The sequence below is a fragment of the Halomonas citrativorans genome, assembly GCF_014898005.1.
Classification (GTDB): Bacteria; Pseudomonadota; Gammaproteobacteria; order Pseudomonadales; family Halomonadaceae; genus Vreelandella; species Vreelandella citrativorans.
Map to the genome: position 1 here is coordinate 56,437 of NZ_JABUYX010000008.1, position 56,918 is coordinate 113,354.

General features: G+C 54.9%; 45 protein-coding genes and 5 tRNA genes (1 of these 50 running past the window's edge). 34 read left to right on the plus strand and 16 right to left on the minus strand.

The annotated features are described in order from the left end of the window. Together rpmE and INT20_RS10165 are read left to right on the plus strand one after the other, a co-directional pair. On the plus strand, positions 1–7 hold the 3' end of the coding sequence (gene rpmE, locus INT20_RS10160) for a 50S ribosomal protein L31 (protein WP_087105934.1). 209 nt of this gene lie to the left of the window's left edge; 7 of the gene's 216 nt are visible here — the last part of the coding sequence; the start codon falls outside the window, past its left edge; it ends in the stop codon at positions 5–7. A gap of 355 nt (positions 8–362) precedes the next feature. Further along, positions 363–1,634, plus strand: coding sequence for a malic enzyme-like NAD(P)-binding protein (locus tag INT20_RS10165; RefSeq protein ID WP_087105936.1), 1,272 nt, complete (start codon positions 363–365; stop codon positions 1,632–1,634). A 106-nt stretch (positions 1,635–1,740) separates the two neighbouring features. On the opposite strand, the gene INT20_RS10170 is transcribed toward INT20_RS10165, so the two are convergent. Next, positions 1,741–2,568: an acyl-CoA thioesterase gene (locus INT20_RS10170; protein ID WP_193056852.1), complete on the minus strand. Its 828-nt coding sequence runs from the start codon at positions 2,566–2,568 to the stop codon at positions 1,741–1,743. A gap of 107 nt (positions 2,569–2,675) precedes the next feature. Between INT20_RS10170 and tadA the strand changes: the two genes are divergently transcribed. Continuing rightward, on the plus strand, positions 2,676–3,128 hold the full coding sequence (gene tadA / locus INT20_RS10175) for a tRNA adenosine(34) deaminase TadA (protein WP_318779695.1): 453 nt from the start codon (positions 2,676–2,678) through the stop codon (positions 3,126–3,128). A 139-nt stretch (positions 3,129–3,267) separates the two neighbouring features. On the opposite strand, the gene fni is transcribed toward tadA, so the two are convergent. After that, positions 3,268–4,311, minus strand: a complete 1,044-nt coding sequence (fni, locus tag INT20_RS10180; protein ID WP_193056853.1) for a type 2 isopentenyl-diphosphate Delta-isomerase — start codon at positions 4,309–4,311, stop codon at positions 3,268–3,270. 357 nt (positions 4,312–4,668) lie between these two features. Beyond that, positions 4,669–6,135, minus strand: a complete 1,467-nt coding sequence (mltF, locus tag INT20_RS10185; RefSeq protein WP_193056854.1) for a membrane-bound lytic murein transglycosylase MltF — start codon at positions 6,133–6,135, stop codon at positions 4,669–4,671. Positions 6,136–6,317: 182 nt separating this feature from the next. On the opposite strand from mltF, the gene purL reads away from it, so the two are divergent. The 8 genes from purL (at position 6,318) to nadA (ending at position 16,838) form a co-directional block, all read left to right on the plus strand. Beyond that, positions 6,318–10,253, plus strand: coding sequence for a phosphoribosylformylglycinamidine synthase (gene purL, locus INT20_RS10190; protein ID WP_193056855.1), 3,936 nt, complete (start codon positions 6,318–6,320; stop codon positions 10,251–10,253). Between the two features lie 128 nt (positions 10,254–10,381). Next, a complete protein-coding gene (locus INT20_RS10195; RefSeq protein WP_193056856.1) occupies positions 10,382–12,142 on the plus strand; it encodes a DEAD/DEAH box helicase in 1,761 nt (586 codons plus the stop codon). A gap of 280 nt (positions 12,143–12,422) precedes the next feature. Continuing rightward, entirely contained in the window at positions 12,423–13,337 is a 915-nt protein-coding gene (locus tag INT20_RS10200; protein ID WP_193056886.1) for a segregation and condensation protein A, read from the plus strand. After that, positions 13,334–14,158: an SMC-Scp complex subunit ScpB gene (scpB, locus tag INT20_RS10205; RefSeq protein ID WP_192527617.1), complete on the plus strand. Its 825-nt coding sequence runs from the start codon at positions 13,334–13,336 to the stop codon at positions 14,156–14,158. Before INT20_RS10200 ends, scpB begins: the two co-directional genes overlap by 4 nt. After that, positions 14,145–15,011 carry a 23S rRNA pseudouridine(2605) synthase RluB gene (gene rluB / locus INT20_RS10210; RefSeq protein ID WP_087105950.1) on the plus strand — a complete coding sequence of 289 codons (867 nt, stop codon included), beginning with the start codon at positions 14,145–14,147 and terminating at the stop codon, positions 15,009–15,011. The genes scpB and rluB overlap by 14 nt, the downstream gene beginning before the upstream one ends. A 271-nt stretch (positions 15,012–15,282) precedes the next feature. Continuing rightward, positions 15,283–15,358 (plus strand) — tRNA-Lys (locus INT20_RS10215). Between the two features lie 52 nt (positions 15,359–15,410). Further along, a tRNA-Lys gene (locus tag INT20_RS10220) sits at positions 15,411–15,486 on the plus strand. A 320-nt stretch (positions 15,487–15,806) separates the two neighbouring features. Continuing rightward, positions 15,807–16,838 carry a quinolinate synthase NadA gene (gene nadA, locus INT20_RS10225; RefSeq protein WP_192527618.1) on the plus strand — a complete coding sequence of 344 codons (1,032 nt, stop codon included), beginning with the start codon at positions 15,807–15,809 and terminating at the stop codon, positions 16,836–16,838. Positions 16,839–16,934: 96 nt separating this feature from the next. On the opposite strand, the gene INT20_RS10230 is transcribed toward nadA, so the two are convergent. Further along, positions 16,935–18,395, minus strand: a complete 1,461-nt coding sequence (locus tag INT20_RS10230; protein WP_193056857.1) for a M48 family metalloprotease — start codon at positions 18,393–18,395, stop codon at positions 16,935–16,937. A 155-nt stretch (positions 18,396–18,550) separates the two neighbouring features. Between INT20_RS10230 and INT20_RS10235 the strand changes: the two genes are divergently transcribed. Together INT20_RS10235 and INT20_RS10240 are read left to right on the plus strand one after the other, a co-directional pair. Then, positions 18,551–18,811, plus strand: a complete 261-nt coding sequence (locus INT20_RS10235) for a sulfurtransferase TusA family protein (RefSeq protein WP_193056859.1) — start codon at positions 18,551–18,553, stop codon at positions 18,809–18,811. Further along, positions 18,811–19,908, plus strand: a complete 1,098-nt coding sequence (locus tag INT20_RS10240; protein WP_193056861.1) for an AI-2E family transporter — start codon at positions 18,811–18,813, stop codon at positions 19,906–19,908. Before INT20_RS10235 ends, INT20_RS10240 begins: the two co-directional genes overlap by 1 nt. 106 nt (positions 19,909–20,014) lie before the next feature. Here INT20_RS10240 and INT20_RS10245 read toward each other — a convergent pair whose 3' ends face one another. Beyond that, positions 20,015–20,491: a peroxiredoxin gene (locus INT20_RS10245; protein WP_193053283.1), complete on the minus strand. Its 477-nt coding sequence runs from the start codon at positions 20,489–20,491 to the stop codon at positions 20,015–20,017. 251 nt (positions 20,492–20,742) lie between these two features. Between INT20_RS10245 and dapA the strand changes: the two genes are divergently transcribed. The 3 genes from dapA (at position 20,743) to purC (ending at position 23,453) form a co-directional block, all read left to right on the plus strand. Further along, the gene (dapA, locus tag INT20_RS10250) at positions 20,743–21,627 is read left to right on the plus strand and encodes a 4-hydroxy-tetrahydrodipicolinate synthase (RefSeq protein WP_172117405.1); all 885 of its coding nucleotides are present in this window, start codon (positions 20,743–20,745) and stop codon (positions 21,625–21,627) included. Positions 21,628–21,722: 95 nt separating this feature from the next. After that, entirely contained in the window at positions 21,723–22,706 is a 984-nt protein-coding gene (gene bamC / locus INT20_RS10255; protein WP_193056862.1) for an outer membrane protein assembly factor BamC, read from the plus strand. 30 nt (positions 22,707–22,736) lie between these two features. Next, a complete protein-coding gene (gene purC, locus INT20_RS10260; protein WP_172117407.1) occupies positions 22,737–23,453 on the plus strand; it encodes a phosphoribosylaminoimidazolesuccinocarboxamide synthase in 717 nt (238 codons plus the stop codon). 9 nt (positions 23,454–23,462) lie between these two features. On the opposite strand, the gene tsaA is transcribed toward purC, so the two are convergent. Further along, entirely contained in the window at positions 23,463–24,194 is a 732-nt protein-coding gene (gene tsaA, locus INT20_RS10265) for a tRNA (N6-threonylcarbamoyladenosine(37)-N6)-methyltransferase TrmO (RefSeq protein WP_193056864.1), read from the minus strand. A gap of 100 nt (positions 24,195–24,294) precedes the next feature. Here tsaA and INT20_RS10270 point away from each other — a divergent pair, with 100 nt between their 5' ends. Continuing rightward, the gene (locus INT20_RS10270) at positions 24,295–24,825 is read left to right on the plus strand and encodes a GNAT family N-acetyltransferase (protein ID WP_193056866.1); all 531 of its coding nucleotides are present in this window, start codon (positions 24,295–24,297) and stop codon (positions 24,823–24,825) included. A gap of 31 nt (positions 24,826–24,856) precedes the next feature. Here the strand turns inward: INT20_RS10270 and nadC are convergent, their stop codons facing one another. Beyond that, the gene (nadC, locus tag INT20_RS10275) at positions 24,857–25,711 is read right to left on the minus strand and encodes a carboxylating nicotinate-nucleotide diphosphorylase (RefSeq protein WP_193056867.1); all 855 of its coding nucleotides are present in this window, start codon (positions 25,709–25,711) and stop codon (positions 24,857–24,859) included. Between the two features lie 107 nt (positions 25,712–25,818). Between nadC and ampD the strand changes: the two genes are divergently transcribed. The 7 genes from ampD (at position 25,819) to INT20_RS10310 (ending at position 35,198) form a co-directional block, all read left to right on the plus strand. After that, complete coding sequence (ampD, locus tag INT20_RS10280; RefSeq protein ID WP_193056887.1) at positions 25,819–26,403, plus strand: 1,6-anhydro-N-acetylmuramyl-L-alanine amidase AmpD; 585 nt, start codon at positions 25,819–25,821, stop codon at positions 26,401–26,403. A gap of 382 nt (positions 26,404–26,785) precedes the next feature. Further along, positions 26,786–29,458, plus strand: coding sequence for a pyruvate dehydrogenase (acetyl-transferring), homodimeric type (gene aceE, locus INT20_RS10285; protein ID WP_193056869.1), 2,673 nt, complete (start codon positions 26,786–26,788; stop codon positions 29,456–29,458). A 59-nt stretch (positions 29,459–29,517) separates the two neighbouring features. Further along, the gene (aceF, locus tag INT20_RS10290; protein ID WP_193056871.1) at positions 29,518–31,548 is read left to right on the plus strand and encodes a pyruvate dehydrogenase complex dihydrolipoyllysine-residue acetyltransferase; all 2,031 of its coding nucleotides are present in this window, start codon (positions 29,518–29,520) and stop codon (positions 31,546–31,548) included. A gap of 310 nt (positions 31,549–31,858) precedes the next feature. Next, positions 31,859–32,512, plus strand: a complete 654-nt coding sequence (gene adk, locus INT20_RS10295; protein ID WP_172117413.1) for an adenylate kinase — start codon at positions 31,859–31,861, stop codon at positions 32,510–32,512. Positions 32,513–32,617: 105 nt separating this feature from the next. Beyond that, a complete protein-coding gene (gene tsaB, locus INT20_RS10300) occupies positions 32,618–33,316 on the plus strand; it encodes a tRNA (adenosine(37)-N6)-threonylcarbamoyltransferase complex dimerization subunit type 1 TsaB (RefSeq protein WP_193056872.1) in 699 nt (232 codons plus the stop codon). Further along, positions 33,313–34,020 carry a class I SAM-dependent methyltransferase gene (locus tag INT20_RS10305; RefSeq protein ID WP_193056873.1) on the plus strand — a complete coding sequence of 236 codons (708 nt, stop codon included), beginning with the start codon at positions 33,313–33,315 and terminating at the stop codon, positions 34,018–34,020. The genes tsaB and INT20_RS10305 overlap by 4 nt, the downstream gene beginning before the upstream one ends. A gap of 50 nt (positions 34,021–34,070) precedes the next feature. Then, positions 34,071–35,198, plus strand: coding sequence for a phospholipase D-like domain-containing protein (locus INT20_RS10310; RefSeq protein WP_193056874.1), 1,128 nt, complete (start codon positions 34,071–34,073; stop codon positions 35,196–35,198). 26 nt (positions 35,199–35,224) lie between these two features. Here the strand turns inward: INT20_RS10310 and INT20_RS10315 are convergent, their stop codons facing one another. After that, complete coding sequence (locus INT20_RS10315; RefSeq protein WP_172117417.1) at positions 35,225–35,893, minus strand: YecA/YgfB family protein; 669 nt, start codon at positions 35,891–35,893, stop codon at positions 35,225–35,227. Positions 35,894–35,962: 69 nt separating this feature from the next. Here INT20_RS10315 and INT20_RS10320 point away from each other — a divergent pair, with 69 nt between their 5' ends. The 3 genes from INT20_RS10320 to INT20_RS10330 all read left to right on the plus strand — a co-directional run bounded on the left by INT20_RS10320 (position 35,963) and on the right by INT20_RS10330 (position 39,599). Next, positions 35,963–36,544 (plus strand): SprT family zinc-dependent metalloprotease, encoded by a 582-nt coding sequence (locus INT20_RS10320; RefSeq protein ID WP_172117418.1) that lies wholly within the window; start codon positions 35,963–35,965, stop codon positions 36,542–36,544. Positions 36,545–36,714: 170 nt separating this feature from the next. Next, complete coding sequence (gene acs, locus INT20_RS10325; protein ID WP_193053276.1) at positions 36,715–38,664, plus strand: acetate--CoA ligase; 1,950 nt, start codon at positions 36,715–36,717, stop codon at positions 38,662–38,664. Between the two features lie 272 nt (positions 38,665–38,936). Next, entirely contained in the window at positions 38,937–39,599 is a 663-nt protein-coding gene (locus INT20_RS10330; RefSeq protein ID WP_016916171.1) for a LuxR C-terminal-related transcriptional regulator, read from the plus strand. A gap of 73 nt (positions 39,600–39,672) precedes the next feature. On the opposite strand, the gene INT20_RS10335 is transcribed toward INT20_RS10330, so the two are convergent. The 4 genes from INT20_RS10335 to INT20_RS10350 form a co-directional block, all read right to left on the minus strand. Further along, positions 39,673–43,614, minus strand: coding sequence for a hybrid sensor histidine kinase/response regulator (locus INT20_RS10335; RefSeq protein ID WP_193056875.1), 3,942 nt, complete (start codon positions 43,612–43,614; stop codon positions 39,673–39,675). A gap of 90 nt (positions 43,615–43,704) precedes the next feature. Further along, entirely contained in the window at positions 43,705–44,226 is a 522-nt protein-coding gene (locus INT20_RS10340; RefSeq protein ID WP_172117421.1) for a hypothetical protein, read from the minus strand. 102 nt (positions 44,227–44,328) lie between these two features. Continuing rightward, on the minus strand, positions 44,329–46,125 hold the full coding sequence (locus INT20_RS10345; protein WP_192527636.1) for a sodium:solute symporter family protein: 1,797 nt from the start codon (positions 46,123–46,125) through the stop codon (positions 44,329–44,331). A gap of 6 nt (positions 46,126–46,131) precedes the next feature. Further along, positions 46,132–46,392 (minus strand): DUF4212 domain-containing protein, encoded by a 261-nt coding sequence (locus INT20_RS10350; RefSeq protein WP_087105999.1) that lies wholly within the window; start codon positions 46,390–46,392, stop codon positions 46,132–46,134. A 719-nt stretch (positions 46,393–47,111) separates the two neighbouring features. Between INT20_RS10350 and INT20_RS10355 the strand changes: the two genes are divergently transcribed. The 3 genes from INT20_RS10355 to ttcA all read left to right on the plus strand — a co-directional run bounded on the left by INT20_RS10355 (position 47,112) and on the right by ttcA (position 50,728). After that, the gene (locus INT20_RS10355; RefSeq protein WP_193056876.1) at positions 47,112–48,926 is read left to right on the plus strand and encodes a putative nucleotidyltransferase substrate binding domain-containing protein; all 1,815 of its coding nucleotides are present in this window, start codon (positions 47,112–47,114) and stop codon (positions 48,924–48,926) included. A gap of 8 nt (positions 48,927–48,934) precedes the next feature. Then, the gene (locus tag INT20_RS10360; RefSeq protein WP_193056877.1) at positions 48,935–49,585 is read left to right on the plus strand and encodes a 3'-5' exonuclease family protein; all 651 of its coding nucleotides are present in this window, start codon (positions 48,935–48,937) and stop codon (positions 49,583–49,585) included. A 231-nt stretch (positions 49,586–49,816) separates the two neighbouring features. Continuing rightward, on the plus strand, positions 49,817–50,728 hold the full coding sequence (gene ttcA / locus INT20_RS10365) for a tRNA 2-thiocytidine(32) synthetase TtcA (RefSeq protein WP_172117426.1): 912 nt from the start codon (positions 49,817–49,819) through the stop codon (positions 50,726–50,728). On the opposite strand, the gene fnr is transcribed toward ttcA, so the two are convergent. The 4 genes from fnr to INT20_RS10385 form a co-directional block, all read right to left on the minus strand. Continuing rightward, positions 50,715–51,467: a fumarate/nitrate reduction transcriptional regulator Fnr gene (gene fnr, locus INT20_RS10370; protein WP_172117427.1), complete on the minus strand. Its 753-nt coding sequence runs from the start codon at positions 51,465–51,467 to the stop codon at positions 50,715–50,717. The two genes, ttcA and fnr, sit on opposite strands and share 14 nt — an antisense overlap. Before the next feature lie 62 nt (positions 51,468–51,529). Continuing rightward, positions 51,530–52,957 carry an oxygen-independent coproporphyrinogen III oxidase gene (hemN, locus tag INT20_RS10375; RefSeq protein ID WP_193056878.1) on the minus strand — a complete coding sequence of 476 codons (1,428 nt, stop codon included), beginning with the start codon at positions 52,955–52,957 and terminating at the stop codon, positions 51,530–51,532. Between the two features lie 85 nt (positions 52,958–53,042). Next, positions 53,043–53,768: a sulfite exporter TauE/SafE family protein gene (locus INT20_RS10380; RefSeq protein WP_193053271.1), complete on the minus strand. Its 726-nt coding sequence runs from the start codon at positions 53,766–53,768 to the stop codon at positions 53,043–53,045. Beyond that, entirely contained in the window at positions 53,765–55,621 is a 1,857-nt protein-coding gene (locus INT20_RS10385; protein WP_193056880.1) for a heavy metal translocating P-type ATPase metal-binding domain-containing protein, read from the minus strand. The genes INT20_RS10380 and INT20_RS10385 overlap by 4 nt, the downstream gene beginning before the upstream one ends. A gap of 144 nt (positions 55,622–55,765) precedes the next feature. On the opposite strand from INT20_RS10385, the gene INT20_RS10390 reads away from it, so the two are divergent. The 4 genes from INT20_RS10390 to INT20_RS10405 all read left to right on the plus strand — a co-directional run bounded on the left by INT20_RS10390 (position 55,766) and on the right by INT20_RS10405 (position 56,918). Then, the gene (locus INT20_RS10390; protein ID WP_193053269.1) at positions 55,766–56,503 is read left to right on the plus strand and encodes an alpha/beta fold hydrolase; all 738 of its coding nucleotides are present in this window, start codon (positions 55,766–55,768) and stop codon (positions 56,501–56,503) included. A gap of 88 nt (positions 56,504–56,591) precedes the next feature. Next, positions 56,592–56,667: transfer RNA gene (locus INT20_RS10395), tRNA-Val, on the plus strand. Positions 56,668–56,726: 59 nt separating this feature from the next. Continuing rightward, a tRNA-Asp gene (locus INT20_RS10400) sits at positions 56,727–56,803 on the plus strand. Between the two features lie 38 nt (positions 56,804–56,841). Beyond that, a tRNA-Asp gene (locus INT20_RS10405) sits at positions 56,842–56,918 on the plus strand.

Genomic DNA, 56,918 nt, shown 5'->3' on the forward strand with positions numbered 1-56,918 from the left:
CGGCTAATCCTAACGGATCAGCCACACTGCAAGTGCGGGTAAAATACCAGGTACTTGTAAGAAAAACCCACGCTACGGCGTGGGTTTTTTTATGGGCGAATTTCTATAAATGCCTGTTTGGATGAACAAATGGCGAGATGGAAGGGTTTTTCATAAATGCTGCGATACAGCAATAAGCAATGCGTTATAGCTAAAATGCTTCTGCATAAGATTCAGCAAATGGTTGGGAAAAGTAATTAACGTGAAGGAAAAATCGCTAAAAAAGCGTTTTCTTTTTGAGTTGACGACGCGCTTGAGGCGTCTTGAGTTTTTCTATATTCTGGAAGCACTTATATCTACTTTAGGCTAATTGGACCCTCATTATGACGGATGCAAATAAGCAGGCAGCACTGGACTATCATGCGAAACCGATTCCCGGCAAGCTATCGGTGGAGTTAACCAAGCCCACCGCAACAGCCCGGGACTTGGCACTGGCATATAGCCCTGGCGTTGCTGAGCCGGTTCGCGAAATTGCCCGCGATCCTGAAAATGCTTACCGTTATACGGGCAAGGGTAATTTGGTCGCCGTTATTACCGATGGCAGCGCCATTTTAGGCTTGGGGAATCTTGGCCCGCTGGCCAGTAAGCCGGTGATGGAAGGCAAGGGCGTGCTGTTCAAGTGCTTTGCCGGGATCAACTCGGTAGATATTGAGGTAGACGCAGAAAGCCCGCAGGCGTTTATCGACACCGTTGCCCGCATTGCCGATACTTGGGGCGGCATTAATCTTGAAGATATCAAAGCGCCCGAGTGCTTTGAGATTGAAAAAGCGCTGGTTGAGCGCTGCAATATCCCCGTCTTTCACGATGACCAGCACGGCACGGCTATTGTAACGGCCGCGGGTATGCTGAACGCGTTGGAAATCGCTGGTAAAACGATAGATAGCGTGAAGATCGTTTGCATGGGGGCCGGTGCGGCAGCGATTGCCTGCATGCGCCTACTGGTTTCGTGTGGCGCCAAAAAAGAGAACCTGGTGATGCTGGATCGCCGTGGCGTTATCCATACCGGCCGTGATGGTATCAATGAGTACAAGGCAGAGTTTGCGCTGGATACCGAAATGCGCACTCTGGATGATGCTATCGACGGCGCCGATGTGTTTATCGGTCTTTCCGGCCCGGGCTTGCTGTCGGCTGAGCAGGTTAAAAAGATGGCCGCTGACCCGGTGATTTTCGCCTGCACCAACCCGGACCCGGAAATTCATCCTGACGTTGCCCGTGAAGCGCGCCCGGATGTGATTATGGCGACCGGCCGTTCAGACTTCCCTAACCAGGTAAACAACGTGTTGGGCTTCCCGTTTATTTTCCGTGGGGCGTTGGATGTGCGCGCTACACGGATTAACGAAGCCATGAAGCTTGCCGCTGTGCATGCACTTAAGGATCTGGCCCGCGAGCCGGTTCCCGAGGAAGTGTTGAATGCCTATGAGCGTACGGAAATGAGCTTTGGTCGTGAGTACATTATCCCCACGCCGGTCGATATTCGCTTGCTGGAGCGCGTTTCTTCCGCAGTGGCTCAGGCGGCAGTAGATTCAGGCGTGGCGCGCAAACCGTACCCGGCTCACTACCCCCTCAAAACGATCAATGAGGCTTATGGCCAGTGATGTTTCGGGTGTTTAACACGCCGGTTTGATGGCTCCTTTCAACGCCCGCACTTGCTGCGGGCGTTGTGCTTTTAAGGAGCGGTTTCTAAAGGCTTTTGTACGAAGCTTAGCGAATCGGCTCGTCATGCACGCGTGTTAGCCCTTCCTGGGCGGTAGAGGCAATCAAGCGGCCATCACGGCGATAGATATGACCGCGTGCCAGGCCTCGCGAGTTGCCTGCCCAAGGGGAATCAATCACGTATAAAAGCCACTCATCCAGCCGTGCGTCCTCATGGAGCCATAGCGCGTGGTCAAGGCTTGCGATACGCAGTTTTGGGTCAGTGAACTGAATGCCGTGGGGCAGTAGGCTGGTGGTCAGTAGATTGAAATCAGAGGCGTAGGAGAGCAAGTGCCGGTGCAGGGTGGGGGCATCAGGCAGCGTGCCTGCAAAGCGAAACCATAAACATTGCCCAGCCGGGTCGCCGCTATCTGGATTGCCTTTAATATGCAAAAACTCGATAGGGTGGCCCGGAAAACGTGAGTGCTTGGCGGCGCCGCTCTCAATCAAGGCTTCCGGCGACTCGACATGGGGCATGGCGCGCTGGTGATGAAAACCTTCTTCAGGGCTGTGAAACGACGCGCTACAGAAGAAGATCGGTCGGCCTTTTTGAATCGCCGTAACGCGGCGCGTGGTAAAGCTCCCGCCATCGCGTACGTTATCCACCTGATAGACCACTGGGCGATGCGGGTCGCCAGGGCGAAGAAAGTAACCGTGTTGAGAGTGTGGGTGACGCTCAGCGGGTACCGTACGTGAGGCCGCCGCGAGCGCTTGACCAAGCACCTGTCCACCATAAAGCTGAGGAAAGCCCAGGTCTTGGCTTTGCCCTCGAAAGAGCGTCTCTTCGAGGACTTCAAGCTCAAGCAGGTTTACTAACGTATTCAGCGCGTCGGTCATTCCAGGTATCCTTGGTGCTATCTATTGTTGCCCATAGTGGCGGATATCACATACGGCGAGGCCGCCGTTGCTACCATCATTTTGCTACCTTAGCGGAGTTTGCCTTGATACGCAGCGATGAATTTTACATGCACCGCGCCCTTGAACAGGCGCATTTGGCGGCTGAGGCGGGTGAAGTGCCGGTAGGGGCCGTGGTGGTGAATAGCGAAGGAGAGATTCTTGCCGCTGCCCACAATGCGCCAGTGCTTAGCTGTGACCCTAGCGGCCATGCGGAAATTCGTGCCCTGCGTGAAGCCGGGCAGCAGAGAGCCAACTACCGGCTGGAAGGGTGTACGCTGTATGTCACGTTGGAGCCGTGCATGATGTGCGCGGGGGCCATTGTGCATGCACGCCTAAAGCGTTTGGTTTATGGCGCTGCTGAGCCTCGTACCGGTATGGTGGAGTCCAAGGCTAACCTGCTGGCCCAACCGTGGTTTAATCACCATGTGGAGGTGACGGCGGGCGTGCTGGCGCCATCGGCCAGCAAGTTATTAAAAGCGTTTTTTGCGGCAAGGCGCTAGCGTGTTTTATAGCTCTCTGGCGTGTCAAGAAGCCGCGGGATAAACGTCACCTGGTGGCCACGCACAATGAGTTGCAGAGCAAAGGCTTGGAGTGCGTTAGCGTGGTTGTATCATAGTGGTGATATGACTGCGTAGTGGCTCATGCCCCCGCCTCAGCCTGCGTAAGCGTCGCGTGCTTTAACGCGACCAGGTCAGCGCTGCCGGTACAAAAACAGGCAACGCGCAGCTGCTCAATGAGCGTTTGAAAGTGCTCGATAACGGCATCGCTGGAGGTGGTGGCACTGCTCAGCACCGCCGCTGCCTGACCTACCAGATGAGCGCCTAAACAGAGCGCTTTAGCCGCATCAATACCGCTGGCCACCCCGCCTGAAGCGATCAGCGGCATACCGGGCAGTGCCTGGCGCAAATCGTGCAGTGCTTGTGAGGTGGGGATTCCCCAATCGGCGAAGGCCATGGCGATGGCACGCGCTTGAGGTGTGCTGGCGCGCTCGCCTTCAACTGCCGCCCAACTGGTGCCACCCGCACCCGCAACGTCCAGCATCGCCACGCCTGCTTCGGAAAGTTGGCGACCCACAGAAACAGAAAGCCCAGCCCCAACTTCCTTGACCACCACAGGCACTTCCAGTTTGGCAACGGTGCGCTCAATGGCGGTGAGTATGCCTCGCCAATCGCGATCTCCACCTGTTTGTAGCGCTTCCTGTAGCGGGTTGAGATGAATAATGAGTGCGTTAGCTTCGATCATATCGACCGCGCGTCGGGCATAATCAAGCCCGCGTTCGCCTTTAATTTGGGCGGCTCCCAGGTTGGCCAGCAATGGGATGTCGGGAGCAATTCGGCGCAGTTCGCTCGTGAGGCCCCAGTTGGCTTCGCCTTCAATGGCCACGCGTTGTGAACCCACGCCCATGGCAAGGCCCAGCGTTTGAGCGGCCTCTGCCAAGTGCCGGTTGATATCCTTGGCTCGACTCGCTCCGCCGGTCATCGAACTGATGAGGATGGGCGCTTTTAGAGGTTGCCCGAACAGGTAAGTCCCCAGATCAATATCATCCAGGTTTAATTCCGGCAGCGCACAATGCTCAAAGCGCCAGTGTTCAAAACCTGGACGAAGGGTGCCGACGGCCTGGCGTGGGTGTAGCACGATATCCAGATGGTCGTTCTTACGCTGAGTCAGTTCGGTGTCTTTCATCGTCACTCCCTTGAACCTGAATCTGGCGGAAGCCGCCTGCCAAGTAGGAAACAGTACGTGGTCGGTTAGCTGATGGCTGTGCATGCCTTCCGGCGAAGTCATTAATGGTTTTTGATGTAACCAACTCTTATCTATCTACCCCGTTTCTATTGGTTTAACCAGACATGGCCAACTGCTTATCCAACCAGGTTGGCATAAAGTACTGAGGTACAATGCCCTGGTCGCAGGCGCAGGATAAACGCTTGTAATCGCCAGTACGTTTTTACCTGCTATTTGAAAAGCGTAATCCAAACACCAGAAATTTTCTTTAACCACGAAGGGCAACGTGGGCTCGAGCTGGAAGGCTCTGTAGTGAGGCTATTGATTCAACGGCGGAATTAACTCAAATGGCAGTAGGAGAGAACCGCCGGTTGCGGTTTGACCTAACTGGAAAAATTGCTGACGGCTGTGCTCAACGTACTCAAGCATCTCATAGTAGCGCCGGATATTGCGCACATAAATGACCGGCTCACCACCACGCGCATAGCCGTGGCGCGTTTGGCTATGCCACTCCTGTTGCTGTAACAGGGGAAGCGCCTCGCGAACATCTTGCCAACGGTTGGGGTCCCCACCGAGCTCTTCGGTAATTTTACGTGCATCGTAAAGGTGACCAAGGCCAACATTGTAGGCCGCCATGGCCATATAAAGACGATCATCTCCGGTAATGCTTTCAGGCAGGCGGTCTTTTAGGCTGCGCAGGTAGCGGGCGCCACCATCAATGCTTTGCGCCGCGTCTCGGCGGTTATCCACACCCATTTCGCTGGCGGTAGGGTGGGTGAGCATCATAACGCCTCGCACGCCGGTGGGTGACACCGCTTCCGCGTCCCAGTGGGATTCCTGATAACCCACTGCCGCCAGCAGTTTCCAGTCAAAACCTGTGTCACGTGCCGCCTGTTTAAACAGGTCGGCAAACTGGGGTAAACGTGCATCCAGGTGCGTTAAAAAGGTGCGCGTACCCACGTACTCTAAATAATCGTCATGGCCAAAGTAGCGGTTAACCAGGTGGTCGAGCGTGCCATTTTCCTGAAGGGTTTGCAGGAAGTCATTGGCGGCTTCGAGCAGCCCTAAACCGCGGCCGCGAGGAAGCGCCCATACCATGGAAAGCGGGTCGCCCATTAAAAAGCCGCGCTCTACATTGGGGAAAAAGAGTCGGTTAAGCCGGAACTGATGATCAAAAATAACCGCTGCGTCCAGCACGCCGCTCTCGACCTGGACAAGCAGTTCATCGACATCCAGCTCGTGAGACTCTTTCCAGCTTAAGTCAGCGTAGTCGCGCTGCAACTCACGCAGCGCTTCGCTGGTACCTGCCTGGCTTAGCGTGCCAATCTCAAGGCCTACCAGATCGCTGGGTGCCTTTATGCCGTGTAAACCGCGCCGGTACACCAGCAGTGGTTGCATTTGAATGATGGGGCGGGTGTAGTGCACATCGGATGCGTCAGGGAGTAGGGGTAGGGCGGCAGCGCCAAAATCGCCCTGTTCACGCACGGCCGACAATACGCTTTCAGGATGATGCTTGGCGTTGAGGTTGAGGCTTACTCCCAAATACTCGGCAAACTGATGCATCAGCTCATACTCAAACCCAGTGGGTCCCTGGCGGCCTTCGTAGTAGGTCGTGGGCGTGTTGCGCGTTTGAGCCGTGATAAAATCTTTTGCCTGGATATGCGTTAAATGCTCACCATGTGGCACCTTGGGAAGCGTGGGCGCAAGTACCAATAAGATGATGATAAATAAGGTTAAATAAAGGCGAGCGTGCGCTAAAGAATGGGCATAAATCAATGTCGGCATAAGGTCTTGTCGGCATGAAACAAGCAGCCACAATACCCAGCCATCGCCATGCTGTCACCTTGTTGATTTCGTGTGGCCGCCGCTTTCCAGTATCATAGGGCTCAATAAGTGTCATTTAAGGGGTCGCCTAGCGGCCTGCTATTTCCCTGCACGAATTCTCCCTGCTCTAGAGGCTTCAGGATATGCTCGAATTGCGAGGCGCGCCCGCCCTTTCTACCTTCCGTCATACACGGTTGCTAACGGTGCTGCGTGAACGTGTTCCCGAGGTGGAGGCGCTGTCTGCCCACTATGTTCATTTGATTGACCACCGTGAAGAACTCAGTGATGCCTCTCTCGAGCGTTTGGCGCAACTGTTGGATTACGGCATCCCTACCCATGCCGAGATACCTGCCGACGCTCAACGTTTTCTGGTCGTACCGCGGTTAGGTACCCAGTCGCCCTGGTCATCAAAAGCGACGGATATTGCGCATAACTGTGGGCTGTCGGGCATTCGCCGCATAGAGCGTGGCGTTGATTATCGGGTAGGGTTTAGCCGTGCGCCCAGCGAAGAGAGCCTGACTGCGCTGATGGCGCTGCTGCACGACCGAATGACCGAAACCGTGCTTAATGACGCGGCTGAAGCGGCGGCGCTATTTGCTCACCACGACCCGGCACCGCTGGGTAGCGTGGATATTTTAAACAGCGGACGCGATGCGCTGGTAACCGCTAACCGTGAGTTGGGTTTGGCGCTTGCCGATGACGAAGTCGACTACCTGGTTGATGCCTTTAACGAGCTTCAGCGCAACCCCACCGACATTGAGCTGATGATGTTCGCCCAGGCGAACTCTGAGCACTGCCGACATAAAATCTTCAACGCGGACTGGATCATTGACGGCGAGCCGCAAACCCATTCGCTGTTCAAGATGATCAAGAACACCTTTGCAACCTCTCCTGAAAACGTCTTGTCAGCCTATAGCGATAACGCCGCCGTTATCAAAGGCAGCCAGGCGGGTCGTTTTTATCCCACGCCGCTGACCGGTGCTGAGGGAGAGCGTGCGCTGTACGGGACGCATCAGGAGCCGATTCACATTCTGATGAAGGTGGAAACCCATAACCATCCCACCGCGATAGCACCGTTCCCCGGTGCGGCGACAGGCTCGGGTGGTGAGATTCGCGATGAAGGTGCCACCGGTATCGGCGGTAAGCCCAAAGCGGGCCTTTCCGGTTTTACCGTTTCCAACCTGCGTATCCCCGAGTTTGTACAGCCTTGGGAAGCGTTTGATTATGGCAAGCCCGAGCGTATGCAGTCCGCCCTTGCCATCATGCTGGAAGGCCCGATTGGCGGCGCGGCGTTTAATAACGAGTTTGGCCGCCCAAACCTTACCGGTTACTTCCGTACCTATGAGCAGGACACCCTCAACGAGGGCGGTATTGAGCGTCGAGGTTTCCACAAGCCGATCATGCTGGCGGGTGGTTACGGCAATATTCGCGCCCAGCACGTTCAAAAGGGCGATATTCCTGTCGGCGGTAAGCTGATTGTGATGGGTGGCCCAGCGATGTTGATCGGTCTGGGCGGCGGCGCGGCCTCCAGCATGTCTTCTGGCACCTCAAGTGCCGACCTGGACTTTGCTTCTGTACAGCGTGAAAACCCGGAAATCGAGCGACGTGCTCAGGAAGTGATTGACCGCTGCTGGGCGATGGGGGACAAAAACCCGATCTGCTTTATCCACGATGTGGGGGCGGGTGGTCTTTCCAACGCGCTGCCGGAGCTTGTTAAAGACGGCAACCGGGGTGGGCTGTTCGATTTACGTGCGGTGCCTAATGCTGAGCCGGGTATGAGCCCGCTTGAAATCTGGTGTAACGAAGCGCAGGAACGCTACGTGCTGGCCGTTGCGGCTGAGGACCTAGCAACGTTTGATGCGCTGTGTAAGCGCGAGCGTTGCCCCTATGCGGTGGTGGGTGAAGCGCAGGCTGACCACCATCTTGAAGTGCGCGATGGCCACTTCAACAGCAAGCCGATTGACCTGCCCATGAGCGTGCTGTTCGGTAAAGCGCCGAAAATGCAGCGCAGCTTTGAGCGCCATGCGCCAGAGCTTTCCGGTGTAATGCTGGATAATCTCGACCTGCGTGAGGCGCTTGATCGCGTCCTACGCCTGCCCGCCGTGGCCTCCAAGAGCTTCTTGATTACCATTGGCGATCGCTCAATTACAGGCCAAGTGGCGCGTGACCAAATGGTCGGCCCTTGGCAGGTGCCGGTTGCAGATGTAGCGGTCACAACGGCCAGTTATGACACCCATGCCGGTGAAGCGATGGCGATGGGGGAACGTCCGCCGGTTGCCTTGATTAACCCCGCCGCCAGCGCACGCCTGGCGGTCGCCGAGGCGATTACGAATCTCGCGGCAGCGCCCATTGCCAAGCTAAGCGATATCAAGCTTTCTGCTAACTGGATGAGCGCCGCTGATCACCCTGGCGAAAATCAGGCGCTTTATGATGCGGTTCACGCGGTGGGGATGGAGCTTTGCCCGGCGTTAGGTATTGCGGTGCCGGTCGGCAAAGACTCCATGTCGATGCGTACCTCCTGGCAGGATGTGAGTGACCAAGGGGATAGCGAAGAGAAAAGCGTTACATCACCGCTGTCGGTGGTGATTACCGGCTTCGCGCCTGTGACTGACGCGATGGCAACCCTGACGCCACAGATCAACCTGGATCAAGATGAGTCGGATCTTATTCTGATCGACCTGGGGAACGGTCAAAACCGCTTGGGCGGCTCTGCGCTGGCGCAGGTATATGGTCAGGTAGGCGATACCTGCCCGGATGTCGACGACCCAGAAGATATCAAAGCCTTCTTTGAGGTGATCCAAGGGCTTAATCGTGACGGTAAGCTGCTGGCGTACCATGACCGTAGTGATGGCGGCTTGTTGGTCACGCTGTTGGAAATGGCCTTTGCGGCGCACGCCGGCCTTGAGATCAAACTCGACTGGATGATCGACGAGCCCGTTGAGGCGCTTAATGCGCTGTTCTCGGAAGAGTTGGGTGCGGTGATTCAGGTCAACCGCGAACACACCGAAGAGGTGTTAGCGCAATTTGCAGTAGCGGGTATTGAAACCTGTGGCGTTATCGCCCGGCCGCGTTACGACGACCAGGTGCGAGTAACTCTGTTTGAAGAGCCGCTGCTGGAAACCACTCGCCAACTGACACAGCGTACCTGGTCTGAAACCAGCTATCGCTTGCAGGCACTTCGCGATAATCCCGAGTGCGCTAAAAACGAGTTCGACAACCTGCTCGATACGCGTGACCCAGGCCTTTCAGCGACGCCCACGTTTGATATTAATGAGGATGTCAGCGCGCCGTTTATCAATATGGCCAAGCCCGCTGTTGCGGTACTGCGTGAGCAGGGCGTTAATGGCCAGGTCGAGATGGGCTGGGCATTTGATAAAGCCGGCTTTGAAGCCATTGATGTTCACATGAGTGACATTCTGGAAGGCCGTGTTGCTCTTGATGAGTTCAAAGGGCTCGTTGCCTGTGGCGGTTTCTCTTACGGCGATGTGTTAGGCGCTGGTGGTGGTTGGGCGAAATCCGTGCTGTTTAACGAGCGGGCACGCGATCAGTTTGCCGCCTTCTTTACCCGCGAAGACAGCTTCTCGCTGGGCGTGTGTAACGGATGCCAGATGCTTTCGCAGTTGAAGTCATTGATTCCAGGGGCTGAAAACTGGCCAGGCTTTGTGCGTAACGAGTCCGAGCAGTTTGAGGCGCGGGTAGCCATGCTGCGCGTTGAAAAAACGCCCTCGGTTCTACTGGCCGGCATGGAAGGTTCTCTGTTGCCTATTGCGGTGGCCCATGGGGAAGGGCGTGCTGAGTTCCGCGATACTGCGCACCTGCGTAGCATGCAATCCAGCAATCAGATTGCGCTTCGTTACATTGATAACTATGGGCAGGTGACCACGCGCTATCCAGCTAACCCTAACGGTTCGCCGTCAGGTATCACCGGGTTAACCACCACCGATGGCCGCGTCACGATCATGATGCCTCATCCGGAGCGCGTTACCCGCGCGGTAACCAACTCCTGGCGTCCGGCAGAGTGGACAGAAGATGGTGCCTGGCTGCGCATGTTCCGCAACGCGCGTGTTTGGGTCGGTTAATATCTCACGCCGTTAAGCCATGCGTAACACATAACGGCGGCCCTTGGGCCGCCGTTATGGCTAACGCTGTTCTTGGCTGCTCTTGCCCGCTTGAGCCAGCAAAGTAATTTTCTGGCTGTTGGAGTTATATGCCGCCACCTGCTTTACGCCCTTACCAAACGGACGCGGTGAAACGTGTTATTACGCATTTTCGTGCGTCCAGCGAACCCGCGGTGGTGGTATTACCTACGGGAAGCGGGAAGTCGTTGGTGATTGCCGAACTGGCCCGCTTGGCGAGAGGTCGCGTATTGGTATTGGCGCATGTACGCGAGCTGGTGGAGCAGAATCACGCCAAGTACCAGGCCTATGGGCTTAAAGCCGATATTTTCAGCGCGGGTTTAAAGCGCAAGGAAGCGTCGCGCCAGGTCGTGTTTGGCTCGGTGCAGTCGGTAGTGCGTAATCTGGAGGCGTTCAATGACGAAGGCTTCACTCTGCTGGTCATTGATGAGTGCCACCGGGTGTCGCTTGATAAAGACGCAAGCTACCGCCAAGTGATTGATCACCTGCGGGCACAAAACGCGAAGTTGAAAGTGTTAGGGCTGACCGCGACGCCTTACCGGCTAGGCCAAGGGTTTATCTACCATCGTCATTACCACGGCATGGTGCGCGGCAGTGACGCAAGCTTTTTTCGTGACTGCGTGTTCGAACAGCCGCTGCGCTTGATGGTCAAGCAAGGCTATCTTGCCGAACCCAAACGCCTGGATATGGCGATTGAAGGGTATGATTTTTCCATGCTGGCGTCGGCAGAAAACGGCCATTACCGTGAAGCGGAGCTAAATCTCGTCGTGGCAGGCAATCGCGCCACCCCCATGATTATCAGTCAGATTGTTGAGCGTGCCACTGAGCGGCATGGGGTGATGATATTTGCAGCAACTGTCGCCCACGCTGAAGAGATCATGGGGTATTTGCCTGCCGACCAGGCAGCGCTGATTACCGGAGCGACCCCGTCGGTGGAGCGTACTAAGCTGATTGATGCCTTTAAGGCGCGTGAGCTTAAATACCTGGTGAATGTCTCGGTACTGACGACCGGCTTTGATGCGCCGCATGTAGATTTGATAGCGATGCTTCGGCCTACGGAGTCGGTCAGCCTTTATCAGCAGATTGCGGGCCGGGGGCTTCGACTCTCGCCAGGTAAGCAGGATTGCCTTATTTTGGATTACGCGGGCAACCCCTGGGACCTTTACGCACCAGAAGTGGGCGAGCCAAAACCGCCGGGCGACAATGAGCCGGTGCAGGTTGAATGCCCGGCCTGCGGCCACGCTAATCTGTTTTGGGGCAAGCGCGACGGCGAACTGGTCATTGAGCATTTTGGGCGCCGCTGCCAAGGGCTGCTTGAAGATGATAAAGGCAAGCGCCACCAGTGTGATTTTCGCTTTCGCTTCAAGGTGTGCGATAACTGTGGCGCTGAGAATGATATTGCGGCGCGTCGCTGCCACGGCTGCGAACAGCTGCTGGTGGATGCTGATGACAAGCTTAAAGATGCACTCAAATTAAAAGATGCCCGAGTATTACGGGTAAGTGGCATGCAATTGGACGCAACCCTTAATGGCCGTGGTCTGCCGCGTCTGAAAGTGACCTATTACGATGAGGATGGCACAACACTCTCTGAGTGGTTTGCTTTGGAAACCCCCGCCCAGCGCCGCGCCTTTTATGCCGCCTTTTTGCGTCGGCATTTGCGCGCTCCGGGTACGCCCTGGCAACCCCTCAAGCCAGAGGACGTTATTAGCGAGCAGCGCCGCTTGCGCTATCCGGATTTTGTGGTCGGGCGCAAGGTGGGCCGACATTTCCAGATTCGCGACAAGCTCTTCGACTACGAAGGACGCTATCGTAAAGCTGCCGAAGCAGGCTAACGCACCGTGCGCCAGGCGCAACGTCAGGTGCCGACTTTGTTACACTGCCTTCTAGGGGCTGTCTGAAAAGTCGACGAGCGAAGACAAGACAAGGCAAAAATTGGCGAAAAAACGGAGTTTACATGTGTAAATGAGTATTTTGATCGGACTCGCGCACGAGCCAATTTTTAACGCCGTATTGTCGAGCGCAGACACTTTTCAGACAGAGCCTAATGCCCACTGACCAAGAGATACCGACTGAGTGAGCGACACACACAACGCCACCGCTGATCCTGAACGCATGGCTACGTTGGCACAAGAGCCAATCGTCGAGGTGCTTGGGCGGCTGTTCGATGAGCCCATTACTCAACTGCCGGAGGATTTGTATATTCCTCCCGAGGCGCTGCGCGTTTTTTTGGAAACCTTTGAAGGACCGCTGGATCTCTTGCTTTACCTTATTCGTCGGCAAAATTTAGACATCTTGACGATCAACGTGGCCGCGATTACCCACCAGTACATTGAGTACGTAGAGCTGATGCAGGCGATGGAGATCGAGCTTGCCGGTGAGTACTTGCTGATGGCCGCGATGTTGGCGGAAATTAAATCGCGCTCGCTACTGCCTCGGCCGCCCAAAGCGGAGGGCGAAGATGAAGAGGACCCCCGGGCAGAGCTGATTCGTCGCCTGCAAGAGTATGAGCGTTTAAAAGCCGCTGCTGAAACGCTGGATACGTTGCCTCGTGTAGGGCGTGATTGGTTTAGTGTACAGGCGGGTTTACCCCCGCTTGAGTCGCGGGTGATTCACCCGGATGTAGAACTGGACGAACTGCTGAGTGCTCTTTCCGATATCCTTAAACGTGCCGAATTAACGCAGTCCCATCAGATTAGCCGTGAGGTACTGTCTACCCGTGAGCGTATGCTCAAGATCATGGAGCAGCTCAGCGAAGACAGCACACACCAACGCTACACACCTTTTGAAGCCCTGTTTACCATGGAAGAGGGGCGGGCAGGCGTGGTCGTCACCTTTATGGCTATTTTGGAGTTAGCGAAAGAGGCAATGATCGAAATTGTCCAGAACGCACCACTTTCTCCTATCCATGTACGGGCGCGCAGCGGCGCGATAGTGGATGAAGAAGCCGCTTTTGAAACGCTTGCTGTTGAGGAAGCAGACGGCGCCTTTGAAGAGCCTGCCTTTGAGCCTGATGAGGAGGCACCATGAAGGACACCACCTTAGACAACATTATAGAAGCCGCGCTGCTCGCCGCAGGCGAACCGTTGGATGTCGAGCGGCTCGAAACGTTATTTATCGACGATGAGTGCCCGCCGAGACGAGAGTTGCGTGACGCATTAGCGCGCCTTGCTCTGCGCCATAAAGAGGGCGCGTTAGAGTTAGTGGAAACCGCATCAGGGTTTCAGCTGCGTATTCAGCCACGCCTTGCGCATTGGGTGTCACGCCTCTGGGACGAACGCCCCCAGCGCTATTCGCGTGCGCTGCTTGAAACGCTGTCGTTGATTGCCTATCGGCAGCCTGTTACCCGTGGTGATATCGAAGAAGTACGCGGGGTCAGCGTGAGCAGTTCGATCATGCGCACCTTAATGGAGCGTGGATGGGTTCGTGTGGTTGGCCACCGCGATGTGCCCGGGCGGCCAGCCGTCTACGCCACTACACGAAGCTTTCTGGACGATTTTGGCCTGAAAACACTGGATGCACTTCCCCCCATGCATGAATTGGTTAATTGGGAGGAAAGAGAAGAGGCTGAGTTACCGGCTTCACAAGAGGCTCTCCTCGAAGAGGGGAGTGAGGAAGCGAAGCCCAAAGAAACACCCAAAGAAACACTGGACGAAGCGCCAGAAAGCGTGCAGGATGCGCCACCCAAGACGGCTGAGAGAGCCGACGACCACGCCGAGACGGCGTTAACCCAGCCGCTAAGTTTTGCTGATTTAGAAGCTCGACTTGCGGCACGTGCGCAGCGCTCACATGATGACAGCGCACGCACGCAGACCAATGATATGAGGTCAGACGATCATGACTCAGAGTAACAACACCCCTCCCGTTAGTGAAAAACTCCAGAAAGTGCTTGCCCGAGCGGGGCTGGGTTCGCGGCGCGAAATGGAAACCGCTATTTCTGATGGCCGAGTAAAGGTCAACAGCCAGGTCGCCAAGTTGGGTGACCGCGTTGAAATTCGCGATAAAGTAAGTTTCGATGACCGCCCCGTTACGCTGCGACCCGAGAATGAAGCGCCGCGTCGCGTCATCATGTACAACAAGCCAGAAGGCGAGCTGTGCACCCGTAAAGACCCGGAAGGCCGTCGCACCGTATTTGAGCGTTTGCCACGGCTAAAAGGCGAGCGCTGGATTGCCATTGGCCGACTGGATATCAATACCAGCGGTCTGCTGCTTTTCACGACCGATGGCGAGCTTGCCAACCGGTTAATGCACCCCTCAACCCAGGTTGAGCGTGAATACGCCGTGCGCGTAATGGGCGAAGTAAAGCGCGAACACATCGTAGCGATGGTGGATGGCGTTATGCTGGAAGATGGCCCCGCGCGCTTTACCGATGTGCAAGAGTTCGGTGGTGAAGGTATCAACACCTGGTTCCACGTCGTCATTCTTGAGGGACGTAACCGCGAAGTGCGCCGCCTGTGGGAATCCCAGGAGCTTACGGTTAGCCGCCTGAAGCGTGTGCGTTACGGCAACATCTTTATTGATAAGCGTGCTAAAGCGGGAGAGTGGGTCGAGCTTTCGCAAGACGAAGTCGATGATCTCGCCACGATCGCTAACCTTGAAGCACGTAAGGTGCCTGAGCTGACGCCTGACGAGAAGAACCGTTGGAGCCGCGACAAAAATAAGCGTCGTCCGGTACAGACAATGCGCAAGCCTAAACGCCGCTAATTTTATAACTACCCAAAACCAGGGGTGGAAAATTGGTTCGCACTGGCCAGCCATCAATCGCTTGATGGCTGGCTTTTAAGTATCTGGGTACCTTGAAACGATCGTTGTTGTACCAAGCATGACCGTGGAGGCAGAGACTCGCATGGGCCATGAAACCCGCTTTAATTACACTGCGGGATCAAAGGCTAATCCTGTGGGTGCAGTGCGGGGAAAAGTTAAAAACTTCTTGCCATGGCTGAGCATGGTCTGTACTATATGCATCCGTTCGAAGGGGTCGTTAGCTCAGTTGGTAGAGCAGTTGACTTTTAATCAATTGGTCGTAGGTTCGAATCCTACACGACCCACCATCGAACAGCGTAATTAGACATACCGCTATGTCAGCACGGTAAGCAAAAATTTGGGTCGTTAGCTCAGTTGGTAGAGCAGTTGACTTTTAATCAATTGGTCGTAGGTTCGAATCCTACACGACCCACCAAATTCAACGCCCTTGGTAGCTTGCTGCCAGGGGCGTTTTGCTGTGTGCCTGATGTGCACAGCCGCGCAATATACCACTTGCAGAAGACAACAATTTGCCACCACAATGGCTGCATGCAATGTGATTAAGAAAAGTTCATTAGAGAAAGCTGTTAAGAGAAAACAGTTTAGAGAAATAGTTTAGAGAAATAGTTAGTAGCGCAGTAGGTCACCGCGAGAGACGCAGCGGCCTGTTGCAATCGCGAGCGGCATGTGTGGATGACACAGGTCGCGACTAGTGTTTAACAGGGGGATTCCCTGTTTGTCACAGTGGTAGACACGATGACTATTATGACTTCTCAAGCTGAGCTTGATGCTCCGCTCCCTAGCCCGTATTGCCCTACTCGTATTCCCGCAGAAGACCAGGCGCGTGTCGAAGAGATAAAGCAACTGCTGCACACGCACAATGCCGTCTTGGTCGCGCACTACTACACCGATGACGCTATCCAACAGTTAGCGGAAGAAACCGGTGGCTGCGTGGCAGACTCCCTTGAAATGGCGCGCTTTGGTGCCCAGCATGATGCTACTACGTTGATTGTGGCAGGTGTGCGTTTTATGGGAGAAACAGCCAAAATCCTTTCGCCTGAAAAACGCGTATTGATGCCCACGCTGGAGGCAACCTGTTCGCTGGATATTGGCTGCCCGGTAGATGAGTTCAGCGCCTTTTGCGATGCGAACCCCGACCGAACCGTGGTGGTGTATGCCAATACATCAGCAGCTGTAAAAGCGCGTGCTGACTGGGTGGTGACGTCATCCATTGCAGTTGACGTGATTGAGCATTTGCAGGCAAAAGGTGAAAAAATCCTTTGGGCGCCGGATAAGCATCTGGGGGGGTATATTCAGAAAAAAACCGGTGCTGATATGCTGATGTGGGACGGCGCCTGTATTGTGCATGAAGAGTTCAAGGCGAAAGGTATTGAGGACTTAAAACGCCTTTATCCTGATGCGGCGGTGCTGGTGCATCCTGAATCGCCGGACTCGGTGGTCAATATGGCGGATGTGGCGGGGTCGACGTCCCAGTTAATCAAGGCCGCTCAAACCTTGCCCAATAACCAGCTTATTGTGGCAACAGATCGCGGCATTTTCTTTAAGATGCAGCAAGCGGTGCCGGACAAGACATTGTTTGAAGCGCCGACAGCCGGTAATGGCGCGACTTGCCGAAGCTGCGCACATTGCCCGTGGATGGCCATGAATGCATTGGATAATCTGGCGGATGCGCTGCGCTACGGCAGTGGGGAAATTCATGTTGATGAGTCGCTACGCCAGAAAGCGCTAAAGCCGCTTGAGCGTATGCTGAATTTCAACGTTAAATAGGACAGCTTCACGCTGTGATCAGCCCATCAGGCTCCTGGCCCTTCGCAGGCCAGGAGCCTTATACGTGCGTGCCATTAATTTCAAAGTGTTAAGTCGTTAAAAGTCATCCAGCGCTTTACGGTATTCAATAAAGGCTTCTCGGCGCTGTTCAATACGTGCAAGCGCTTGCTGGTCGCCCTCTTGCTCGGCCGCGTTGCGAGCCAGTGAGAGTTGCTGAATGCCTCGGTCGACTCGCCCTGTCAGCTGTAAATGCTCGGCGCGCGCCAAATGCCCCCAGCCGTTGTGCCCGCTTCGCCCTGCGGCCTCTGCCAGCAGGTTAAAGCCTGGAGGGTATTCAGGGTTTTGCGCTGTTATGTTACGCAGGAGCTGATAAGCGGCTTCTGGGTCTCGCTGCAGTTGTGCCTCTGCCAAAATCAGTTGGGCGGGCAGATAAGACGGCATCAGCCTCAAAAGGCGCTGGCTGCGGGTGATGGCTTCATCATAGCGTTGGGCATCCAGCGCGACGCTTGCCGCAGACGCAGGCAGCATGCCGTAATCCGGTAGCTCAGTGGCCAGTTGATCGAGCATTTGTAAGGCTTGATCCGTTTGACCATTACGCGCAGTCATTAACGCATCTAGATAGCGTCGCGCCGGCTCTTCTGCGTCATCCTGGGCAAGGCGGGAAGCGGCTTGTTGCGGGGAGTTTTGGTAAATGCTCAATAGGGCGCGAGCGCGCATCATGTCGTAAAGCGTATTGCTGGTATATGTGTTGGCCACACTGAGCTGCGAGGCACGCCCTTGTGCATCGCTTAAGCGGCTATCTGAAACAGGGTGGGTCAATAGAAACTCAGGAGGGTTGCCGCCTTGTAGTCGCGCCAAGCGTTGCATGGCAGAAAACATGCGGACCATGGCATGAGGGTCGTAGCCAGCATCGGCCATCGCCTGTAAGCCGATACGGTCAGCCTCTTGCTCGAAACGTCTTGAGTAACTGAGCTGGTCCTGGATCAGGGCAGCCTGTGAGCCCATGGCGGCGGCAAGACCCGCTTCGCCACCTCCGCTGGCCGCTACCAGCATGCCCGCCAGCATGGCGGCCATGGCAGGAAGCTGCGTCTGTTCTGCTCGCGCGCTGCCTCGGGCGTAGTGGCGCTGTGATAAGTGGCCAAGCTCATGAGCAATCACCGAGACGAAAGCACCTTCATCTTCAGCAAAGGCAAAAAGCCCGGAATTGATCCCTACCACGCCACCGGGAACGGCAAAGGCATTCAGTGATCGGTTATCGACCATCACCATCGTCGTTTGCAGGTCTCCCAATTGGCTGTATGGCACCAGGCGCGCCACAAGGCTTTCCAGGTAATCGCTTACGATAGGGTCTTGCCATTGAGGCGCCTGGGCCCGGAACTGACGTAGCCATGCTCGGCCCAAACGGAACTCTTCACTGCTGGCTGATGACGAGGCACCGCCAAGCGTGGGCAGATGATAGTCATTAAGTGCGTAGCTTGGCGGGCTCTGCGCGCTAATGCTGCAAGCAACAATTAGCGCGCAGAGCCCGCGGGGATAAGCAGTCCGTAAGTGCGGCATGGCATCCTCATTGATAAGGGTAAAGCGCAGCGATTACCGCTGTGACATTGATTGATGCTGTGAAGTGCCGTTAAATCAAGTGAACAGTGATCATCGCAACATAAACCGTTTATGCAACAATGGCGAGATCATGCAGGCATTTTTAGGGAGCAGGTATGTCTGAATTATTCGTACGTTTTCATCCAGACGTGGTGCTTGATGCGTGTGGGCTGCCGTGTCCGATGCCGTTACTCAAGACGAAACAGGCGCTAGCCGGTTTGGCGGCTGGGCAGTTGCTTGAAGTGCGTGCCACTGATGCAGGCTCATGGCGCGATATCGCGTCGTTTACTGATCAAGGCAATCATGAGATGGAGGCGCGAGAGCAGCATGAAGGTACGTACTTTTTTTGGATACGTAAGGCGGGAGACGCACACTAATGACCATGCGTACTATTCTTAAAAGCTGGGTTGAACGCTATTTTTCTGATGAAGAAGCGCTCGTCTTATTGCTGGTATTGGTGGCTGGCTTTACGGCCATTATCTGGTTTGGCCACATGCTGGCGCCGTTTTTTACCGCACTGGTTCTGGCTTTTCTGCTGCAAGGGGTGGTGAGCGCTTTAACGCGAAGAGGGATACCTCATCTTTTAGCCGTTACTCTTATTTTTCTAGCCTTTATCAGTGCTTTGTTAACCCTTGCGTTCATTTTAATGCCGCTGATTTGGAATCAGTTGGTCGGGTTTGTACATGAAACGCCGCGCATGTTTGCCAGCGGCCAGGGGTGGTTGGATGAGATGCAGGCGCGCTACCCAAACCTGGTTACGCCTGATCAAATGCAGAGCTGGATCGGTGTAGCAAGCCGTGAAATTAGCCAGCTAGGCCAGCGTGCGCTGACGCTCTCCTTGGCCTCTTTGGGTAATGTCATGTCACTGATTATTTACCTCGTCCTTGTGCCCATTCTGGTCTTCTTTATGCTGAAGGACCGCGAGGCGCTGGTTGGGTTCGCGGTTTCGCTGTTGCCACAAAAACGTGCGCTGTTAACGCGCATCTGGCAGGAAATGGATCATCAGATTGCGAACTATATTCGGGGCAAGTTCATCGAAATCATCATTGTGGGTACGGTAGCGTTTGGCACCTTTACCTTTTTTGGCTTGCCGTATACAGCGCTGCTGGCCGTTCTGGTGGGCTTTTCGGTGCTGGTGCCTTTTATCGGCGCTGCGGTGGCTACACTGCCGGTCATGGCGGTAGCAGGTTTTCATTTTGGATTAAGCGATCAGTTTATTTATGTGTTGGTTGCCTATGGCGTGATTCAGGCACTGGATGGAAACGTTCTGTCGCCAGTGCTGTTTTCTGAAACCAATAATATTCATCCCGTTTCCATTATTGTCGCGGTGCTTTTCTTTGGCGGTATTTGGGGCTTCTGGGGCGTGTTTTTCGCCATTCCGTTGGCCACACTGCTAAAAGCGTTGGTCTACGCTTGGCCGCGGGGTGTTCGTGAGCAGAATGGGGAAGAGGGTATTATCCAGGCGGAGTCATAAGACCGCACGGCCGCTGCCCGAGGGTTAACAATGCCCTTGGTTTAACACGCTGAGTCTTTTGAACAGTTAACGCCCGCTCGGTGACGACACCGGGCGGGCGTTTTTATTAACGACTCGCGTGTAGTGCTTCCGCGGCAGCCAGCACTTCCTCTACGTGGCCTGGCACTTTAACGCCACGCCATTCGTTGGCAAGGTTGCCTGCTGCATCTATTAAGAAAGTACTGCGCTCAATGCCCAGGTGCTCCTTGCCGTACATTTTTTTCAGTTTAATAACATCAAATATCGTACAGACAGTTTCATCCTTGTCGGAAATGAGCGGGAAGTTAAAATCCTGCTTGGCTTTAAAATTTTCCTGGGCACGCAAACCGTCCCGAGACACCCCTAAAATAACCGTATTGGCGTTATCGAACGCTTTTTTATGGTCGCGGAAATCGCCGCCTTCGGTGGTGCAGCCGGGTGTGCTGGCCTTGGGATAAAAATAGATAACGACCTGTTTGCCACGTAGTTCCGACAGTGTGATTGTCGTATCGCCCGTCGCACTTGCAGAAAAATCGGGGACAGGTTGGCCTAATTCGATATGCATGCAGACTCCTAATCGTTGACGACTTATAGGGTGATTACACGCAACCTGAGGCAGCATGTCAAAGGCATGATAGGTGTGCATCACAAACTCACAGCGGTTTGCGCTGTACAGGCTCGAATCGCCTGAGTACCATTTACCCTCTGTAGGCCCAAACGGGCAGTCGCCATGATGCGTAAAAGAGTGGTTCGGCGCCTTGTCTGGATGTCTATGTTGGGCTTGGTCTCATAATTTTGTAGATGAGGAATAAACGGATGATCACAGGCAGCATCGTCGCCCTGGCGACGCCGATGAAAGTCAATGGCGACATCGACTGGGAGGCGCTTCGTCGTCTGGTGAACTTCCACCTTGATAACGGAACAGACGGCATCGTTGCCGCAGGCACCACTGGCGAGCCCACGACCATGACGTTTGCAGAGCACTTTGACGTGATCCGCAGTGTGGTGGAGGAGGTCAACGGACGCATTCCGGTGATCGCCGGTACGGGTGCTAATGCGACGTCTGAAGCCGTTGAGCTTGCTCGGTACGCCAGTGAAGTAGGGGCTGATTACTGTTTGTCCGTTTGCCCCTATTATAATAAGCCGACTCAGGAAGGCTTGTACCAGCACTTTAAGGCGGTGGCAGAAGGCAGCAAACTACCGGTTATCATGTATAACGTGCCGGGGCGTACCTGCTCTGACCTGTACAATGAAACGGTTGTACGCTTGGCAGGCGTTGATAACATCATCGGTTTGAAAGATGCCACTGGAAACCTTGAGCGCGCAGAAGATCTAATTTCGCGCTTAAAGGGCAGTGACTTTATGCTGTATTCCGGTGATGACGCGACGGCCTGCGAGTTTATGCTGATGGGTGGGCATGGTGATATTTCGGTGACGGCGAACGTTGCCCCTAAGGCAATGCATGAGCTATGTGCGGCCGCTGTCGCTGGCGATGCAGATAAAGCGCATCAAATTAATACCCGTTTAATGCCGTTGCATACTAATCTGGGCATTGAATCCAATCCTATACCGGTAAAATGGGCGCTTAACCGGATGGGGTATATGGATGCAGGTATTCGTTTGCCACTGACATGGTTATCCGAGAAGTACCACGCCACTGTCAGTGAAGCGCTGCAGCTAGCGGGCGTGATTGAGGAGTAATGCTCTTTCATTACACCCAGCGCGATACCCTTTGTTACCGGGAGCACAGTGATGTGCTGCCGGTTAACTGATTTGTTGACTGTTAAGGTGGCTTGATGAGCTTTGTGCTTGAAAAACGTGCGCTTAAATGGATACCGCTGGCACTCGTAACGGCTGTCGCTCTGGCAGGTTGCGCGCGCGATGGTTATTACCACGACCGTAACCTGGATTATACAGAAGCCGCTCCGGCGCCCCCTCTGGTGCTGCCAGAGACCCGCAATGCGCAGCGCTATCAGGATGCACTGCCCGTTCCTCAAGCAGCCATGCAGGGTGCCCGCATCGAAGAAGCTGCGGAAATACGCGCTCCTCAGTCGTTATCGATTGGCAGTGGTCTAGAGCCCGAATACGTGGAACGCCGGGAAGCAGGTAGCCAAAGCTGGCTAGTGGTGGCGGCCGATACGGGCGCCGTCTGGCCGCAGTTGGAGTCCTTTGCGCGTAGCCGTCAACTAGGTGTGGAGCAAAGCGATGCGTCGCAGGGCGTTATCGTAACGTCGCAGGCCGATTTACGTCTGCAAAGTGCCATGCGTTCTGGCAGCAGTGAAGTGCGCTGTGAGCGTGGTGGCCAGACCATGACGAGCTGCCTCGACGCCTTGGAAGAGTTTCTGGGGGCGCGTAGTGCGTCACAGAGCGTGGCTTCCTCCTGGAATGCCCAGCGCTTGAATACCCAGCAAACGCTACAGCTTCGTCAGCAGGGTGATGAGTGGGAAGCTGTCATTCCCCAGCCGATTGATCGTGTTTGGGCTGAACTCAATCACTATCTCGCGTTGGATTTCACCCTACAAGGTCAGCGTAATCTGCTCGCTACCAGCCCGGAGCGTCATGAATTTCTGGTGGAATACATGACCGAGACTGAGCGTGGTCGCAACCCGCTGCAAATTGTATTTAGTGCCGATGTGCGCAAGATGCCCCAGGAAATACGTATTGTGCTGCAGCCCGATGGCAATCAGACCATTTTACGCGCGGTGAATGCCAGTGAGCGTGAGTTTAATGCCGATGACCAGCGTGAGCTGTTAGAACGTGTTGCTGGCTATTTACGTTAATCTGTTTATTTGATCCCTTTCGGAGCTGTCATGGAAAAGCGCCAAGAACTTTATGCCGGTAAGGCAAAATCTGTATATCACACCGATGATCCGGATCTGCTGGTGCTGCAGTTTCGTGATGACACCAGCGCTTTTGATGGTAAGAAGAAAGAAGCGCTGGCCCGTAAAGGGATGGTCAATAACGTCTTCAACGCATTTATTATGGAGCGTTTGCAAGAGGCCGGTATCCCTACGCATTTTGAAAAACAACTCTCCGATACCGAGAGCCTTGTTAAGAAAATGCAGATGATTCCGGTCGAGTGCGTGGTACGCAACATCGCTGCGGGTGGGCTGGTAAAACGCCTGGGCGTTGAAGAAGGTGTTGCACTTACGCCGCCTACCTTTGAGCTGTTCTTGAAGAACGACGAAAAAGGCGACCCGATGATCAACGAGTCGTTGGCAGAAACCTTTGGTTGGGCAACGCCCGAGCAGCTGGCCAAGATGAAAACGCTGACCTTCAAGGTTAACCACGTGTTAAAGCAACTGTTTGCCGAAGGCGATATGCTGCTGGTGGACTACAAGCTTGAGTTTGGCGTGTTCAAAGGCGAAGTGGTGCTGGGCGATGAGTTCTCTCCGGATGGCTGCCGCCTGTGGGATGCCAATACCCGAGAGAAGCTGGATAAAGACCGCTTCCGCCAAGGCCTGGGCGGCGTGATCGAAGCCTACGAAGAAGTAGGTCGGCGTCTGGGAATCACCTTTCCTGCCTGATCGCCCGTACTAGCCAGTCATGATGTCGATAGCCACCACTTCTAACGTGGTGGCTTCGTCGTTGTGTAGGGCTCGAAACTTCACATCGACATCGCTCAGCCTAACGCCATAGACACGCCCAGGCTCCTCGCTTTGCTTGTAAGCGGGGCGTGGGTCTTGCCCAAGCACTTGCTCGATCAAGGCATACAAGCTTGCGCTATCAACGCGGCGTGCCAAGGTATCCAGCGCATCGTGGCTGAACGTGACGGGCAGCAACACGGGGGCTTGCGGTGCAAAACCGGCGACAGCTTCAGGGCGTGCTTCGGCCCAGGGCAGGTAGGGCTTGATATCGACCACCGGGGTGCCGCTCACCAAATCGCAGCCTTCGAGTCTTAAACGAACCCCTTGGTGAGTTTCGATACCGGCCAGCGTTACCAGCGAGAGGCCCAGCCGATTAGGTCGGTGGGTACTGCGGCTGGCAAATACACCTACCTTGCGGTTGCCCCCAAGCCGTGGTGGGCGTACTAATGGCGTCCAACGCTCTGGGCTTTGATGAAAAATAAATGACACCCAAAGATGGCTAAAATCCTCCAGTCCACGCACCGTTAAGGGGTCGTTATAGGGTGCCGTTAGCACGAGACTGGCGTTGGCCGCCTGCGCCAGGCCCGGTTGGCGGGGTATGCCAAACTTGTCCGGGTAGTCGCTAACAACGTAACCGATAGGCGTCAGCGTAAAGGACGCACTTTCAGGGGCATTGTGCATGCTACTGCCTTATGCTGAGATAGGCGGCCAAGTATAAAGCAGGCTGACGTTATACGCCGAATGCTTGATCCCCATTTCGATAACTGCTTAGAGGTGATGCATGCCAACGACCGAGGAGCTTTCTGCGCCAAAAGCCCCGGCGGCGAGGGTGACCTACCGCGCTGCTTTAGCGCGCGACGCCGCCGACCAGGCAGAAGTGTTTTACCATGCGGTCATGCAAGGCGCAGCCAGCCACTATGAGCTTAGCCAGCGGCGCGCCTGGGCCAATGCGCTGCCCCGTGAAGCCAGCGCCTGGGCGGTTCGCCACGCGCTTTACACCACACTGGTGGCGGTGTGCGACGGGCGCTGTGTGGGCTTCCTTGAGCTTGATGTGAAGGAAGGGCGTATCGAAACGCTGTATGTGTGGCCCTCGCTGACCGGGCGTGGTATTGGCACCACACTGTTGATTCATGCTGAGCGTATGCTGTTGGAGCGGGGAGTTGATCGCATCGAGATTGAGGCGAGCCTGATGCTTTATGACCGCCTGCTGCGCCGAGGCTGGGAAAACCTGGGCGAGCAGTGGGTTGAACGAAGCGGTGAGTCACTTCAGCGTTATCGGATGGAAAAGCGCCTGAGTGCGATTGAAACCTGAGCTTGAGACTAACTCTGAAGCTGACCCCTGGCTATACGCTATAGCTGCGGGTAATTCGCATGGAGAGATCAATGGACTGGATATCTTTGGTCAGCGCGCCGCTGGAAATACAGTCGATCCCCGTATCGGCAATCGCTTTGAGCGTAGCCGCATCGACATTGCCTGAGGCCTCAAGCGTGGCGCGCCCGCCGTTCAGTTCGACTGCTACGTACAAATCTTCAAGTGCGAAATTATCCAGCATGATGATGTCAGCCCCGGCCGCCAATGCCTGGTCAAGCTCTTCAAAGGTCTCTACTTCCACCTCTACCGGCACATCCTTGGCAAGTGCCCTTGCCTGACTCACCGCGGCCTTGATGCCGCCGCATGCCGAAATGTGGTTCTCCTTGATTAAGAATGCATCCCAAAGACCTATTCGATGATTGTGGCCTCCGCCGCACGTAACGGCGTATTTTTGCGCCAAACGCAGGCCGGGAAGCGTTTTGCGGGTATCGAGCAGGCGAACGCCGGTACCCTCAATCAAGTTGACGTAGCGGCGCGTTGCGGTTGCCGTGGCAGACAGCGTTTGTAACATGTTGAGCGCCGCGCGCTCCCCGGTTAACAAACTACGTGCCGGGCCTTCCAGTTCCAAAAAGCCTTGGCCTTCATCCAGCAAGTCACCGTCAGCGGCTAGCCAGCGAAGCGTGACGCGCGCATCCAACTGCTGAAAAATTTCATCGACCCACGCAGTCCCACACAGCACCGCAGACTCACGGGTAATCACCGTCGCTGTTGCCCACTGGTCCTCGGGAATTAGCTGGGCAGTAATATCGCCTGAGCCTATATCTTCGTTAAGCAGGCGAGTCACGCAGGTGCTGATCTCTTCAGCTAGCGCATTTTGGTTATTCATGGCGGTGAGCTCTCTGGGCATGATCAAATGAGACCGGCATTATAGTAAAAGAGGGCCGCTAATGAGAGCAGTGAAAAGAGCGCGACGTAAAGGAGACTTTGTGGGTGATTAATGACCAGACACACGACGGCTGGTGGGGCAGGGCGCGCAGGGTTGACTCGCCCAATTATGATGCGCGACCTACTGATGAAGTATCGTTATTGGTACTGCATGCGATCAGTTTACCTCCTGGGCAATTTAGTGGTGATGCGATAGAGACGCTGTTCACTAATCAACTGGCAACGGACCAGCACCCTTTTTTTGCCGAGATTGCCCATTTACGCGTTTCAGCGCACCTGCTTATCCGGCGTGATGGTGAGTGCGTGCAGTTCGTGAATACGGATCAGCGCGCCTGGCACGCTGGGCGTTCACGCTGGTGGGATAGCCACGCCATGCAGTGGCGGCAGGCATTGAATGACATTTCACTGGGCATTGAGTTGGAAGGTGATGACATAACGCCCTTTACCAAGGCGCAGTACCACGCGCTGGCAGAAGTCACTCAGTGGTTAATGGTTCGCTACCCAGCGCTTGATGCATCACGAATGACGGGTCATGCGCATATCGCGCCGCTGCGTAAAACGGACCCAGGGCCCGCCTTTGATTGGGCCTACTTTTACCAGTGTTTGGCGAAAATCCACCTTGATACGCTTTAAAAAGAGCGATTAAGTTGTTCAACGACAAGAAAATAAAACGGTAGTTTAGCTACACTGCCTACGCATAAAGGGTAATAGGAAGCACCGTCGAAGCGTCTATGTTGCAGTGCAATAGTTTGTTTTCGATACGCTTTTCCACTACTCCGGAATTGGCAGCGTGGCGACTTTGCGGTATCTTCCTATATACAAAAGGCTAACTTTTACGACATTTATGTAGCTTTACTACATTCAGTGGTCTGTAGCTCGTTGAATATAGAGCTAAAAAAACATTAGCGTTACCGCGCAAATGCTTTTCTGCGGTGGCCATCAATCACCGCAGCTGCCCCAAACCCGTACGGGTTGGCGGGGCTCATGTCATTTATCGTCATTCGGAGAGACCTCTATGAGTCTGGAGACAAGAGAAGATCTCGATCCGGTCGAAACCACGGAGTGGCTGGAATCCCTGGAATCGGTGCTGGATCGTGAGGGCGAAGATCGCGCCCGTTACCTGATGACCCGCCTGGCGGATCGATTGCGCCGGGACGGGATGAAGGTGCCCTTCTCGGTGACAACCCCGCACCGCAACACGATTCCGCTGCATCGTGAAGCGCGGATGCCTGGTGATCTGTTCATGGAGCGGCGCATTCGCTCCTTGATTCGCTACAACGCGATCGCCCAGGTCATTCGTAATAACCGGGCCAACCCCGGGCTTGGCGGCCACATTGCCAGCTTTATGTCATCGGCAACCCTTTATGATGTGGGCTTTAACCACTTCTTCCGTGCGCCTAAAGATGACTTCGCTGGAGACCTGATCTACATCCAGGGTCACGTAGCACCGGGCATTTACGCACGCTCCTTCCTGGAAGGTCGTCTGTCTGAAGATCAGATGGATAGATTCCGTCAGGAAGTAGATGGCGATGGCTTGTCATCGTATCCGCACCCTTGGCTGATGCCGGATTACTGGCAGTTCCCGACCGTCTCCATGGGCCTTGGCCCAATCCAGGCGATCTACCAGGCCCACGTGATGAAGTACCTGCATCATCGTGAAATGAAAGACATGTACGATCGCAAGATCTGGTGTTTCATGGGCGATGGCGAGTGTGATGAGCCGGAATCCCTGGGTGCCATCTCACTGGCAGGTCGTGAGAACCTGGATAATCTGATCTTCGTTATCAACTGTAACTTGCAGCGTCTGGACGGCCCTGTGCGCGGTAACTCTCGCGTTATGGACGAGTTTGAAGGCGTTTTCCGCGGTGCCGGTTGGAACGTAATTAAAGTCGTTTGGGGGCGTCACTGGGATCCGTTGTTTGAGAAGGATAGTAAAGGCGTCCTTCAAAAACGTATGGATGAAGCGGTCGACGGTGAGTACCAGAACTACAAGGCTAACGGCGGCTCTTACACCCGTGAGCACTTCTTTGGTAAGTATCCTGAAACCGAAGAAATGGTTAAAGATCTTTCCGATGATGATATCTGGAAGCTCAATCGCGGTGGCCACGACCCGTTCAAGGTCTATGCGGCCTACCATGAAGCCGTTAACTCCACTAACGGTAAGCCGACGGTTATCCTGGCGCATACGGTAAAAGGTTACGGTATGGGTAGCGGCGATGGCGAAGCAGCCAACGAAGCGCACCAGGTGAAAAGCATGGAGTATGAAGCACTGCGGACCTTCCGCGATCGCTTCGGTATTCCGCTTTCCGATGAGCAGCTCAAGGAAGTGCCTTACTACAAGCCGGAAGATGATTCGCCCGAGCTTAAGTATATGCACCTGCAACGCGAGCGCTTAAACGGCTATCTGCCTAGCCGCAAAAGCGATTTTGAAGCGTTGGAAATCCCCACGCTTGAAGACAAAACCTTCGCCACGCAAATGGCCGGTTCAAAAGGTCGTGAAGTATCGACCACCATGTCCTTTGTGCGCGTGCTCAATGGCTTGGTTAAAGACAAGAAGCTTGGCAAGCTGGTCGTTCCGATTATCCCTGATGAAGCGCGTACCTTCGGTATGGAAGGTATGTTCCGTCAGCTCGGCATTTATACCGCCGAAGGCCAGAAGTATGAGCCGATGGATAAAGGCCAAATCATGTACTACCGCGAGGACCAGAAAGGTCAGGTTCTCGAAGAAGGTATTACGGAAGCCGGCGCGATGTCCGCGTGGATGGCGGCTGCCACGTCTTACAGCAATAACCACCTGACGCTGTTGCCGTTCTACATCTACTACTCGATGTTTGGCTTCCAGCGCATTGGCGACTTGGCCTGGGCCGCAGGTGACCTGCAGGCACGTGGCTTTATGGTCGGTGGTACCGCCGGGCGTACGACGCTTAATGGCGAAGGTTTGCAGCACCAGGATGGCCACAGCTTAATCCAGGCGTCGACCATTCCTAACTGCCGTAGCTACGACCCCACGTACGGTCACGAAGTCGCTGTCATCGTTCAGGATGGTTTGAAGCGCATGTTCACTGATAAAGAGAACTGCTTCTACTACCTGACCGTGATGAACGAGAACTATGAGCATCCGGAGCTTGAAAACGTACCGGTCGACGATATCGTCAAAGGCATGTACCTGCTGCGTGAGACGAAGGGCGACAAGGGCCGCGTTCAGCTGATGGGGTCTGGCACCATTCTGCGTGAAGTGGAAGCCGCCGCTGAGCTGCTCGAAAAAGACTGGGGTGTTGGCGCTGATATCTGGAGCGTGACCAGCTTTAACGAACTGCGTCGTGAAGCGCTGCTGCTTGAGCGTGAATCCTTCCTGAATCCGGACGCTGAGGCCAATAAGCCGCACGTGACGAAATGTCTGGAAGGCCGTGACGGTCCGGTCATTGCTTCGACGGATTACATGAAGCTCTATGCGGATCAGGTCCGTGCATGGGTACCAGGCGACTATACTGTTCTGGGTACCGATGGCTATGGTCGTTCGGACACGCGTAAGAAGCTGCGTTACTTCTTCGAGGTGGATCGCTACTTCGTTGTTGTAGCGGCCCTGCGTGCACTGGCTGAGCGTGGCGAGATTGAACGTAAGCAGGTTGGCGAAGCCATGAACAAATATGGCATCGACGCTAACAAGCCGAACCCGCTGACCAGCTAAACCGCTGCCCGGCGGGTTAAGTACCCGCCGGCTCGATCCGATTTGAAAGGAGCGCGACCTTGAGTAGCGAAATCATCAAAGTGCCCGACATCGGCGGTAGCGAAGGTGTCGAAATCATCGAGATCGCGGTGTCGGAAGGCGACGTCATTGCAGCGGAAGACACCCTGATCACGCTGGAGTCTGATAAAGCCAGCATGGATATCCCGGCCCCGAAGGGCGGTAAAGTCGTTAAAGTGCTGGTTAAAGAAGGCGATACCGTTTCCGAAGGCGACGATATCGTTGAGCTGGAAGCGGAAGGCGGCGGCGATGCCGAGGAAGAGGACGACAAGCAAGCGTCCGAACCCGAGCAGAAAGAAGCCCCTGCGGCCGAAGAGAAGCCCAAGGCCGAGCAGAAAAGCGCCAGGAAATCCGGTGGCGGTAAGCAAACCGTGGATATCAAGGTGCCGGACCTAGGCGGCTCTGACAACGTTGAGATCATCGAAGTTGCGGTGAGTGAAGGCGATAGTATCGATGCTGAAGATACGCTGATCACCCTGGAGTCTGATAAAGCCTCCATGGACGTGCCGAGCCCGCATACCGGTAAAATTGTCGCGTTTACCGTTAAAGAAGGCGACACGGTTTCTGAAGGCGATGTTATCGGCCAGATGGAAGTCGAAGGTGAAGGTGGCGACGAGGCCGACGGTGAAGCGCCTGCTGAGGAAGAGGCGAGCGCCTCCAGCAGTGAGCCTGAAGATACCCGCAGCGACGACAGCGAAGACGACGCGGCCAGCGGCGAGCCAGAGCGCAAGGAGATCCGCGTTCCGGATATTTCCGGCTCTACCGACGTACCGATTATTGAAATCGGTGTGGCAGTAGGCGATGAGATCAGCGAAGAAGATCCGTTGATTACGCTGGAATCTGATAAAGCCTCCATGGACGTTCCCAGCCCCTATAAAGGCAAGCTCCTTGAGCTGACCGTTAAAGAGGGTGATACCGTTTCTGAAGGCGATATCATTGGTTATATGGAAGTAGCGGGCGCGAAGAAAGCCGCTTCCAAGCCAGCGCCGAAGAAGGAGACTGCTCAGAAAACTGCTGAGAAGAGCACTGCCAAGCAGGGCGCATCAACCGTAGGCGGTACGCCCAGCCCTGAAGCGCAAATGGCCGCGCACAAGCCGCGTGATGGCAAGTTGGTACACGCAGGCCCAGCCGTGCGTATGCTGGCCCGCGAGTTTGGCGTCGACATTGGCCTGGTTAAGCCCAGCGGCCCCAAAGAGCGCGTGCTCAAAGAGGACGTTCAGGCCTATGTGAAGCAGGTCATTGCGAACCAGGGTAAGGCACAAGCACCGGGCGGAGCAGCTGCCGCCACGGGTGGCGCCGGTATTCCGCCGATTCCGGAAGTCGACTTCAGCCAGTTCGGTGAAGTCGAAGAGAAGCCGATGGGTCGTCTGCTTAAGATGGGCGCGACCAATTTGCATCGCAGCTGGCTTAACGTGCCTCACGTTACCCAGTTTGACGAAGCGGATATCACCGAGCTTGAGAACTTCCGTAAGTCGATGAAAGCCGAAGCCGAAGCGCAGGGGGCCAAGTTAACCCCGCTGCCCTTCCTGGTGAAAGCGTGTGCTTTTGCGCTGCGTAAGTTCCCGCAGTTTAATGTCAGCTTAAAAGGCGACGGCGAAACGCTGGTATGGAAGAACTACGTTCATATCGGTATTGCTGTTGATACCCCTGATGGCTTGATGGTGCCGGTACTGCGTGATGCCGATAAGAAGTCCTTGATCGAGATTGCCAAGGACATGGCAGAGCTGGGTAAAAAGGCACAAACCAAGAAGCTCAAGCGGGAAGAGATGACCGGTGGCTGTTTCACTATTTCGAGCCTGGGTTCGATTGGTGGCACGGCGTTTACGCCGATCGTGAATGCGCCTGAGGTGGCTATTTTGGGTGTTTCCAAAGCCCAAATGAAGCCGGTTTGGGATGGTGGTGCCTTCCAACCGCGCTTGATGATGCCGCTGTCGCTTTCCTATGATCACCGGGCGATTAACGGGGCGGATGCTGCGCGTTTCACGGCATTCCTGGCGGATGTGTTGACCGATATTCGCCGCTTGTTGCTGTGATCAGGTTGTCGGCATGATGTGGATTGTCGTGGCGCCGTTTGATGCGGTATCACGGCAATCCACGCAGCAGTATATGAGAAAGTAGCTGCAAATTAGGTTTAGTCAACGGCGCCCAGTGATGGGCGCCGTTTGCGTTTAGCGCTTCAAACGAGGCGGTCGGTGCGCCTGGCGTGCATCACTTGGCTGTTTTATTTAAAAAAATCTTACAAAAATACCCTTCTCAGGCTTTTGGGGAGTTGTGCCGCATGAGTGGCCCGGTTATTGTCGGTTAATTCATTTTATTGCGTTTTACTTTCAAGGAGCAGTGGCCATGCGTTTAATCCTGTTGGGTGCCCCCGGCGCGGGGAAAGGGACTCAAGCTCAATATATTTGTGAGCAGTTCAAGATTCCTCAGATTTCCACCGGGGATATGCTACGCGCGGCAATCAAAGACGGCACCGAGCTGGGGCTAAAAGTTAAAGAGATAATGAACAGTGGTGGCCTGGTGTCCGATCAGATCATTATTGACTTGGTGAAAGAGCGTATCAGCCAGCCAGATTGCGAGAACGGGTTCCTGTTTGACGGGTTCCCGCGGACCATCCCTCAGGCCGATGCCATGAAAGAGGGTGGCGTGAAGATTGACCACGTGCTTGAGATCGCTGTCCCGGATGAAGAAATTGTCAACCGCTTGGCGGGTCGCCGCGTTCACCCGGCGTCCGGGCGTGTTTACCACGTCGATCATAATCCGCCTAAAGAGCCTGGCAAAGACGATGTAACGGGCGAGCAGCTTATTCAGCGTGAAGATGACCAGGAATCAACCGTTCGTAACCGCTTGTCGGTTTATCACGATCAAACGGCACCGCTGGTGGATTACTACCAGCAGTGGGCAAACAAGGACGCTGAAGCAGCGCCCCAGTACCACCGTGTTGAAGGCGTAGGCAGCGTTGCCGATATTACGCGCCAGGTAAAAGAAGCCCTTGGCTGATTAAACGATGCTCGCTAAGCCGATGGCCCGCCAAGCGCGGGCCATCGTCGTATGGGCGCACTAAAGGTATAATGTTCGACTACTTATCACGAGTGCGGAATTGCTATGTCGTTACACCTTCTTGCGCTAGATGCCTCATCCAGCGCCTGCTCGGTAGCACTGCTACGTCAGAACGGCGCTGACCGCGAATGTCTAGCGCGCTACGAGATGACGCCGCGTGCGCATACTCGGCGGTTAATGCCGATGGTGGACGAGCTGTTAGCGCAAGCGCAGATTACACCGGCGGCGCTCGACGCCATTGCCTTTGGACAAGGGCCGGGCTCATTTACCGGGCTGAGAATCGCTACCGGAACGGCACAAGGCCTGGCCTTTGGTTTGGACCGCCCATTACTCGGCGTCTCAACGCTCAAAGCGTTGGCTCTCCAGGCCCATCGGCGCTTTCACTTTCGCTATATCGTCACTGCTCTGGATGCGCGTATGGGCGAGATCTACGCGGCCACATGGCACTGTTTGAACGATAGCGTGAGACTGGAGCAAGCTGAAGCCGTGTTGGCCCCAGAAGCGTTTTCACTACCTGAAGATGAAGCTGACTGGGTCGGCGTAGGCTCAGGTTTTACGCTTTGGGAGCGCTTTGCAGCCACGGTGCAAGTGAGCATGAGCCAGCACCTGGTTGATATGGAACCTCGTGCTGAAGAGATGGCCTGGTTGGGTGCCGATGATTTAGCGGCAGGGTTAGGTCAGCCGGCGCATCTGGCGCAGCCGGTGTATTTGCGCAATAACGTTGCCTGGAAAAAGCCGGCATGAGTCTGCCTGAAAAGGCCGTACTCCCAGAAGGACTGGCGCTTACGTATTGCGAGGGACGTTTAGTGCTGGCAGGGGATGAAAAACGCTATGGTAAACCGCTAAGCGTTGATTTTGCTGCAGGTAAAGCAGCCCATCGGCGTCAGTTTGGCGGTGGGCGAGGCCAACTGGTTGCCAAGGCGTGCGGGCTTGCTAAAGGCGTGACGCCAAGCGTTGTCGATGCGACGGCAGGGCTTGGGCGGGATGCCTTTGTACTGGCCGCACTGGGCGCTCATGTGCTGCTGGTTGAGCGTGTCGGCGCGATTGCCGCGCTGTTGGAAGACGGCCTGCTGAGAGCCGCTAAAGCGCATGATATCGCTGATATCATCGCTCGCATGACCTTGCGCCATGGCGACGCGGCTCAGTCGCTAGAAGCGTTGGTTGCCAAGGCCGCGTTTGATCCACAGGTCGTGCACCTGGACCCGATGTTTCCGCATCGGGAAAAGTCGGCGCTGGTCAAAAAAGAGATGCGCCTGTTTCGCGAATTGGCGGGCGATGACGATGATGCGCCGCGTTTGTTGGAAGCCGCTCTGGAGGTAGCGACACACCGGGTGGTGGTAAAACGTCCCCGTAAAGCCCCTCCGATTGCAGGCCCCGCGCCTCAGCATGTGTTGGAGGGAAAGACCAGCCGCTATGATCTCTATGTTAAGCAGTCGCTTCATCGTTGAGTCGATACCCATTACGCATTAACGAGGTATTTCATCAGGAGCAGAGCGCTATGAAGTATCAGCCCCTGACATGGCATGCGGGCAATCGATTTACCCTGCTGCCAGAGGCGTCTCGCTTTCTACCCGCCATGCTTGAAGCCATCAACCACGCCAATCACTATGTGTTGGTTGAGCTTTACTTGATGGAGTCGGGAGCGCTTGCTGACCAGGTGATACAAGCACTAACAACGGCAGCCCAGCGGGGTGTAAGGGTGTATCTGCTGTTGGATGGCTTTGGTTCCAAGGGGCTTGCTAGCAGCGACCGCGAGCGGCTTCTTGACGCGGGCGTGGCGCTGCGCTTTTTCAATCCGGTGGGGCTCCACTCACTGGCCCGGAACCTTAGTCGTGACCACCGCAAAATTATAGTGGTCGATGGACAAATAGCCTTTACCGGTGGGTTTGGCGCCGTCGATGAATTTTTAGAGGCATGGTACGACATTGCCGTGCGTATTGAAGGCCCGGTCATCGCCGACTGGGAGATGCTTTTTCGCACCCTTTGGCGTTCGCGCTTAACACGCGCAGAGGATAAGCGTCCTCCGGCGCCTCTTCCTCAACAGCGCCAGGCAGAGGCGTTTGAAGGCGGGGCAATCGGCCGAGCCATACAGGGCCGAGGCTACCGGTATCAGGCGATTCGTCACTCGCTTTACCGCCGGGTGCAGGGCGTTCAAGGGCGCCTTTGGCTCTGTACGCCCTATTTCGTGCCTACGTTTACACTGCGCCGTCGCTTGGCGCGGGCTGCAAAGCAGGGCGTGGATGTACGCCTTTTGCTGCCCGGCGCGAAGCATGACCACCCCAGCGTGCGTTACGCAGGACAACGTTTTTATCAGTCGATGCTTAAAGCGGGCGTACGCATTTACGAATTCCAGCCGACGTTTATTCATGCCAAATTTGTACTCGCGGATGACTGGGTGAGTATTGGCTCGTGTAACTTCGATCACTGGAATCTGCACTGGAACCTGGAGGCCAATCAGGAAGTGATGGACGAGCGGCTTGCTCAGGATGTGTGCGCTATGTTTGAGCGTAATTTTTCGGCCAGCAAGGAAGTGCTGGCCGAGGAGTGGGCCGCGCGCTCCTGGAAGCAGCGCGCCTTTGAATGGATATTTGGTACGCTGGATTCAGTGATTACCCGGCTTAAGTAACGATACCGGGTTGAATGAACACTGACTTAGCGACGCTTGCGGTTCTTGGCAGGCGTTTTTTTGCGCGGCTTGGGTTTGGGCGTTTCCGGTGGAACGCGGTAATGCAAATACAAATCAAGCACGAGCTCTGGCAATTGCGCGACCAGGCTTTCCTGGTGTGCCGTGTCGCTTGCCATCTCGGCCATGTCGGGCTCATCATCAAATAGCCCGGAAAGCAGCATAAAGGGCAAAAGCAGTGTTGCCGCGGCTTCTTCATCCTCCTGGAACCACGCGCTTTCATCGCTGAAGACGCCTTCCATAAAGCCCGCGCACCAGTCGCCAATCGGTGTTTCTTCCGCAGGCAGCCCATCCAGGGTTAAATCAAAAGGCAGTTCAGGAAGCCCGCCTTGCTCCAGCACGGCCATTGCATTGTTGCGCAGCAGGGTTAGCAGATTAACAATTTCATTGCGCTCGTTATCATCGGCATAGCGCGGTTCGCCTTGAAACAGCTCAACGAGCCACTGGGCCGGTGATACTTCGCTGGGGGCTACCGCGAGTGCCACGAGAAAGCCGTGGGCGGAGATCACGTCCAGCGCGTCTTCATCGACCTGGTCTGAGTCGAGGAAATCATCCAGCCTGTCGAGCTGCTCATCGGTCAGCAGTGGCTGCGGAGGGACAGTCTCTGGCGCGTTTGCATCGTCGGGGCGCTCTGCCATAGCAAGCCTCATGAGTTGGGTCGTTTAAAAAATGATACTAATGGGTAACCATCATTTAGGCATTCATTCATGACAAGTTTATCACTAATAGGCGCATCGCTAACGGGTACATTGCCGCTGCCGCCTTGGCCGGAAGATGAATTGGCGGCGCTGTCACCCGAGGCGCTACAAAAAGCGGCATTAAGCCGGGTCGAGCAAGCGTGGCAGCGCTGCCTGGAAGTGTATCCGCAGTTGCCGCGGCCCCGGGTATGGTTTGACTTAAAGGGCGCTTCAGCGGGGCAAGCCCATTGGGGGCGCGGTGGCCTGCGGTTTAATTTTATTTTGCTTAGTGACAATCGTACTGCGTTTTTTAACGATGTGATTCCGCATGAGATGGCGCATTGGCTGGTGTTTCATCTACGTGACGGGCGACGCTTAAAACCACACGGGCAAGAGTGGAAAACCGTGATGCGGGACTTGTTTGGGCTAGCCCCTCACGTTACCCACCGCTTCGACGTTCATAAGGCTCAGCCTGCACCTTACCGCTATCAGTGCGCCTGCCGTGAACACCTGTTGACGGCCAGGCGCCATGCGCTAGTTAACAAGGGGCGCCGCTATCGTTGTCGTCATTGCCAGGAGACGTTGGTCTATATCGCTTACGATAATCGTTGAAAGTCATCCAGGTTGCTGTTTTTTAAATAAAAAATGTTAATACCAATGTCTAAGAGGAAGCCGCCTAAGGGAGGTTTATGCTAGGGGAACATTCAGTGGTGTCGGGGCAACAAAGAATAATACCGACTACATTCCTATTGAGAGTGCGTTTCTACGGACATGAGGCAACTATGAGCGAACATCAAAACGTCTATCCGGTGCGCGATGCTATCGCCGCCAACGCCTGGGCCGATAAAGAAAAGTTCACGGCCATGTACCAGCAGTCCAAGGATGATCCCGAAGGTTTCTGGGCAGAGCAGGCCAAGCGTCTTGATTGGATTAAAGTGCCAACCATCATCAAGAACACCTCATTTAAACGGGATAATGTGGATATTCGGTGGTTTGAGGACGGCGTACTCAACGTGAGTGCCAACTGCCTTGACCGGCACCTTGAACAGCGCGGTGATCAAACGGCGATTATCTGGGAAGGCGATAATCCTGATGAATCCAAGCACATTACCTATCGTGAACTGCATGAGCGCACCTGCCAATTGGCCAATGCTCTGAAGTCGCTGGGTGTTGAGAAAGGCGATACGGTGACGATGTACATGCCCATGATCCCAGAAGCGGCCATGGCAATGCTTGCCTGCGCACGGATTGGTGCGGTCCACTCGGTCGTCTTTGGTGGCTTTTCGCCCGATGCGGTAGCCCAGCGGATTATTGGTGCTGATTCCAAACTGATTATTACCGCCGACGAGTCAGTGCGTGGTGGCAAACACGTGCCGCTCAAGGAGAACGTCGATTCAGCACTCACCCGCGAAGGCACCGACGTCTGCAAGAACGTACTGGTCGTAAAACGTACCGGCGGTGACATCGACTGGAAAGAAGGCCGCGATCTCTGGTTTGATGAATTGGTTGATCGACAGCAAGCGGTGTGCGACGCCGAGCCGGTGGGCGCCGAAGATCCGTTGTTTATCCTGTATACGTCCGGCTCAACAGGTGCACCTAAAGGCCTTAAGCACACGACGGGTGGCTACCTTACCTACGCCGCCATGACTCACCAGTATGTGTTTGATTACCAGGAGGGCGAGGTCTATTGGTGCAGCGCTGATGTGGGCTGGGTGACCGGACACAGCTATATCGTCTACGGGCCGCTTGCCAACGGTGCGACCACGTTGATGTTTGAAGGCGTGCCCAGCTATCCGACTCATGGGCGCTTGGGTGAAATTGTTGATAAGCATAAGGTCAACATTCTGTACACCGCGCCCACTGCCGTGCGTGCCCTGATGGCCCATGGTGACAACGTGATGAGCACCAGCTCACGCGACAGCCTGCGCCTGCTGGGTTCGGTAGGCGAGCCGATTAACCCGGAAGCTTGGGAGTGGTTCTATCGGGTGATTGGCAACGAAAACTGCCCCATTGTGGATACCTGGTGGCAAACGGAAACCGGCGGCATCATGATTTCTCCGCTGCCCGGCGCAATGGATCTAAAACCTGGCTCTGCCACGTTGCCCTTCTTTGGCGTACAACCAGCCTTGGTGGATAACGAAGGCCACCAGCTGGAAGGCGCCGCCGAAGGCAATCTGGTGATCCTTGATTCCTGGCCGGGGCAGGCGCGCTCTATCTGGGGCGATCACGAACGCTTTGTGCAGACCTACTTCTCCACCTACGATGGCATGTACTTCACCGGCGACGGCTGCCGTCGTGATGAAGATGGCTATTACTGGATTACCGGACGTGTGGATGACGTGCTTAATGTGTCGGGCCATCGCATGGGCACCGCAGAAATAGAGTCCTCGCTGGTTGCTCACTCGGCGGTGGCTGAAGCGGCGGTGGTAGGTTTCCCCCACGATATCAAGGGGCAGGGCATCTATATCTATGTAACACTGAACGATAGCATTGAGCCATCTGATGAGCTTAAGAAAGAGCTGACCCAGTGGGTACGTAAAGATATTGGGCCTATTGCCTCCCCCGATGTGATCCAGTGGGCGCCGGGGCTGCCTAAAACGCGCTCGGGCAAGATTATGCGGCGTATCTTGCGCAAGATTGCGGCCAACGAATGCGACGGCCTGGGGGACACAAGCACGCTGGCTGACCCCTCAGTGGTTGACGAATTGATTGAGCATCGAGCCAATCAATAGTAGCTTACTACTCAGTGGCTTAAGCGTGATGAGTGCTACGTAAGTTGATGAGTGTCAGCCAAAAAGAGCGCAAATAGCAGCATGCTGCGCTTATGCGTTGTAGTGCCGACCAGAGGGTCGGCACTGTTGCGTTTAAAAGGGTGACATAATGATGACAAAATATGCAGGTATGCTTGGGCATGAAGAAACCTTGGGGTACCATGCGTTGACCGTTTGAGCCTAGCGTCGTAGCGGCACGTATTTCCGCTGCACGAGGAACCGGAGGAATATCCATGGCAGTAGCCCATAAGTTTATCGTTGCAGACGACCATCCGCTGTTTCGTGCAGCGCTCACTCAGGCCTTGCGCCAATTAGCCCCGCAGGCTGAGATTGTCGAAGCCGACACCATGGAAGCCACAACGGAAGTGGTCAATCGCCATCCTGATGCCGACCTGATCTTGCTGGACTTGCACATGCCTGGGGCGCATGGCTTTTCAGGGCTCATTCAGTTGCGTGGCCAAATGCCGGATATTCCGGTGGCGGTGGTGTCGGGCAGTGATGAACCTTACGTCGTGCGGCGGGCAATTGACTACGGTGCTTCGGGCTTTATTCCTAAATCATCGTCGTTGCAGCTGATTGCTGAAGCGGTAGGCGAAATTCTTCAGGGTGAAGTCTGGCTGCCAGAAGCGTTGGCTAACGTGTTGGAAGAGACCAGTGAAGAGGAGTCGCGCTTTGCCGAAGCGATTGCTTCGTTAACGCCCCAGCAGTTTCGTGTGTTGAATATGCTAACCGAAGGGCTGCTCAATAAGCAGATTGCCTACGAGCTCAACGTTTCTGAAGCAACGATTAAAGCCCATGTGACGGCGATTTTACGTAAGCTGGGCGTTCATTCGCGCACACAAGCGGTCATTGCGGCGCAAAAACTGGAAGTCGAGCCGCCTAAAGTCGAGTCATAAACGCTCTCGTGGCGTGATTAAAAAAAACCGCTTACGCGCAACGTAAGCGGTTTTTTTCTGCGGTACATATAGGCTATGTATTGGCCCGGCTGGCCTGTAACGTGCGGGTCAATAGCGCGCGAAGGGCGGCAGGTTTTACCGGTTTCAGCAGCAGTTGATAGCCGTCGCGTTTGACCATGTCCGCAACGGCTTCGGTACGGTCAGCGGTAATCACAATGCCGGGCACCGCGCCCGATAAGCGCTCGCTCAGTGCGTCCAGAGCCATCAAGCCGGTCACTTCATTGTCCAGGTGATAGTCAGCGAGGATCGCATCCGGGTCGCCATCCATGTTGCGCAGGATGGATTTAGCGCCCCCAATGCTGGTGGCGGTAAAGACTTCACACCCCCAGCCGCTGAGCATGGCGGTCATACCTTCCAAAATCAGGGTTTCATTGTCTATACACACAATGCGCGCACCGGCTAGCTTATTGCCGCTGCGCCGGTTGGTAGGCTCTTGCTCGGCAGCGGTGATTGCCCTGGCCGCTACCACAGGCACGCTGACGGAGAACACGGTACCAATGCCTTCCCAGGAGCGAACCTTAATCGGGTGGTCAAGCACTCGGCTCATGCGATCAGCAATAGAGAGCCCAAGTCCCAAGCCTTTTTCACTCTCCTTGTGACGCGATACCTGATCCAGACGGCGGAACTCCTGAAAGATTTCCGTGAGCTTGGACTCGGGGATGCCGGGGCCGCTGTCCCAGACTTCTATTAAAAGCCGCTGTCCTTGGCGACGACAGCCCAGCAGCACATGCCCATCCTGCGTATAACGCACCGCGTTGGAAAGGAAGTTTTGCACGATCCGACGCAGCATCTGCGGGTCCGAATCAACCCATAGCTGGGTTGGCACAACGTTGAGATCCAGGCCGCGGTTATCGGCCATGACTTCAAATTCAGCGCGCAGCGGGCGGAATATATCGGCGAGTGCAAAGTGGCTGCGGCGCGGTGTCAGCGCGCCAGCGTCCAGTTTGGAGATATCCAACAACGTGCTCAACAGCTCTTCAGCGGCCTGTAGCGAGTTATCAATATGCCCGATGGTACGCTGCGTATCCGGAGTGGTTACGTTTTGCATAAGCGCTGACGTAAACAGTCGAGCAGCATTCAGCGGCTGCAATAAATCGTGGCTTGCTGCTGCTAAAAAGCGTGTTTTAGAGGCGTTGGCATCTTCTGCCAGTTGCTTGGCCTGGCGCAGGGCCTGCTCGGCCTCGGCGCGAACACGGTTCTCCTGACGCAGGGCGGCGTTGGCTTCAGAAAGTGCTTGGGTGCGCTCGCGAACGCGCTCTTCTAGTGTTTCATTGGTCTCTTCAAGCGCTATTTCAGCTTGTCGGCGCTCGGTAATATCTTGATAAAGCGAGAAAAAACCCAGAATCGACTGGCTGTCGCCAAAGTGAGGGGTATAGGTGACCAGCATATGGCGCATGACATCGTGGACGTGCATGGAGACTTCAAAACTTACCCGTTCTCCATTCAGTGCTCGGGCGACCCAAGGGCCACGCTCTTCTGACTGCTTAAGTGACAGCACATCCTCAAAGCGCCGGCCAATCACCGCATTACGATCAATGTTAAATGCTTGCTCATAGGCGCGGTTGGTAAACAGGTAGCGGCACTCTTTATCAAAGTAGGCAATGAGCGCAGGGACATTATCGGTGTAAATACGGATATTGTTTTCGGAACGAATCAGTGCCTCTTCAATCCGCTTTTGCTGGGTAATATCCTGGTACGTGTAAACAAATCCACCGCCGGGCATCGGATTACCCTGAACTTCCAGCACGCTGCCATCCTGACGATAGCGCACGTAGCGATGAGGGTGACCTTCGCGAATATTATCCAGCAGTAGCTGGACATGCTCTTCGGGGTCGCCCGGGCCATATTCGCTGTTATGAGCGTTATAGCGGAAGATGCGATCAATTGGCGCGCCGACGCGAATTAAATGGTCGGGAAAGCGGAACAGCTCAAGATAGCGTTGGTTCCAGACGACCAGGCACAGATTTTGGTCAACAACGCTAATCCCTTGGTTAATGTTTTCGATAGTGGCCTGCAGCAGTGCCCGGTTGAACTCCAGTACCTGTGACGCTTCATCAACAATAGAGATAACATCGGAAATGCCGATTCCGCGTCCTTGTAGCGCTGAGTTAACGACAATGCGTGCCGAGGATGCGCCGAGTACCGAGGCAAGAAACCGCTCGGTAAATTGAATAACATCAATGGAGGCGCGTGTGCTGTAGTCCAGTGGCTTGCCCAGGCGGCGCGCGTAATCCTCAAATGCCCGTTCCACCTGGCTTGCGCCCAAAAAGCGCTCACATAATACTTTTAGGTCGCCCACCGTCGTGGCACCTGTCCACGGGCGGTTCACCGAGGTCTGGCGCGTTTCAACACTATCGACAAATAGCGAGGCCTGGATACGCTCAACCACTCGCTGCGAGGTCACCTGGGAGATGAAGATATAGCAAAACAGGTTAACGCCCAGCGATAGCATGACGCCGTGGGTAAAGCTATCCCCCAGGTTCAGGCCAAAAAGGGCGGTGGGGGAGAGCCAGGCAATCCCCATCGGGCCGTCTGAGAGCCATGCCAGGGGCAACACGCCGGCATTCGTCATGGCGGGCAACAAGAGGCTGTAAACCCAGATGGCAAAGCCTGCGTTCATCCCCACGATAACGCCCAACCGGTTACCGCGTTTCCAGTAAAGCCCGCCAATGACCGCAGGGGCAAACTGCGCGGCGGCTGCAAAGGAGAGCATGCCGATAGAAGCAAGCGAAGTGAGCTCGGCGATGAGTCGGTAAAAGCCGTAGGACATCGCCAACACGACAGCAATGGTGATGCGACGGGCTCGCAGGACCAGGCGTCCGTAGTCACGGGCTTTGGTATCAAACCAGCGCAACCGGAACAGGGCCGGGATAACAATTTCATTGGAGATCATGATGGAAACGGCGACCGCTGCAACAATCACCATGCCGGTGGCGGCTGAAAACCCGCCAATGAAGGTCAGCAGCGCTAACCACTCATGGCCCGAGGCCATGGAAAGCGCCAACACATAGGTATCAGGCTCGACGCCGCTCTCTGAAAAGAGCAGTAACCCGGCTGCGGCCAAGGGCACAACGAAAAAAGCGATAGCCAACAGATAAAGCGGAAACAGCCAGCGGGCTTTGGTGGCGTCATCCGGGTGAATATTTTCAACCACGGCCACATGGAATTGACGTGGCAGGCAGAGAATCGCCAGCATCGCGAGCAGCGTTTGTGCCCAAAAACTTTGGCCGAAGTCCTGGTTGGCGAGCTGGCGCTGAAGGCCAAGCTGGCTCTCTGCGTGCCCCATTAGCTCGCTTAAGCCATCGAACATGCCCCAGGTAACAAAGGCGCCTAGCACAATAAATGCGACAAGTTTGACGATGGATTCAAAGGCGACGGCATGAATCAAGCCTTCATGGTGCTCGGTCGCATCGGTATGACGGGTACCAAACAAAATGGCAAACACAGCCATAATAACGGCTACATAAAAGGCGGTGTCGCCAAAGAGCGGGCTTCCCACGCTATCGCTGGCATCGGTTAGCACGCTAAACGTGGACGAGACAGCCTTTAGCTGTAGCGCGATATAGGGAAGCGTTCCGATCAGCGCGACCAGGCTTGCAAACGCGGCAAGCGACTGCGTCTTTCCGTAGCGCGAGGCGATAAAGTCCGCGATAGAAGTGACGTTTTGGTGTTTGGCAACGCGGATCATTTTGGCGAGAACCGGCCAAAACAGTAAAAATGTCAGGATAGGACCAACAAAAATACTCGCAAAGGACCAGCCTGCCGTGGCTGCCTGGCCTACTGCGCCGTAAAATGTCCAGGAGGTGCAGTAAATGGCCAGCGCCAGGCTATATATGAGGGGGCGCCGGCGGCTGGCGCCGTGGGTACGGGCACGGCGGTCGCCGTGCCAGGCAATACCGAAGAGAATCGCGATATAAAGAAAGGATACCGCGACCAGCAGCCCACCGTGAAACATGCCTATTTCCCCCACCAACGTTTATCTCGCCCAGCGAGCGGCGCGTGTAAAGAGCCCCATTCTAGGCGAAGAGCAACGCTTGCGTCTCTCCTATGCGTCGGCATTCCCGCATACGGTGGCTAACAGCGTGGATGTTTCGCGCAAGAGACGAAGTTCGCTCAACTGCGCCTCGCCAGCCTCGTTGCTTAGCGGCACCAGTTCACGGCTTTCGCAGTTCAGCAAGTAGGGCTGAGTAGACACAAAATCAGTATGACGGCGAATGAACTGGTAAAGAATAAACTCCACCACCTGATCACCTTCAATATCGCGGGTAATAATGTTGTCGCTATCCACCACGCTAAACTGGGTCGTGATGGGGAAAACAAACGTCCATGGGCGCCATACTTCTGTTCCGGTGGCACTACTGACGATGACGGATGATTCAGGTAACTGGTGTTGTTTGTGCTCAAACCACGAGTACTCCACGTGAATCTGATAACCGAGCATACCCAGCCCCGCAAACACCGGCACTATCCATTTAGGAAGCCGGTTGCGAGATAGATTGCGTAGAATCAAACCAATCCCCGCAGCGGCCAGTGCAGCAAAAATAGCGGCAATCAAGTGCCATATCATAAAGCGATTTCCTGAAAGAGAACGGGCTTCCCAAAGGAAGCCCGGTTCGACATGGATTCCGTGAAATGCGCTCTGGCGAGCGCATTCAGGAACGATTATGGCTTAGTGATCAACTGCGGCACCAGCACCTTTTGGATAGCGTACGCTTTGCACTAGCTCCTGGATCTCTTTAGGCGGCGGCGCCGTCATGCTAGAGACAAGGAAGGCAACGGCAAAGTTGATCATGGCACCCACCGCACCGAAGGAGAGCGGGGAGATACCGAACAGCCAGTTATCCGGGGTATTGGGCAGCATGTTGGTGCCCGGGATAAAGAACCAGCCGAGGTAGGTAAAGATATACAGCAGGGTACACGCCAGGCCTGACAGCATACCGGCCACGGCTCCGGTGCTGTTCATGCGAGTTGAGAAAATACCCATCATCAGTACCGGGAACAGCGAGGCGCCGGCAATACCGAAGGCCAGGGCGACGGTCTGTGCCGCAAACCCTGGCGGGTTCAAGCCAAGATAGGTGGCCAGCAAGATAGCCCCGCCCATTGAGATGCGTGCTGCTAACATCTCCTTCTTCTCGCTGATATTCGGATTGATCGTGTTCTTGATTAAGTCATGACTGATCGCCGACGAGATAGCGAGAAGAAGACCCGCCGCTGTCGAGAGGGCGGCCGCAATACCGCCCGCCGCGATCAAGCCAATTACCCAGCCGGGTAGGTTGGCGATTTCTGGGTTAGCCAGAACCAGAATGTCATTGTTGACCGTCAGCTCATTGCCTTCCCAGCCGCGACTATCAGCGATAACGTCAAACTCAGCGTTGGCATCGTTATAGAACTGGATGCGGCCGTCATCGTTAAAGTCAAAGAACGTGATCAGGCCAGTCTCTTCCCAGGTGCGGAACCACTCAGGACGATCTTCGTAGAGGATTGGCTCGGCACCGGCCTCCTCATAATTCTCAACCTGGCCGGTTAGCTCCGGATAAATGGTGGTCATCAGGTTCAGACGTGCCATGGAGGCGACGGCTGGCGCTGTTAGGTACAACAGCGCGATGAAGACCAGCGCCCAGCCCGCAGACCAGCGTGCGTCAGCCACCTTGGGAACCGTGAAGAAGCGAATGATAACGTGGGGAAGGCCAGCGGTACCGATCATTAGCGAGAGCGTGAACAGCACCATATTTAGCTTGTTGTCGACGTCGGCGGTGTAATCCTGAAACCCAAGTGCCATGACGACATCATCAAGCTTTTGCAGCAGTGGCAGGCCAGATTCCGTGTGGGAGCTGAACATACCGAACATGGGGATGGGGTTGCCCGTCAACTGCATGGAAATGAACACAGCCGGGATGGTGTAGGCCACAATCAGTACGATGTACTGGGCGACCTGGGTATAGGTGATGCCCTTCATGCCGCCGAAGACGGCGTACAGGAAAACAATTCCCGCAGCGATCCAGATGCCCCAAGTGCTGGGTACTTCCAGAAAGCGTGAGAAGGCAACGCCAGCCCCGGTCATTTGCCCGATTACATAAGTAACTGATGCGATAATCAGGCAGATAACCGCGACGACCCGAGCGGTACGGCTATAGAAGCGCTCACCGATAAAGTCTGGAACGGTAAACTTGCCGAATTTACGCAGGTAGGGAGCGAGCAGCATAGCCAGAATAACGAAGCCGCCGGTCCAGCCCATCAGGTAGGTTGAGTTGGCGTAACCGCCGGAGGCGATCAGGCCCGCCATGGAAATAAACGAGGCCGCTGACATCCAGTCGGCCGCTGTGGCCATACCGTTAGTGATCGGGTGAACACCACCGCCAGCCACATAGAACTCTTTTGTGGAGCCCGCGCGCGCCCATATCGCGATACCGATATAGAGCGCAAAGGAGGCGCCTACAAAAAGCAGGTTGATTGCAAATTGGCTCATTCTGACTTACTCCTCAAGGCCAAATTTCTTATCGAGCTGATTCATTCTCCAGGCGTAGAAGAAGATCAGAGCAATAAAGGTAAGGATCGAGCCCTGCTGAGCAAACCAGAAGCCCAGGTCTGTTCCCCCTATTTGAATGCTTGCTAGAAGCGGTCTAAACAAAATCGCGCATCCGTAAGACACGAAGGCCCACACAATAAGGCATCCGGTAATTAAACGAACGTTGGCTTTCCAGTATTCCGCAGCATTGGATTTGTCATCTGCCATTGTGTTGCTCTCCACTTGTGTTTTTAGGTTTGGAAAGTTCACCAGGAATAGCGTTTAGCATGTCAGGGTAATTGCACGCTAAAACTACCTACCGCTTGGTTTTGTCTCTTGGTTGGTTATTGATTATTGCCGTTGATACAAGCGTTTTATGAGATTTTGGTAAGTTTTGGTTAGCACTGTGCAATTACCCTGAATGATGCATTGTCAATACTGGACAATAATCGCTAAAAAATAATCCCAGACTTTGGTATCACTATCTACTATAGACTAAATAAAGAGTTTCAAATGGCTGAATATTAGCGTTTTTACGTACATTTTTTCAGCAGACTACTCGTTAGTTGAACGATGGTCTAGGGTTTGGTTAAAAGATAATATTTGCTACTTTAAAATAGCGTTCAATACTAACGGTTAGTTGCTGGGGAGGTGCTACTTTAGTCGTTTAAACCAACGTCGGGCGACGTTGGAATAATAGATAAAGGTATATAGAGTAGTATGTGTTTCTTAGTGGCAGGTTTTGTACAGGCTTATTTGGGTTAATTGGTTTACTTTATTGAGAAGGGCTTATGCTAGGCAGTAGTCTGACGCTACCGTTACTAATAAAAAGTAGTAGGCTGGCTCTTAAACACCGTAAACCAGAAAGAAGTACCTCACCCGTTGATTGACGTACTTCCAATTTTACGGACGTCGCTTTTTTCTTTTGTAGTGTAAGGACATGCCCCATGGTTGATGTTGATCTGTCCCAACTGCCATTTACGTTGCTTGATGACACGGGGCGCGAGCATGTTCGTCGAGGCATGGACCTTGCCTATTTTGACCGCGATGACATTATCCTGGAAATGGGCGAGCAGGGTGCTTACGTTTTTCTTATTCATAAGGGAGACGTCGCTGAGATAGACCCCTCCTTGCCTGCGGCAAGTGCTCACATTGGGCACTACACGGCAGGGGACTTGTTTGGCGCCATTAGCATCTTGAACGGAAAAAGCCGCTACCGTTTTCAGGCTGAGCAGGAGTGCCTTTGCTACACCATGCCCAGCCTTCTGTTTAGCCAGCTGTGTCGCCAGTACCCTCCTTTTGAGCAGTTCTTTAGGCAGTCACTTGCTCACAAGGCGCGCTTGTTGACAGAAAAGCGCGCCGACGGTGGCGTCACCATGGCAGGCTTTATGCTGGCCCGCATTAGTGAATGTATGCGAGCGCCCCTGCTGATGGATGCTTCTACCACTATTGCCGGGGCGGTTGAAAAGCTTAACGAAAGCCATGCTGACAGCCTGCTGGTGGAAACCCAAGGCAAGCTTGGCATGGTGACGAAAACCGATTTGCTCAATGGCCTGGTCGTGAGCGGCTTCACGTCAGCCACTCTGGTGGGTCAGGTGGCGCACTTCTCCCTTGTCACGGTAACGCCTGAGCAGTACCTGTTTGAAGCCCTGGTGTTAATGACTCGGCACAAGGTTACCCGCGTTGTGGTGATGGAGCAGGCCGCGTTAAAAGGCGTGGTCGAGCTGACGGATGTGCTGAGTTATTTTTCCAGCCGAAGTTACGTTGTTAGTCTGCAGGTGGAGCAGGCTGATGACTTGGAAACGTTGGCAGTTGCTAGTCATCGTACCCCTGAACTCGTCACAGCCCTTATGGCACAAGGCGTTAAGCTTAATTTTGCCATGGACCTGCTGGCGGCCTTGAATGGCCGGATTATGAGCAAGGCCTGGGATTTTGTTATCAATGAGGAGCATCATCAGCATAGCTGCCTGATGGTGATGGGGAGTGAAGGGCGCGGCGAGCAAATTTTGAAAACGGATCAGGATAACGGTCTGATTTTAGACGACGACGCCCAGTGGCCAAGTGTCGCCGATGATATGCAGGCCTTAACCGAGACGCTCATAAAACTGGGTTACCCGCCGTGCCCTGGTAATATCATGGTCTCTAACCCCGAGTGGGTTGCCAGCGTTTCTCAGTGGAAGAAGCGTATTGCTCAATGGGCCAACGTGCGCGATGGCGATAGTTTAATGAAACTTGCCATTATGCTGGATGCTCATTCAATGGCAGGGAATCCATGTTTACTTGAAAGCGTGCGCGAGGCGCTATTTGCGCGCTGTGCCCATGATGAAATTCTGCTTTCCTACTTTGCGCGTGCGGCTCTGCGTTTTTCAACACCGCTGACGCTTTTTGGTTCGCTTAAAAAGCCTCAGCACGGTATCGATATCAAAAAAGGCGGCATTTTTCCGATTGTCCACGGTGTACGTACCATGGCGCTTGAGCGGCGCATCAGCGTAACCTCGACGCTGGGCAGGTTGACGGCACTGGTTGATGATGGCCGCCTTGAACGACGCACCGCTGATGATTTAGGAGAGGCACTTTCACTGTTGACCGAGCTGCGTCTTAAACAGCAACTTAGCGGGCAGGATATGGACGATGCGCGCTCCAATCACGTGGTGGTGCAAGAGCTCTCGTCACTTGAGCGCGATTTATTGCGCGAGTCGCTACATATCGTTAAAGACTTTAAACAGCGCCTCTCCTATCGTTACCATTTAGAATATTCATGAGCAGCGCTATGCAAGGCAGCAAAAAAGGCATGGCACTGCTGGGGCAAACGCTGCGCAGAACGTTTAAGCGTGAGCGAGATCGGCGCCGCTATGCGAATTCGCCTTACGCCTGGCTTTTCCAGCCCTATATGGGGGAAGAGCTAGTGGCGCTGGCTTGCGAATCACTACCCGGTGAAACGCCGGTATTAAGTGTGGCTGCTGTGGTACTTAATCAACAGCAAGTGCACACAAGCCAGCCGTGGGTGGCAACGTTTGCCGACCCTCAAACGGTTGACCAGCCGGTGCTGCGCCAGCATCAGCAGCTTTACAATCCCGCCACGGCGGTACCCCTCTGTGCCGAGACACTGCATGCGTTTACCGATTTTATTGGCAACCGGCCGCTGGTCGGGTGGCAACTGGACCAGCAGTTTTGCATGCTTAATAGAGCCTTTAGAGCGCACCTCGGGTTTGGGCTACCTAATGTTCAGGTCGATGTGGCCAAACTGCATCAACGCCAATTGCGCCGTTTACACCCGTTAGTGGAGTCTTCCCAACCGTTTTCCGAGGCGTTGGCCTGCTGGCAAGTGCCTACTATCTCGACCCAGAGATTGCTAGGTAAAGCCACCGCAAGCGCCTTGCTGTATATGCGCTTACAGCGTGATATGACGCAGTCGGGTTAGCTTCTAGCGTAGTGGTGCCTGTGCCGATGGCCGTATTGATAACCGTATTGATAACCGTATTGATAACCGTATTGATAACCGTATTGATAACCGTATTGATAACCGTATTGATAACCATAGTGATGACCGTAGTTATGATCATAGTAACGACGTGATTTTGCCAGTTGGGTGAACGGCGGGAGTATTGTTAGAATAGCGGCTGCTCCTTCTACCATTGGCAGTGCTTATATCATGCAACACCTTGATCATTTTGACCCCGCCGCGGCAACCGTTGCACCGACGCCTGACCTGCAAGGCCAGCCGGCGCTTGAGGATGCCAAACAGAAACGCGAATTCAACAAGTTGCAAAAGCGGCTGCGGCGCGAGGTAGGTAATGCAATTATCGATTACCAAATGATCAATGAAGGCGATCGGATCATGGTCTGCCTGTCGGGGGGGAAAGACAGCTACACCATGCTTGAGATTTTACGCAACCTGCAGCGCAATGCGCCGGTGAATTTTTCACTGGTGGCGGTCAATATGGACCAAAAGCAGCCTGGTTTTCCTGAGCATATACTGCCCCGGTATCTGGAAAAACTCGGCGTGGAGTACCGCATTCTGGAGCGCGATACATACTCGGTAGTGAAAGAAAAAACGCCGGAAGGCAAGACAACTTGCGCGCTTTGCTCGCGGTTAAGGCGCGGGTCGCTTTACGGGTTTGCCGAAGAAATCGGCGCCAACAAGATCGCCCTTGGCCATCATCGTGAAGATATTCTGGAAACGCTGTTTCTGAATATGTTCTTTGGCGGCAGCCTGAAGGCAATGCCGCCCAAGCTGCTTTCCGATGACGGCAAGAATGTCGTGATTCGTCCGCTGGCCTACTGTAAAGAGGCGGATATTGCGGAGTTTTCGCGCCTGATGGAGTTCCCGATTATTCCCTGCAACCTGTGCGGTTCGCAGCCGAACATGCAGCGTCAGGTCGTTAAGGAAATGCTGGCCGAGTGGGACAAAAAGTATCCGGGGCGTTTGGAAAGCATGTTTAAAGCGGTCACTAACGTCGCGCCTTCGCAGCTAGCTGACCGCGACCTGTTTGACTTTGCGGGACTGGAAGCCAAACAGGAAGCACTCATGGCGGGGCGTATTGAAGCATTTAACGTGAGCTAATCACCGGCTCTTCCTCTTCAGCAAGCGCTATAAGCCGCTGCATATCGAGGATGTTAACCTCGCGCCCTGAGACGGCCACCACGTCTTGCTGCTGAAAACGGCTCAAGATACGGCTGACCGTCTCAACCGCCAGCCCCAGATAATTGCCGATATCCGCACGCGCCATTGAAAGCCTAAAGCTGTAAGGCGAGTAACCCCGACGCCGAAAACGCTCTGAAAGCGTCAGTAGAAAACTGGCCAGCCGCTGGTCGGCGGTTTTGCGCGACAACAGGCGCATCATGCGCCGGTCATCGCGAAGCTCCTTGCTCATACTGCGGTACAGCTGACCACGAAGCTCCGGCAGCTCCTCTGAAAGCAGGTCCAGCCGATCAAAGGGAATTTCGCAGATGGTGGTGGTTTCAAGGGCAATCACGCTGCCTGGGTAGTGCTCTTCGTCAATGCCGTCCAATCCGACAAGCTCGCTGGGCAAAAAGAAGTTAGTGAGCTGATCGTTGCCATTACCTTCGCTGGTTACCTGTTTTAGGCTGCCTGAGCGAACGGCATACACACTGGTAAAACGGTCGCCTTGACGAAACAGTGTTTCGCCCTTTTTCAGCGGTGCTCGGCGTCTGATGATGGCATCAAACTGCCCCATGCCTTCAAGCTCAAGCGCTAGTGGAAGGCAAAGCGAGCTTAGGCTGCAGGTCTGACAGCGTGCTTCTTGAAGAAGCGAGCGTCGTTGGCTTGTCGAGGGTAGCATGACTATCTCCCTGTTTCTCTTTTGCCTAAATGGCTATCTACCGCAGGCGTTGATGCCGCCGGTTAAACGATTCTTGAGTAGCGTTGGCCTGAGTGCCCCGGAAGGTAAGCATCAAACGCCATGGCCAGTTGGCGAATCAGTAAACGGCCCATTGGCGTCGCCTCAAGCGTATCATCCAAGCGAACGATTAGCCCGTCCTGTTCAGCAGTGCGTAGGCTTTCCAGCGCACTGGCAAAGTAGTCGTTGGCGTTAACCTGCCATTGCCGGCTAACCGCTGCTAAATCCAGGCGCATATCGCACATTAAACGTTCGATAACGTCGGCTCGTATTAGGTCATCCTGATTTAATCGTACGCCTTTCACGGTAGCCAGTCGACCTTGATCCAGGTTCTCTTCGTAGCTAGCCAGGTCAGTAGGGTTTTGCGCATAGCTATCGCCTATTCGGGAAATAGCTGACACGCCCAGACCGATAAGATCGCATCTGGCATGGCTGGAGTAGCCCTGAAAATTGCGCTGTAGGGTGCCGTTGGCTTGGGCAACCGCCAGGCTGTCATTGGGTTTGGCAAAGTGATCCATCCCAATATGTTGATAGCCCGCAGCGGTCAGCATGTCGATGGTCGTACGCAGAATCGAAAGCTTTTCATCCGCACCTGGCAGGTCATCCACGCTGATACGTCGCTGAGGCTTGAAGCGTTCAGGCAAATGCGCGTAATTAAACACGGATAAACGCGCCGGATTTAACGCGATCACCTGTTCAAGCGTCTTGGCGAAGCTCCTTTCCGTTTGAAAGGGCAGACCGTAGATTAAATCCAGATTCAGCGAGAGAAAGCCCAACCGGTGTGCTTCATCCATTAGTGTTTCGGTAAGCACGCGAGGCTGATGACGGTTAATCGCCTTTTGAACGCGTGGGTCCAGGTCCTGTACGCCAAGGCTCAGGCGGTTGAAGCCCAAAGACTGCAGGTGGCGCAGGGTTAAAACATCGGCTTCGCGCGGGTCGATCTCAATGGCGTAGTCACGCTCTGGTGCGTTTGAAAGACCGAAGCGTGCGTCCAGGCGGTCAATCAAGTCGCCCATCTGCTCCAGTGAAAGAAACGTAGGGGTGCCTCCGCCCCAGTGCAACTGATTGACAGGGCGCTTTGTATCCAGATGACGGGCCGTCAGGACCATCTCACGATCTAGCCGATAGAGATACGACTCGGCCAGGGCGGTGTTTTTCGTCGCAATTTTATTGCACGCGCAATAAAAGCAGATTTTGCGACAAAACGGGATATGGACATAGATGGAAAGCGGGCGCTGACTTGCGTTGCTGCGCTCAATGGCCTGGGTCGCATCTTCGGCGGTAAACCCTTCGTGAAAGGCCAGCGCCGTCGGGTAGGAGGTGTAGCGTGGGCCGCTTTTATCATAACGGCGCAGCAATGCGTCATCCCAGCGGGTGCTGGATGACGCGGTAGCAGTAACGGATGAGGGGACAGCCGTGGCACATACAGGCATGAAGAGGCGCTCCGGTAGCTGAAAATACGTTTTTAAAAGCTACCGATAGGCTAGAGAACATAGCGCTGTAGTGCGTTGCGCCAGGTCAATGATTGGCGTGTGAGTGTCCGCCTGAATGCCCACCTGAGTGCATGTTGAGTGCCCACAGCTGCCATACGGCAAAGCCGATAATGACGAGCGCGGCGATGGTTCTTGTCGCGGGGTGACGAATAAGATGATTAAGCTTGCGTGCGGCAAGTCCTGTGGCCAGTAGCGCAGGCAGGGTGCCCAGGCCAAAAGCGCCCATTAATAAAGCCCCTTGAAGCGGCCGGGCCGTCGCCAGGCTCCAGGCCAGCATTGAATACACCAGCCCACAGGGCAGCCAGCCCCAAATGGCGCCTAGCGCGAATGCCTGGGGGAAATGAACCACCGGCATCAAGCGTCGGCCCCAGGGCTCAAGGTGACGCCATAATCGTTTGCCCACGGCTTCCACGCGCAAAAGCCCTTTCCACCAGTTAGCAATATACAGCGCCATGAGAATCAGCATGAGCGCTGCAACGCCTTGCAACAGCTGGCGCGCCAGCAGTGAGGGCGAAAGCACGGTGCCCAACGCGGCTACCAGCGCGCCTGCCGTCATGTAGCTTAATATTCGGCCCAAGTTGTAGCTTAGCAGTAGGCCGCCCATACGCGCCGAGCTACGCATGCTGGGCGGGATGGCAAAGGTTAATGCGCTCATGACGCCTCCGCACATGCCGATGCAGTGGGCCCCGCCCATCAATCCAAACACGAACGCGGCAATAAGCGGAGGAAGATCAAGCCCGGTTGGGTTCATGGCACGCTTTTGACTGCTGAAGTGGATAAATGGGAGGTGGATACGTTGGAAGTAGATAGCCTGTGTGAAAAGCGTAGCGTATTAGCAATGACGGCAAGCACACTGACGCCAGCGCCCGTGATGGCGCCAAACGGCGATAGGGCGCCCACTGCCGCTAGGCAAAGCGCTATCACGCTGATGGAGGCCGCCATGCCCATTGAGTGTTGTATGCAGCGCTGCGTGGCGCGGGCAATGGCTAGGGTTTCTACGGAGCGCCCGCTTTGTGGGCTGAGTATGACCACGTCTGAGCAAGACGCTATCGCCTCATCGGCAGGCTGCGTTGTTGTGGCCAATGAAAGCAGGGCGCGAGGATTCGTTATCACCACGCCTCGTGCACGTAACTGCTGGTAAGCGACCGTTAGCGCCGCTGGGGTTGCCAACGCCAGTGCGCACGGGCTGCCTGCTATTAGCAGCGAAAGCAGTACATCCAATGCCATTAGCGGTTTAAACCACCACCAGAGGGCTGTCACTCCTGGCGTTATGATAAGCAGGCCAGCACTCCATGTGTGCACGCCGCGTGCGTTAATGCTGGCCAGGTGCTTCCCAGTAAAAGCAGCGTCAACCAGGGGGCCTAGCGCTGCAATACGGGCGCGGGCAGGCGGTTGGACTACGTTAATCACCAGCGGGTTTTCGAGGTTTTGGCAGCCTGCCAGCACGCTATCTCCTTTCGCGTAACTCACCGGGAGCGGTTCGCCGGTGAGCTGTGAGGTGTTCAGGCTTGATGCGCCTTGCTCGATAATGCCGTCAGCAGGTATCCGCTGCCCCGCGTTCACTACGATACGATCACCTGGGCAAAGCTCACACGCGGGTAAAATTCGCTCGCTTTCATCGGGATAACGCCGAATGGTCGTGGCGGGTAGGGCTCCTTTAAATGTGTCTTGAGGGCTTCTTAAAATGGGTAATGATCGAGCGCAGCCAAAAAGCAGTAACAGCGTTGTGAGCAGCGCAATCATGCCAACGTACATGCCAACGTTGTGCTCCCCTGCGTGAAAAAACGATGCGTAGCCGCTGGCCAGGTAAGCGCAGCCCAGTGCCAGGGCAGTAGGCATGGCCGGACCCAACAAGCCACGCTTTATATCGACAATCGCTTGTCGAAAAAAAGGCGGCGTGGCAAACAGCATGACAAGCGTTGCCAGTACCATGGGAAGCCAGTGAAGCAGCGTAGTAGTACGCGTATTGAGATCCCCTCGTACTTCACTCGGCAAAAAAAGCATGAGCAGCGTGATACCTAGAAGGCACGCCCCCGATACGCCCAGCCGCCAGGCACACAGGCGTTTTTTATAGCGCCCGCGTTCCTGTGCAGGGTCTGGCTCAAAAGGCAGGGCGCTGTAGCCAATGCCGGCAAGCTCGGCCAGTAGCTGGGAAAGCTCAAGCTTGCTGGGTTGCCAGCTAACGTGAAGGCGATGCCGTGATAAATCGACGGCACTTGAGGTGATGCCCTTCAGCGCATTTAAGCGATGTTCAATTAACCAGCCACAGGCATTACAGGTAATACCTTCTACCGCGAGCGTAGCGCTTAACTGGTCACTGTCGACGCCAGGGGGCAACGTTTTCCGGAATTTTGCCTCAAATTCAGGGCTGTCGAAATACGCCCAGGCATCGCTATCGAGTGTCTCTCCGGCAGGCGTGTCGGGCAGCTCAGTGCGCTGCTGGTAATAGCGCGCCAGGCCGCCCTGTACAATGGCATGGGCAACGGCCTCGCAGCCTGGGCAGCACAACGGGTACGTGGTGGCGTCCAGCGTTATATGCCAAGGCGCATTGCTCGGAACAGGGCTGCCACAGTGGTAACAAGAGGAGGCCGATAATGTTGTCATGGCTTCGCTGCCTGTGCTTTAAATAACCGTATCATCAACGTTTTATCAGGCAAGAGTGTTTCCTTAAGGTAGCAGCCATCGGGAAACTCTTGAATGAATAGTGATGGTTTAACGGACTAAAATGCCAGGAGAAAGAAAACAGTGATGCCAGACGCTTATGCAGGATATTTGCCCCTTCCGCCAGACGCGCTGGAAGATGCCTTGGCGCAAACTGAAGCCCCCGGCTTCTTTTTGGTGGAGGGGCTTGGGCCGCTGGCAGTGGTGGGGCGGGCGCGTATCGGGCGAATTTTATGGGCGCATGGCGCAGGTGCTGGGCATCAGTCATCTTTTATGCAGCGCATGATCAATGGGCTGGCAGCCCAGGGGCTTCAGGTGTTTGCGATTGACTTTCCCTATATGCAGCAGATTAATCAACAGGGTAAACGCCGCCCGCCACCGCCAGTTGCTCACACGGTAGCGCATTTTACTGCCTGGTATCGTCTACTTGCGCCATTGGCGGCATCGCCACTGTGGGTGGGCGGAAAGTCGATGGGCGGACGAATTGCGACGATGTTGGCCAGCCAGCAGGCTTGCCCTGGTGTTATCGCCGCAGGCTATCCGTTTCATCCGCCGAAAGCGCCTGAAAAACGTCGGTTAAGTCACTGGCCTGATATTCACTGTCCGGTATTGATACTACAAGGCGAGCGTGACCCGTTTGGTACGCGTGAAGAAGTAATTGGCTATCCATTAACGCCTCAAACCAGGCTTGACTGGCTAACTGATGGTGACCATGACTTTAAGCCACGGCGCGCTTCTGGATTAAAACATGAGTTTTTGATTGACGAGGCGGCCTCACTTGCGGCATCCTTCGTCCGCGCTCATGGAACGCCTTCGGGAATGTGAGCAACGCGCTGGTTTAAATCACAAAGTTTAAACATAACGTGTTGACATTCAGCGAGGCTTCTGTAGAATGCAGCGCCACGTGACCAGCGGGTGGTTAGCTCAGTTGGGAGAGCACCAGCCTTACAAGCTGGGGGTCACTGGTTCGAACCCAGTACCACCCACCATCGAAAGATGGCCTGGAAACGTAAAGCAGTACCAAAGTAATATCAGCATGATGTAATGCGGACCGGTAGTTCAGTTGGTTAGAATGCCGGCCTGTCACGCCGGAGGTCGCGAGTTCGAGTCTCGTCCGGTCCGCCATCATCATACGGTTTACTTTGTAGCAGTTATCGCTATTCGGACCGGTAGTTCAGTTGGTTAGAATGCCGGCCTGTCACGCCGGAGGTCGCGAGTTCGAGTCTCGTCCGGTCCGCCA

Coding starts and splice junctions, on each gene's coding strand:
- INT20_RS10165 (WP_087105936.1), top strand. CDS start 363: ATGACGGATGCAAATAAGCAGGCAGCACTGGACTATCATGCGAAACCG.
- INT20_RS10170 (WP_193056852.1), bottom strand. CDS start 2,568: ATGACCGACGCGCTGAATACGTTAGTAAACCTGCTTGAGCTTGAAGTC.
- fni (WP_193056853.1), bottom strand. CDS start 4,311: ATGAAAGACACCGAACTGACTCAGCGTAAGAACGACCATCTGGATATC.
- mltF (WP_193056854.1), bottom strand. CDS start 6,135: ATGCCGACATTGATTTATGCCCATTCTTTAGCGCACGCTCGCCTTTAT.
- purL (WP_193056855.1), top strand. CDS start 6,318: ATGCTCGAATTGCGAGGCGCGCCCGCCCTTTCTACCTTCCGTCATACA.
- INT20_RS10195 (WP_193056856.1), top strand. CDS start 10,382: ATGCCGCCACCTGCTTTACGCCCTTACCAAACGGACGCGGTGAAACGT.
- INT20_RS10200 (WP_193056886.1), top strand. CDS start 12,423: ATGGCTACGTTGGCACAAGAGCCAATCGTCGAGGTGCTTGGGCGGCTG.
- scpB (WP_192527617.1), top strand. CDS start 13,334: ATGAAGGACACCACCTTAGACAACATTATAGAAGCCGCGCTGCTCGCC.
- rluB (WP_087105950.1), top strand. CDS start 14,145: ATGACTCAGAGTAACAACACCCCTCCCGTTAGTGAAAAACTCCAGAAA.
- nadA (WP_192527618.1), top strand. CDS start 15,807: ATGACTATTATGACTTCTCAAGCTGAGCTTGATGCTCCGCTCCCTAGC.
- INT20_RS10230 (WP_193056857.1), bottom strand. CDS start 18,395: ATGCCGCACTTACGGACTGCTTATCCCCGCGGGCTCTGCGCGCTAATT.
- INT20_RS10235 (WP_193056859.1), top strand. CDS start 18,551: ATGTCTGAATTATTCGTACGTTTTCATCCAGACGTGGTGCTTGATGCG.
- INT20_RS10240 (WP_193056861.1), top strand. CDS start 18,811: ATGACCATGCGTACTATTCTTAAAAGCTGGGTTGAACGCTATTTTTCT.
- INT20_RS10245 (WP_193053283.1), bottom strand. CDS start 20,491: ATGCATATCGAATTAGGCCAACCTGTCCCCGATTTTTCTGCAAGTGCG.
- dapA (WP_172117405.1), top strand. CDS start 20,743: ATGATCACAGGCAGCATCGTCGCCCTGGCGACGCCGATGAAAGTCAAT.
- bamC (WP_193056862.1), top strand. CDS start 21,723: ATGAGCTTTGTGCTTGAAAAACGTGCGCTTAAATGGATACCGCTGGCA.
- purC (WP_172117407.1), top strand. CDS start 22,737: ATGGAAAAGCGCCAAGAACTTTATGCCGGTAAGGCAAAATCTGTATAT.
- tsaA (WP_193056864.1), bottom strand. CDS start 24,194: ATGCACAATGCCCCTGAAAGTGCGTCCTTTACGCTGACGCCTATCGGT.
- INT20_RS10270 (WP_193056866.1), top strand. CDS start 24,295: ATGCCAACGACCGAGGAGCTTTCTGCGCCAAAAGCCCCGGCGGCGAGG.
- nadC (WP_193056867.1), bottom strand. CDS start 25,711: ATGAATAACCAAAATGCGCTAGCTGAAGAGATCAGCACCTGCGTGACT.
- aceE (WP_193056869.1), top strand. CDS start 26,786: ATGAGTCTGGAGACAAGAGAAGATCTCGATCCGGTCGAAACCACGGAG.
- adk (WP_172117413.1), top strand. CDS start 31,859: ATGCGTTTAATCCTGTTGGGTGCCCCCGGCGCGGGGAAAGGGACTCAA.
- tsaB (WP_193056872.1), top strand. CDS start 32,618: ATGTCGTTACACCTTCTTGCGCTAGATGCCTCATCCAGCGCCTGCTCG.
- INT20_RS10305 (WP_193056873.1), top strand. CDS start 33,313: ATGAGTCTGCCTGAAAAGGCCGTACTCCCAGAAGGACTGGCGCTTACG.
- INT20_RS10310 (WP_193056874.1), top strand. CDS start 34,071: ATGAAGTATCAGCCCCTGACATGGCATGCGGGCAATCGATTTACCCTG.
- INT20_RS10315 (WP_172117417.1), bottom strand. CDS start 35,893: ATGGCAGAGCGCCCCGACGATGCAAACGCGCCAGAGACTGTCCCTCCG.
- INT20_RS10320 (WP_172117418.1), top strand. CDS start 35,963: ATGACAAGTTTATCACTAATAGGCGCATCGCTAACGGGTACATTGCCG.
- acs (WP_193053276.1), top strand. CDS start 36,715: ATGAGCGAACATCAAAACGTCTATCCGGTGCGCGATGCTATCGCCGCC.
- INT20_RS10330 (WP_016916171.1), top strand. CDS start 38,937: ATGGCAGTAGCCCATAAGTTTATCGTTGCAGACGACCATCCGCTGTTT.
- INT20_RS10335 (WP_193056875.1), bottom strand. CDS start 43,614: ATGTTTCACGGTGGGCTGCTGGTCGCGGTATCCTTTCTTTATATCGCG.
- INT20_RS10340 (WP_172117421.1), bottom strand. CDS start 44,226: ATGATATGGCACTTGATTGCCGCTATTTTTGCTGCACTGGCCGCTGCG.
- INT20_RS10345 (WP_192527636.1), bottom strand. CDS start 46,125: ATGAGCCAATTTGCAATCAACCTGCTTTTTGTAGGCGCCTCCTTTGCG.
- INT20_RS10350 (WP_087105999.1), bottom strand. CDS start 46,392: ATGGCAGATGACAAATCCAATGCTGCGGAATACTGGAAAGCCAACGTT.
- INT20_RS10355 (WP_193056876.1), top strand. CDS start 47,112: ATGGTTGATGTTGATCTGTCCCAACTGCCATTTACGTTGCTTGATGAC.
- INT20_RS10360 (WP_193056877.1), top strand. CDS start 48,935: ATGCAAGGCAGCAAAAAAGGCATGGCACTGCTGGGGCAAACGCTGCGC.
- ttcA (WP_172117426.1), top strand. CDS start 49,817: ATGCAACACCTTGATCATTTTGACCCCGCCGCGGCAACCGTTGCACCG.
- fnr (WP_172117427.1), bottom strand. CDS start 51,467: ATGCTACCCTCGACAAGCCAACGACGCTCGCTTCTTCAAGAAGCACGC.
- hemN (WP_193056878.1), bottom strand. CDS start 52,957: ATGCCTGTATGTGCCACGGCTGTCCCCTCATCCGTTACTGCTACCGCG.
- INT20_RS10380 (WP_193053271.1), bottom strand. CDS start 53,768: ATGAACCCAACCGGGCTTGATCTTCCTCCGCTTATTGCCGCGTTCGTG.
- INT20_RS10385 (WP_193056880.1), bottom strand. CDS start 55,621: ATGACAACATTATCGGCCTCCTCTTGTTACCACTGTGGCAGCCCTGTT.
- INT20_RS10390 (WP_193053269.1), top strand. CDS start 55,766: ATGCCAGACGCTTATGCAGGATATTTGCCCCTTCCGCCAGACGCGCTG.